General features: G+C 63.6%; 43 protein-coding genes (1 of these 43 cut by a window edge). 14 read left to right on the forward strand and 29 right to left on the reverse strand.

Annotation, left to right across the window (positions count from 1 at the left end; translation table 11 throughout):
- Positions 1-761, forward strand: partial view of a c-type cytochrome biogenesis protein CcsB gene (ccsB, locus tag ACN50D_RS05240; protein ID WP_007729846.1) — the 3' portion only. 199 nt of this gene lie to the left of the window's left edge; 761 of the gene's 960 nt are visible here — the last part of the coding sequence; its start codon lies off the left edge, out of view; its stop codon occupies positions 759-761.
- Positions 762-774: 13 nt separating this feature from the next.
- On the opposite strand, the gene ACN50D_RS05245 is transcribed toward ccsB, so the two are convergent.
- The 8 genes from ACN50D_RS05245 to ACN50D_RS05280 form a co-directional block, all read right to left on the reverse strand.
- Positions 775-1,290, reverse strand: a complete 516-nt coding sequence (locus tag ACN50D_RS05245; RefSeq protein ID WP_007729847.1) for a DUF1990 family protein — start codon at positions 1,288-1,290, stop codon at positions 775-777.
- Positions 1,290-1,649, reverse strand: a complete 360-nt coding sequence (locus tag ACN50D_RS05250) for a VOC family protein (RefSeq protein WP_019748498.1) — start codon at positions 1,647-1,649, stop codon at positions 1,290-1,292. Before ACN50D_RS05250 ends, ACN50D_RS05245 begins: the two co-directional genes overlap by 1 nt.
- Positions 1,650-1,659: 10 nt before the next feature.
- Positions 1,660-2,301 carry a ScbR family autoregulator-binding transcription factor gene (locus ACN50D_RS05255; RefSeq protein WP_019748499.1) on the reverse strand — a complete coding sequence of 214 codons (642 nt, stop codon included), beginning with the start codon at positions 2,299-2,301 and terminating at the stop codon, positions 1,660-1,662.
- 159 nt (positions 2,302-2,460) lie between these two features.
- Positions 2,461-3,381: a HAMP domain-containing protein gene (locus ACN50D_RS05260; protein ID WP_007729850.1), complete on the reverse strand. Its 921-nt coding sequence runs from the start codon at positions 3,379-3,381 to the stop codon at positions 2,461-2,463.
- 145 nt (positions 3,382-3,526) lie between these two features.
- Positions 3,527-4,300 carry a cobalt-precorrin-6A reductase gene (locus tag ACN50D_RS05265; RefSeq protein ID WP_050655277.1) on the reverse strand — a complete coding sequence of 258 codons (774 nt, stop codon included), beginning with the start codon at positions 4,298-4,300 and terminating at the stop codon, positions 3,527-3,529.
- On the reverse strand, positions 4,297-5,046 hold the full coding sequence (gene cobM, locus ACN50D_RS05270; protein ID WP_003944967.1) for a precorrin-4 C(11)-methyltransferase: 750 nt from the start codon (positions 5,044-5,046) through the stop codon (positions 4,297-4,299). Before cobM ends, ACN50D_RS05265 begins: the two co-directional genes overlap by 4 nt.
- Positions 5,043-6,326 carry a precorrin-6y C5,15-methyltransferase (decarboxylating) subunit CbiE gene (gene cbiE / locus ACN50D_RS05275; RefSeq protein ID WP_192712398.1) on the reverse strand — a complete coding sequence of 428 codons (1,284 nt, stop codon included), beginning with the start codon at positions 6,324-6,326 and terminating at the stop codon, positions 5,043-5,045. Before cbiE ends, cobM begins: the two co-directional genes overlap by 4 nt.
- The gene (locus ACN50D_RS05280) at positions 6,323-7,084 is read right to left on the reverse strand and encodes an SDR family NAD(P)-dependent oxidoreductase (protein WP_051649467.1); all 762 of its coding nucleotides are present in this window, start codon (positions 7,082-7,084) and stop codon (positions 6,323-6,325) included. Before ACN50D_RS05280 ends, cbiE begins: the two co-directional genes overlap by 4 nt.
- A 30-nt stretch (positions 7,085-7,114) precedes the next feature.
- On the opposite strand from ACN50D_RS05280, the gene ACN50D_RS05285 reads away from it, so the two are divergent.
- Positions 7,115-7,540 (forward strand): PPOX class F420-dependent oxidoreductase, encoded by a 426-nt coding sequence (locus tag ACN50D_RS05285; RefSeq protein ID WP_030536346.1) that lies wholly within the window; start codon positions 7,115-7,117, stop codon positions 7,538-7,540.
- Here ACN50D_RS05285 and ACN50D_RS05290 read toward each other — a convergent pair whose 3' ends face one another.
- Positions 7,541-8,677, reverse strand: coding sequence for a M24 family metallopeptidase (locus tag ACN50D_RS05290; RefSeq protein WP_030536345.1), 1,137 nt, complete (start codon positions 8,675-8,677; stop codon positions 7,541-7,543).
- 37 nt (positions 8,678-8,714) lie between these two features.
- Here ACN50D_RS05290 and ACN50D_RS05295 point away from each other — a divergent pair, with 37 nt between their 5' ends.
- Positions 8,715-9,680, forward strand: coding sequence for a 5'-3' exonuclease (locus ACN50D_RS05295; protein ID WP_058038861.1), 966 nt, complete (start codon positions 8,715-8,717; stop codon positions 9,678-9,680).
- Between the two features lie 4 nt (positions 9,681-9,684).
- Here the strand turns inward: ACN50D_RS05295 and ACN50D_RS05300 are convergent, their stop codons facing one another.
- From ACN50D_RS05300 to pafA, 7 genes are all read right to left on the reverse strand, one after another.
- Positions 9,685-10,485 carry a DUF4333 domain-containing protein gene (locus ACN50D_RS05300; protein WP_211920145.1) on the reverse strand — a complete coding sequence of 267 codons (801 nt, stop codon included), beginning with the start codon at positions 10,483-10,485 and terminating at the stop codon, positions 9,685-9,687.
- A 52-nt stretch (positions 10,486-10,537) separates the two neighbouring features.
- Entirely contained in the window at positions 10,538-13,249 is a 2,712-nt protein-coding gene (locus ACN50D_RS05305) for a DEAD/DEAH box helicase (RefSeq protein WP_211920143.1), read from the reverse strand.
- A gap of 48 nt (positions 13,250-13,297) precedes the next feature.
- Positions 13,298-14,326: a twin-arginine translocase subunit TatC gene (tatC, locus tag ACN50D_RS05310; protein WP_003945030.1), complete on the reverse strand. Its 1,029-nt coding sequence runs from the start codon at positions 14,324-14,326 to the stop codon at positions 13,298-13,300.
- A 73-nt stretch (positions 14,327-14,399) separates the two neighbouring features.
- On the reverse strand, positions 14,400-14,675 hold the full coding sequence (gene tatA / locus ACN50D_RS05315) for a Sec-independent protein translocase subunit TatA (protein ID WP_003944836.1): 276 nt from the start codon (positions 14,673-14,675) through the stop codon (positions 14,400-14,402).
- A gap of 134 nt (positions 14,676-14,809) precedes the next feature.
- Positions 14,810-15,787, reverse strand: a complete 978-nt coding sequence (locus ACN50D_RS05320; RefSeq protein WP_030536343.1) for a helix-turn-helix transcriptional regulator — start codon at positions 15,785-15,787, stop codon at positions 14,810-14,812.
- A complete protein-coding gene (locus ACN50D_RS05325) occupies positions 15,787-16,797 on the reverse strand; it encodes a helix-turn-helix transcriptional regulator (protein ID WP_042919732.1) in 1,011 nt (336 codons plus the stop codon). The genes ACN50D_RS05320 and ACN50D_RS05325 overlap by 1 nt, the downstream gene beginning before the upstream one ends.
- Before the next feature lie 110 nt (positions 16,798-16,907).
- Complete coding sequence (gene pafA, locus ACN50D_RS05330) at positions 16,908-18,266, reverse strand: Pup--protein ligase (protein ID WP_007729869.1); 1,359 nt, start codon at positions 18,264-18,266, stop codon at positions 16,908-16,910.
- A gap of 144 nt (positions 18,267-18,410) precedes the next feature.
- Between pafA and ACN50D_RS05335 the strand changes: the two genes are divergently transcribed.
- Positions 18,411-19,829, forward strand: coding sequence for a bifunctional phosphatase PAP2/diacylglycerol kinase family protein (locus tag ACN50D_RS05335; protein ID WP_172827081.1), 1,419 nt, complete (start codon positions 18,411-18,413; stop codon positions 19,827-19,829).
- Between the two features lie 37 nt (positions 19,830-19,866).
- Here ACN50D_RS05335 and prcA read toward each other — a convergent pair whose 3' ends face one another.
- From prcA to dop, 4 genes are all read right to left on the reverse strand, one after another.
- The gene (prcA, locus tag ACN50D_RS05340) at positions 19,867-20,634 is read right to left on the reverse strand and encodes a proteasome subunit alpha (RefSeq protein ID WP_003945006.1); all 768 of its coding nucleotides are present in this window, start codon (positions 20,632-20,634) and stop codon (positions 19,867-19,869) included.
- Positions 20,631-21,509, reverse strand: a complete 879-nt coding sequence (gene prcB, locus ACN50D_RS05345; RefSeq protein ID WP_054187394.1) for a proteasome subunit beta — start codon at positions 21,507-21,509, stop codon at positions 20,631-20,633. The genes prcA and prcB overlap by 4 nt, the downstream gene beginning before the upstream one ends.
- Positions 21,506-21,700 carry a ubiquitin-like protein Pup gene (locus ACN50D_RS05350; RefSeq protein WP_003944925.1) on the reverse strand — a complete coding sequence of 65 codons (195 nt, stop codon included), beginning with the start codon at positions 21,698-21,700 and terminating at the stop codon, positions 21,506-21,508. The genes prcB and ACN50D_RS05350 overlap by 4 nt, the downstream gene beginning before the upstream one ends.
- Before the next feature lie 148 nt (positions 21,701-21,848).
- A complete protein-coding gene (dop, locus tag ACN50D_RS05355; protein WP_003944852.1) occupies positions 21,849-23,348 on the reverse strand; it encodes a depupylase/deamidase Dop in 1,500 nt (499 codons plus the stop codon).
- Positions 23,349-23,406: 58 nt separating this feature from the next.
- On the opposite strand from dop, the gene ACN50D_RS05360 reads away from it, so the two are divergent.
- Positions 23,407-23,964: an NUDIX hydrolase gene (locus ACN50D_RS05360; protein ID WP_054828098.1), complete on the forward strand. Its 558-nt coding sequence runs from the start codon at positions 23,407-23,409 to the stop codon at positions 23,962-23,964.
- A 51-nt stretch (positions 23,965-24,015) separates the two neighbouring features.
- Here the strand turns inward: ACN50D_RS05360 and ACN50D_RS05365 are convergent, their stop codons facing one another.
- Together ACN50D_RS05365 and arc are read right to left on the reverse strand one after the other, a co-directional pair.
- Positions 24,016-24,693, reverse strand: a complete 678-nt coding sequence (locus ACN50D_RS05365) for a TIGR00266 family protein (RefSeq protein ID WP_003944961.1) — start codon at positions 24,691-24,693, stop codon at positions 24,016-24,018.
- Positions 24,694-24,811: 118 nt separating this feature from the next.
- On the reverse strand, positions 24,812-26,587 hold the full coding sequence (arc, locus tag ACN50D_RS05370) for a proteasome ATPase (protein WP_003944870.1): 1,776 nt from the start codon (positions 26,585-26,587) through the stop codon (positions 24,812-24,814).
- Between the two features lie 195 nt (positions 26,588-26,782).
- Between arc and ACN50D_RS05375 the strand changes: the two genes are divergently transcribed.
- Positions 26,783-27,307 (forward strand): hypothetical protein, encoded by a 525-nt coding sequence (locus ACN50D_RS05375; protein ID WP_003944789.1) that lies wholly within the window; start codon positions 26,783-26,785, stop codon positions 27,305-27,307.
- Positions 27,308-27,371: 64 nt separating this feature from the next.
- On the opposite strand, the gene ACN50D_RS05380 is transcribed toward ACN50D_RS05375, so the two are convergent.
- Positions 27,372-28,295, reverse strand: a complete 924-nt coding sequence (locus ACN50D_RS05380) for a tRNA (adenine-N1)-methyltransferase (RefSeq protein ID WP_225320401.1) — start codon at positions 28,293-28,295, stop codon at positions 27,372-27,374.
- Positions 28,296-28,433: 138 nt separating this feature from the next.
- Between ACN50D_RS05380 and ACN50D_RS05385 the strand changes: the two genes are divergently transcribed.
- Both ACN50D_RS05385 and ACN50D_RS05390 read left to right on the forward strand, forming a co-directional pair.
- Entirely contained in the window at positions 28,434-29,324 is an 891-nt protein-coding gene (locus ACN50D_RS05385) for a RecB family exonuclease (protein ID WP_372450098.1), read from the forward strand.
- A 1-nt stretch (position 29,325) separates the two neighbouring features.
- Positions 29,326-30,135, forward strand: a complete 810-nt coding sequence (locus ACN50D_RS05390; protein ID WP_003944950.1) for a thioesterase family protein — start codon at positions 29,326-29,328, stop codon at positions 30,133-30,135.
- 46 nt (positions 30,136-30,181) lie between these two features.
- Here the strand turns inward: ACN50D_RS05390 and hisG are convergent, their stop codons facing one another.
- The 6 genes from hisG to metH form a co-directional block, all read right to left on the reverse strand.
- Positions 30,182-31,033: an ATP phosphoribosyltransferase gene (hisG, locus tag ACN50D_RS05395; RefSeq protein ID WP_003944905.1), complete on the reverse strand. Its 852-nt coding sequence runs from the start codon at positions 31,031-31,033 to the stop codon at positions 30,182-30,184.
- Between the two features lie 97 nt (positions 31,034-31,130).
- Positions 31,131-31,394, reverse strand: a complete 264-nt coding sequence (locus ACN50D_RS05400; RefSeq protein WP_003944933.1) for a phosphoribosyl-ATP diphosphatase — start codon at positions 31,392-31,394, stop codon at positions 31,131-31,133.
- A 59-nt stretch (positions 31,395-31,453) separates the two neighbouring features.
- Complete coding sequence (locus ACN50D_RS05405) at positions 31,454-32,314, reverse strand: pseudouridine synthase (protein WP_047270562.1); 861 nt, start codon at positions 32,312-32,314, stop codon at positions 31,454-31,456.
- A gap of 57 nt (positions 32,315-32,371) precedes the next feature.
- Complete coding sequence (locus ACN50D_RS05410) at positions 32,372-33,232, reverse strand: rhodanese-related sulfurtransferase (protein ID WP_042450983.1); 861 nt, start codon at positions 33,230-33,232, stop codon at positions 32,372-32,374.
- Between the two features lie 12 nt (positions 33,233-33,244).
- A complete protein-coding gene (locus tag ACN50D_RS05415) occupies positions 33,245-33,943 on the reverse strand; it encodes an HAD family hydrolase (protein WP_007729900.1) in 699 nt (232 codons plus the stop codon).
- Positions 33,936-37,505, reverse strand: coding sequence for a methionine synthase (metH, locus tag ACN50D_RS05420; protein WP_047270513.1), 3,570 nt, complete (start codon positions 37,503-37,505; stop codon positions 33,936-33,938). Before metH ends, ACN50D_RS05415 begins: the two co-directional genes overlap by 8 nt.
- A gap of 168 nt (positions 37,506-37,673) precedes the next feature.
- Here metH and ACN50D_RS05425 point away from each other — a divergent pair, with 168 nt between their 5' ends.
- The 6 genes from ACN50D_RS05425 to ACN50D_RS05450 all read left to right on the forward strand — a co-directional run bounded on the left by ACN50D_RS05425 (position 37,674) and on the right by ACN50D_RS05450 (position 48,067).
- Positions 37,674-38,528, forward strand: a complete 855-nt coding sequence (locus ACN50D_RS05425) for a PAC2 family protein (protein ID WP_223257810.1) — start codon at positions 37,674-37,676, stop codon at positions 38,526-38,528.
- A complete protein-coding gene (locus ACN50D_RS05430; protein ID WP_050655280.1) occupies positions 38,525-39,685 on the forward strand; it encodes an MFS transporter in 1,161 nt (386 codons plus the stop codon). Before ACN50D_RS05425 ends, ACN50D_RS05430 begins: the two co-directional genes overlap by 4 nt.
- 146 nt (positions 39,686-39,831) lie before the next feature.
- Entirely contained in the window at positions 39,832-40,917 is a 1,086-nt protein-coding gene (locus ACN50D_RS05435; protein WP_007733759.1) for a hypothetical protein, read from the forward strand.
- A 33-nt stretch (positions 40,918-40,950) separates the two neighbouring features.
- Positions 40,951-42,456, forward strand: a complete 1,506-nt coding sequence (locus ACN50D_RS05440) for a TIGR02677 family protein (RefSeq protein ID WP_007733760.1) — start codon at positions 40,951-40,953, stop codon at positions 42,454-42,456.
- Positions 42,453-43,895: a TIGR02678 family protein gene (locus ACN50D_RS05445; protein WP_211920139.1), complete on the forward strand. Its 1,443-nt coding sequence runs from the start codon at positions 42,453-42,455 to the stop codon at positions 43,893-43,895. The genes ACN50D_RS05440 and ACN50D_RS05445 overlap by 4 nt, the downstream gene beginning before the upstream one ends.
- Complete coding sequence (locus ACN50D_RS05450; RefSeq protein ID WP_211920137.1) at positions 43,892-48,067, forward strand: TIGR02680 family protein; 4,176 nt, start codon at positions 43,892-43,894, stop codon at positions 48,065-48,067. The genes ACN50D_RS05445 and ACN50D_RS05450 overlap by 4 nt, the downstream gene beginning before the upstream one ends.
- The last annotated feature ends 50 nt before the right edge of the window (positions 48,068-48,117 follow it).

Raw genomic sequence — 48,117 nt, forward strand, 5'->3', positions numbered from 1 at the left:
GAACCCGCGCCCATCGTGCGGGTCGCGCTGCCATGTCTCTCATCGTCGTCGCCCTGGTCCTCAACGTCACCGCGCTTGCACTTCGCGGCATCTCGACGCACCGATGGCCTCTCGGAAACCTCTACGAGTACGCGCTTTTCCTCAGCGCGGCATTGGTGGCATGCTGGCTGGTCATTCTGCGGCGGTACCCGATTCGATCGTTGACCATCTTCGTTCTGTCACCCACCGTGGTGCTTCTGTTCGTCGCCGCCGCAAGCATGTATGCCGAGGCAGCGCCGGTCGTACCCGCTCTTCGTTCGTACTGGATCGGCGTGCACGTCACGATCATCGTCGCCGCCTCCGGCATCCTTACGTTCGCAAGTTCGGTCAGCGCACTTTTCATGATTGCCGAGGTGGGCCCGCAGTCGAAGAAACGCGCGTTGCGTTGGATTGCGGCACGACTGCCGTCATCCGAATTGCTTGACCGCGTGGCCTACCGAACAACGGTCGTCGGGTTCCCGTTGTTCAGCATCGGGGTGATCTGCGGGGCGATCTGGGCGGAGGCCGCGTGGGGACGTTTCTGGGGCTGGGATCCCAAGGAGACGGTCTCGTTCATCTCCTGGGTTCTCTATGCCGCGTACCTCCATGCGCGCGCTACCGCCGGGTTGAAGAACATGCGTGCGGCATGGATCAATGTTGCTGCGCTCGCCACCATGCTTTTCAACATGTTTGCGATCAACTACGTCGTGTCGGGATTGCATTCGTACGCTGGATTGAATTGACGCCTACGACGGGTCAGACCCGCGATCGGGCGACGCTCTGGCGGACGGCACGGATGTAGCGGCGCGTGACAAACGCCTGTACTCGACGTCCGATCGGAGCGCCGAGACGCACCCACCACGTTCCGGGCTTGGAGAACGCAACGATCTCGATACGAACCGCTTGGCTGGCCTCGTCGAACTGGACGACAAACAATTCCTCCCCGCATTCGGGGTGACCGGCGCGGGTTCCGTACGCGAAGCCCTTGCGATTGGGTTCGTCGACGACATAGACGATCCGAACGGGGATAGTCACCGGACCGAGTCCGAAAGTCGCATCCTGACCCGCCACGGCGGTCGGGGCTGCCGTCCGTACGGCCAGTCCGGCTCCGCGGTGCATTCCCCAATTCGCGACGGTTCGAGCGGCAACCTCGAAATCCTCCCGTCCGGATCCGACCGTCGCGCTCTCGTGAACGTGGTGATAGCCGGCGGGGAGAACGCCTGACGTTGCGCCCACCTCGAGGTACGTCAGCCCGCCCGGGCGGGACGCCATCATTGCTCGCGTCGGTGGCTGAGGATGTTGATCACGTGGCCGTCGGGGTCGGCAGCGAAGAACCTGCGGACACCCCACGGCTCCTCGGTGACGGGATAGACGATGGTGTCGCCGCGCTGCACCGCGGCCTCGTACGCCGCGTCGAGATCGTCCACCTCGACGGAGACGTCCGGTACTACGGGCGCATGAGCGTCGTGCGTCATGACGCTGATCTGCAATGACGGATCCGTCGGCGAAGCCAACGTCACGATCCACCCGTGATCCATGACAACTTCGAGGCCCAGCACTTCGGTGTAGAAGCGCTGCGCGGCCTCGAGCGAACTACTCGACAGATCCGAAACTATCCGCGTGACGGCCATGTCCCGCAGGCTACGCCGCCGCCGGAGTCCACCGCGACTTGACGAGGCGCTCGATGTCACCGGAAAGTTCGTCGCTGACGATCCCCGGAAGCAGGATCTGCCACATCTCGTCGACACGATCCGGAAGATCCGAGCGTCGGGTGAGAACGTTCGAAACCAGCTGTACCCCCGTGAATGCCGAGGGCATGAACCTGCCGAACGATTCTGCGCTGACCGATTTTCGGATTTCACCTTCCGCCTGAGCTCTGGCGGTGAGATCGGTGATTGCCGAGATCCATTCGGCGTACGGTTCCACCGGCCCCTCGTACGTGCTCAGTTCCAGCGTGAGGCGAATGCCCGCGCGAACGATCGGCTCGTCGACAATCTGGCGTGCCATTTCGTGCGTGAGCATGATCATCTGTTCCAACGGGTCCTTGCCCGTCGCGGAAATCGCCTGCACCGACTCGATCGAGAGCCGATGCTGTTCGGCAATGATGAATTGCGCGAGCTCGTCCTTCGACGCGAAATGGAAATACAACGCGCCCTTGGTAGTACCGGCCCCCGAGACTATGTCGGCCATGCTGGTGCTGCCGTAACCAGTCTTCTCGAACTGCGCGGCCGCGCCGGCAACGATTTGCTGCCGAGTCAGCTCGGCGCGTGCTTGCTTGACCACTGAATCCCTCTCGTCCTCCAAAGGCCCCCGCCCAGCAAACCCCACGGTTCGCGCCACACTCCAGCTATACCCAAAAACTTCACAATTGCCCCACATTACCAGCGCTCCTTCCATTGCTTCAATTACGAATGCAACAAAGTCGCTGGTCAGACGTCCGATTTAGAGGGAATCTCCTCTCCCCAACGTGCTTTCGTCAACCCGCGCACGGTCCACCAACTCTCCGACGAGGAGCGTCAACTCCATCATCTGGTCGGTGATTTCCTCACGCAGCTGCGTTGCATCCGCCTCGGAAATCGCGCCGGACTTGGTATCGAAAGACATCAACAACTCGATATTGGTGCGAAGTGCAGTCAAAGGAGCCAGGAGGTCCTGGCCCGCTTCGGTGATCAGACTTCTCTGGCGTGCCCGCGATTCCGACAACGTCCCGAGCATCCGATTGAAACTGACTGTCAACGACGCCAACTCGTCGTCACCGGTCACCGGGATCGGCGCAAGATCATCCGTTTCGGCGACCCGCCGCGTCGCCGCAGTGAGTCGCGCGATCGGCCGTAATCCTGTGCGTGCCACAGCATCTCCGGCCGCGTAAGCTAGGGCGATTCCGGCCGCCCCGAGTGCCGCCAACACCACTGCCAGTCGCTTGAGTACCGAACGCGTCGGCCCCAGGGATTGCGCGACAACCAAAGTCTGGCCCGCAACCGAGGGCTCGACAAGAATTCGATACGCATCGACGGTTGCGATTGTCTGCGACGAATTGCCGTCTGCGATCGACCTGATGGCGTCTGCGCTGGTGCTGAACGGCGGCAGACCGGGAGTCGCCGTCACCAAGGCGCCGTCGGCAGTGAGAAGCCCCACCGCCTGGATGACCGCTGTATCCGCGCCGGCCGTCAATCCCAGAACCGGTGTGACACCGCCGAAATTGACGGTGTCGGTGATCGCGTCACTCGTGCGCTCGAGTTGCCGATCGACGTTGCCTTGCAAATACGCGTTGAACACTATGTACACCGCCGACGCCGACACGATCACCGCGATCGCCACCAGGCCTGCAGTCAGCAATTTCACGCGAGCATGGAGCGTCCGCACGTGAATTCCCGATGGTTTTCGACGGCTCATTCCGGGAACCGACACTCTCATGCGCGGTCCCGCAGTGCGGCGTCGAAAAATCCCAACATCCCTCCAGTATGGTCACGGAACCTTAGACGAACCTGAAGCGAACGCGATGTCGGCCTCACAGCGCCGTTCCACGACCGAAAGCCGTGAGCCAGTCCATCGCCTCGGCTTCGGTATCGAATGCCGGGACGGTCGCCGGGATCGGTGGTCGTTCGACGACGATCACCGGGATCGACAATTGCCTGGCTGCGGCGATCTTTGCGTACGTCTGCTCGCCGCCACTGTTCTTGGTGATCACGACGTCGATGCTGTGAGTTCGCATCAGATCGACTTCCGCTTCGATGTCGAATGGACCACGTGCGAGCAGCAATTGCGCGTGAGGCGGCAATGTCCCTGAAGGCGGATCGATCGAGCGCACGAGAAACGAGACGCTCTTCACGCGGTCGAACGCCGAAACTCCTTGCCTCCCGATCGTCAGAAAAGCGCGTGAGCCGACCGTCGGCACCAACTCTGCGGCGTGATCGAGATCGTGTGCCGGAAGCCAAGTGTCACCGAGTTGCTCGCGCCAGGGCGGGCGTCGGTACATGGCGTACGGCACGGAATTCGCAAGGCACGCTTCGAACGCATTCTGGGTGATGCGAGCGGCAAACGGATGCGTGGCGTCGAGCACTGCACGAATATCATTGGCCGACAACCACTCCGACAGCCCTTCGGCTCCCCCGAACCCGCCGATACGCACTTCCCCTTCCGGCCATCGAGGATCACGAACCCGGCCGGCCAGCGATGTGACAACCTCGAGGTCGGCTGAACCGGCCAAGCGAGAAGCGATCACTCGACCTTCGCCTGTGCCGCCGAGCAGGAGTACGCGGCGACGAGTACCTGTCGAGGTCAGTGTGTGCTTCTCTCGCGCGCTGCCGAGTAGAGGTAGCTGTCCGGAAACCCCTCCGCAGTCAACACTCGGCCGACGATCACGACGGCCGTCTTCGTGATGCCGGCCGCATGAACAAGTTCGACGATCGTCTTCAAAGTGCCTCGAACAACGATCTCCTCGGGCCGTGAGGCGAAGGCGACCACCGCGACCGGGCAATCCTCGCCGTAATTGTCGGCCAACTCGGATGCGATCTGTTCGATGCGATGAGCGCCGAGGTGAATCACCATCGTCGCGCCGCTGCGGCCGAGGGACCGCAGATCCTCGCCCTCCGGCATTGCCGTCGACAAGGTGGAGACTCGGGTGAGAACAATGGTCTGCGAGACGCCTGGGACAGTCAGCTCGCGCCCCAGCGCGGCTGCTGCCGCGGTAAATGCAGGAACACCGGGAATCATGTCGAAATCGACTCCTGCGGCGTCCAGGCGACGAGCTTGCTCTGCCACTGCACTGAAGATCGACGGATCACCGGAATGCAAACGCGCGACGTCCAGCCCAGCGGAATCCGCTTCGACAAGAATCGCGGTGATCTCGTCCAGGCTCAGCCGAGCAGTGTCCACGACCTGAGCTCCGACCGGGCACCACTCGAGCAACTCCGCTGGAACAAGGCTGCCTGCGTACAAGCACACAGGGCTCGCAGCGATGATCCGTTGCGCGCGGACAGTGATCAAATCTGCCGCACCGGGACCCGCACCGATGAAATGAACGGTCATTGTGTGGATTCCTCCGGCGTATCTGTGTCTGCGCCTGCAGACGGCTGACGTTTTGTGACGGACCATTGGACCACCGGAAGTTGCGGTCGCCAAACGTTGAACGTTCCCAACGGCTCGGCGCGCTGCACCTGAAAGCGTCGCAGCGTCCCACCATGGCGACTCATCCAGCCGAGCAGCAACGATTCGGACTCGGCGGTCACGGCGTTCGCGACCAGACGACCACCCACGCTCAACTGCTCCCAGCACGCTTCGAGCATTCCCGGTTGCGTGACGCCGCCGCCGACGAACACCGCATCGGGACGTCGAGTTTCGTCCGCAAACGCCTCCGGCGCGGCCCCTTTCACGTTCAACGCGGGCACGCCGAGATTGAGTGCATTGGCACCGATCTGCGACACGCGGCTCGCCACCTTCTCGAATGTTGTTGCAGTGCAACGTGGGTGAGTTCGCATCCACTCGATGGCGACGGTTCCCGACCCACCGCCCACGTCCCAGAGGTGTTCTCCCGGCGCCGGGGCAAGCGCGCACAACGTCAACGCACGGATCTCCTGCTTGGTCATCTGACCGTCGCCGACAAAAGCAGCATCCGGTAGCCCCGGGATTCGAGTCAGCCGCAAGAGAGGATCGGCCGCGATGCACTCGACGGCCAGAACGTTCAACGCGTCCACGTCCTCGTCCGCGTGATCCCACTCGTCTGCGACCGTGACGGTCCGCGATTCCCCGGCCCCGCCCAGCTGGGCCAGCACGGTCACGATCGATCGACCGAAGCCCGCGCCGGACAACAGACGTGCCACCTCCCCCGGTGTCGAGCGCCCGTTGCTCAACACCAGCAGTCGCGCACCGTCAGTCACGGAAGCCAATACTGTCGCCGAGTCTCGGTTGACCAGGCTCACGACGTCGATCTCGGCCGATGCCCATCCCATTCGCGCGCTCGCCAACGCCGCCGACGACGGGTGGGAGATCACTCGCACGTTGTCCGCGCCGAGCAGCCTGACCAATGTGACACCGAGACCGTGGAACATCGGGTCACCGCTGGCGAGCACGCATACTCTGCGGTCCGCGTTCTCGGCGAACATCGACGGCAACGCCGGAATCATCGGAGACGGCCAGGTCAGCCTGGTGGGCGCACGCCGTGCCCCGAGATGTGTCGCCGGGACCAAGTCCAATTGGCGCGGCGACCCCATCAGGACCTCCGCGCCCAGGATTGCGCCCTTTGCGCTCTCGGACAGCCCATCCCAGCCGTCGGCGCCGATGCCGACGATCACCACCGGGTGTGTGGTCATCGCGGCATCCGGCGCCAGATCGTCTGAGGCAGAAGCCGCATGACGAAGAACACCGGCTGCAGAATTCGCGGTACCCACACACGCGTCGCCCCGGAGTTCAGTCCCCGCACGACGGCGTCCGCGACCTGCGACGGAGTGCTCGACATAGGGGCAGGCGACATTCCCTCGGTCATCTTGCCGATGACGAACCCGGGCCGTACCAGCATCAATTGGACGCCCGAACCGTGCAGCGCGTCGCCGAGGCCGCTGGCAAAACCGTCCAAGCCGGCCTTTGCGCTCCCGTAGACGTAGTTGGCGCGGCGAACCCGGACGCCGGCGACGGACGAGAACACCACGATCTTTCCGGTTCCCTGTCCGCGCATGATCTCCGCGAGATGCGTGAGGATGCTGACCTGAGCCACGTAGTCGGTGTGCACCACCGCGACCGCGTGCGCCGCGTCGGTTTCGGCACGCGCCTGATCGCCGAGAATCCCGAAGGCCAGCACTGCAATCGAAATCCGGCCGTGCTCGGCCACTACGGCGCCCAGGAGGTCTCCGTGCGTGTCGACGGCGTCGGCGTCGAACTCGACGGTGGAGACGTCGACAGCGCCGGCGTTTTTGAGCATCTGCTCCTGCTCCGACAGCTCTCCGCTGCGTCTGGCAGCCAGAACGATGTTGCGGCCTGGCGCGAGCCTGACCGCGATCTCGAGGCCGATCTCACTTCGTCCGCCGAGGAGCAGTACCGTCTCGATGTCATTCACGTTCGCACCCGCAGTCACCGCTCCAGTGTCCTGGATTACCGTCGTGGCATGACGCTCACCCCCTCCACCACGCCATCGTCACAGCAGACTCTCACCGAAGACGGGCTGAAGTTCGTCGGTGAATACCACCTCGCGACACTCACGACGTTGCGTCCGAACGGCACCCCACACGTCGTTGCCGTCGGGTTCACCTGGGACCAGGAAGCCGGAAAGGCGCGCGTGATCACCAGCGGTGGCTCACAGAAGGCGATCAACGCAGCGCGTGGCGGATACGCCGCCGTCAGTTCGGTCGACGGTGGCCGCTGGCTCACGCTCGAGGGGCCGGCACGCGTGCTCACCGACGCGGACTCCGTGGCCGACGCCGTTCGGCGCTATGCCGAGCGGTACCGCCAGCCACGGGTCAATCCCGCGCGCGTGGTCATCGAAATCGACGTCACACGCATACTCGGGTCCGCTGCATTCAAGGAAAGCTGATCAGTCGAGGACAGTCAGGCCGTGCGGACGGTTGTTGAACGACTCGCAACCGTCCGCGGTCACGACGACGATGTCCTCGATACGGGCACCCCAACTGCCGCGGAAGTAGATTCCCGGTTCGATGCTGAAGGCCATACCTTCGACGAGTTCGATGGTGTTGCCCTCGACGATGTACGGCTCCTCGTGTACGGACAGCCCGATACCGTGACCGGTGCGGTGAACGAATACCTCTGCAAGCCCTTGTGCGGCAAGCACTTCGCGAGCTGCAACGTCCACGGATTCTGCGGAGATTCCTGGCCGCACCGAATCGACCGCAGCCTGCTGCGCCGCCTCGAGTACCGCGAACTGTGCGGCAACCTCCGCGGACGGCTGCCCCATGCTGTACGTGCGAGTGGAGTCCGAGTTGTATCCGGGCTCGACCGGTCCGCCGATGTCGATGACCACGATATCGCCGCTCTCGATCACCCGGTCCGAAACCTCGTGATGCGGATCGGCGCCGTGCGGGCCCGAACCGACAATCACGAACGCGGCCTCGGTGTGCCCCTCTTCGAGAATCGCCGCCGAAATCGCTTCGCCTACTTCAGCTTCCGTACGTCCGACGACCAAGAACTCGGCCATGCGGGCGTGAACACGGTCGATGGCCGCACCGGCTCGCCGCAACGCCTCGATCTCGGCGCCGTCCTTGACCATCCGCAATTCGCGCAAGACGCCGGTGGCGAGAATCGGCAACGCGCCCAAGGTGTCTGCGAGCGGGATCAGATGCAGCGCAGGCATCGCATCCGTCACCGCCACCTTCGCGCCGGTCGGGAGTTGCGCCGCCACAATCGCATACGGGTCGACACCGTCGACCCAGTCGAGGACGGTCAACCCGAGATCGCCCACTGCCGATTCCTTCAGCGACGCCAACTCCAACCGAGGAAGTACGACGGATGCCTTCGCCGTGTCCGCGGCGATGACCAACGCGGTCAAGCGCTCGAACGAGTCAGCCCGAGAACCCGTCAGGTACCGCAGATCCGGACCGGGAGTCACCACCAGACCGTCGAGACCTGCTGATCGAGCCAACTCGGCGGCACGAGCGATACGTGCGCCGTACACGGCGCTGGAGAATCGGGAATCCTGTTCGGCTGGAGACGTCATGGCTTACAGGTTAGTGCCGACTGGCAGGATGGTGACCATGAGTGGGCCATTGCTTCTCCTCGACGGTGCCAGCCTGTGGTTTCGTGCGTTCTACGCACTGCCCGAGTCATTCGTCGACCCCGACGGCAGACCTGTCAATGCGGTGCGCGGATTCACCGACATGGTTGCTTCCCTGATCACCAAACACCAGCCGAGTCGTCTCGCGGTGTGCCTGGACTTGGACTGGCGACCGCAGTTCCGCGTCGACGCCGTTCCGACGTACAAAGCACATCGCGTCGAGGAAGGCTCTGACGGTGCGTCCGAAGAAGTTCCGGACACGTTGACGCCTCAGGTCGACATGATCATGGACGTGCTCGCTGCAGCGGGTATCGCGACGGCGGGTGCAGTCGGACTCGAAGCCGACGACGTACTGGGAACGCTTGCCGCCACCGAGCGCGAAGATCTCACCGTCGTCGTCAGTGGTGACCGAGACCTACTGCAGGTCGTCACAGACGAGTACGTGCCCGTCCGTGTCCTGTATGTGGGCCGTGGCCTGTCCAAGGCGGAACTCTTCGGACCGGTCGAGGTTGCGGAGAAGTACGGAGTACCCGGTGACCGTGCGGGCGAGGCTTACGCCGAACTCGCGGTACTTCGCGGAGACGCCTCCGACGGTCTACCCGGCATCAAGGGTGTCGGTGAGAAGACTGCGTCGACACTGATGCTCCGTTACGGCTCGTTGGCCGGACTTCGGGCGGCCGCAGCTGATCCTGAATCGGATATGGCCAAGGGGATTCGCGCAAAACTGACCTCACCTGAGGCAATGGCTTACCTTGATGCTGCGTTGCCGGTCGTACGAGTGGTTCGCGACGCGGACGTTCAGTTCTCGAAGGACGACCGACTCCCGGCGACCCCCGTCGATCCCGCACGCCTCGAGGAAGTGGCGGCCTCGCTGAACATCGAGCGCTCGGCCGGCCGGCTTGCCGCCGCGCTCGAGGCTGCGGCGGCAAGCCGGTCCGACCAATAGGGCGTCAGCTCGGGCGGCTGACCTCGTACGTGCCGTTGTCGTCGACAAACGTCACGGTCACGTTCGACTTCACACCCGCGATCGAAAGCGTGCAGGTGAACTTGTTGCCTGACTTGACTTCCTGGTCCGCGGGGCACTGAACGTTGCTCACGTTCTTCGCCCCGTAGGACTCGGTGACGATCTTCTCGACGCCGGCCTGAGCCGCGCTCTGATCGAGTGTGTTCTTGCCGAAGACTCCGAACACCAGGGCCACCACGACAGCGGCAAGAACGACGAGAACGCCGATCGCACCGAAGATCAGGGGCTTCTTCGACTTACCCGACTGGTTTCCGGGCGCACCGGGACTCGGGAACGGCTGAGCCTGGTTCCACTGGTTCTGCTGTCCCGGAGTCTGCCCGGGGGCCGTGGCGCCCCACGCCTGCTGCGGTGCGGCAGCCGGAGGCTGACCCCACGCCTGGGTTGCGTCAGGTGACTGCTGTTGCCCGGGCTGACCCCACGGCTGTGCGGGAGGTTGTTGCTGGGGTTGTCCCCACGGCTGTTGCTGGCCGGGTTGTCCTTGTCCAGGTTGCTGCGGCTGACCGTACGCAGGCTGACCACCCGGCTGGCCGTAGGCAGGCTGTCCCCACGGCTGTTGCTGGCCGGGCTGCGGTGTTTGACCAGGCTGACCCCACGGCTGTTGCTGACCAGGCTGCTGTTGTCCGCCCGGCTGCTGAGGATTCTGCCCCCACTGCTGCTCGTTCGGCTGCTGCTGATCACCAGGACCCCATTGCCGATTCGGATCGTTCGGTCCGTAAGGCCCGCTCATGTTCGCCTCCCACTCGAAATACCAGTCTGCGAATCAAACCACATAGTTGCGGTCATGCTGCGTCGACAGCAACTACCCCGCGACGAATTGCAGCTACCGCCCGCGCCGCAGTCTTCGCGACGTCGGCATCCGTCGAAGTCAGGCGGACCTGATCGAGGAGATCGATCACCTGACGACACCAACGTACAAAGTCACCCGCAGACAGCGCACGACCCTGCACTCCGGCCGCGATCAGTGCGTCGACAAGCGAGTTTTCGCTCGCCCAGTGATAAACGGCAGTGACGAATCCGAGATCCGGTTCCCGCGTCGGCGGCAGCTTGTGGCGAATCTCGTCCGACCGCAGTTCGCTCCACAATCGTTGAGTGTCGTTGAGGGCGTGACGAAGCGCCGCTGTCGGCACCCGATCCACGGTGTCCCCGTCCCGACGTGATTCGTAGACCACCGAGGACACGACGGCCGCCAACTCAGCCGGGCTGAGACCTGTCCACGCCCCGGTCCGCAGGCATTCGGCGACCAGAAGGTCGCTTTCCGAGTAGATGCGGCTGAGTCGTCGTCCGGATTCGGTGACTTCGGGCGCTGCTTCGGCAGTCATGTACTCACGCTCTTTGAGTAGCGCAATGATGCGGTCGAACGTCCGCGCCAACGAGTTGGTGGTGGCCGCAGCCTTTTCCCTCATCGACTGCGTTTCCCTGGCCAGCCGGTTGTAGCGCTCACCGATCCGGCTCAGATGTTCACGATCGGGCCAGCTATGGCACGGATGCGAGCGAATAGCACGTCGCAAAGTAGCGACCTCGGCATCTTCGGATGCGCCCGCCTTGCGGCGCTTCTTTCGCCGGGGGGCACTGATCCCGGTACTACGCAACGCCGAGGCCAGATCGCGCCGGATCCGGGCGGTGTGGTGATCGACATGCTTGGGCAGTCGCATCTTTCCCAGAACGTCGGCTGCTTCCGGGAAATCACCCGAGGAGAGTCGGCCGGCCCACTGGTCGGCAGTCAGAACCAGCGGACGCGGGTCCTTCGGATCGTTGTCCGGGACGAGGACCACCGCCACCCCGGAATGACGACCGATGGGAATTGCGATCACGTCACCGCGGGCGAGTGCACGAAGGGACTCCACCGCATCTCCGCGTCGGTCTTCGCGGCCCTTACGTTCGAGCGCGCGCTCGCGCGCACTGAGCCGCTCACGCAACGACGCGTATTCGAAGTATTCGCCGTCCGCACCGCCGAGTTTCTCCTGCAAACCCTTCAGTGCTTCTTCGTTCCGCTCGATGCCACGCACCAGGCCGACCACCGAGCGATCCGCTTGGAACTGCGCGAAGGAACGTTCGAGCAGCTTCCGTGAATCCGCCGCGCCCATGCGCTCGACGAGATTGATCGACATGTTGTACGAGGGGCGGAACGAACTGCGGAGCGGGAACGTCCGTGTCGACGCCAAGCCGGCGACATCCGTCGGCTCGACCCCGGGCTGCCACAGGACCACAGCGTGGCCTTCGACGTCGATGCCGCGTCGGCCGGCCCGACCCGTCAGCTGCGTGTACTCCCCCGGCGTCAGTTCGGCGTGCGATTCACCGTTGTACTTGACCAGACGTTCGAGCACCACCGTGCGTGCCGGCATGTTGATGCCGAGGGCCAGCGTCTCGGTCGCGAAGACCGCCCGCACGAGCCCCTTGACGAACAGTTCCTCGACTGTCTGGCGGAATGCCGGCAGCATGCCGGCATGGTGAGATGCCAGTCCGCGTCGTAGTGCCTTGCACCAGTCCCGATATCCGAGAACTTCGAGATCCTCTTCGGGTAGTTCCCCGGTGTGTTTCTCGATGATGGTGTCGATCTCGCGGACCTGCTCCGGCGAAGTGAGATCCAGTCTGGACCGCAGGCACTGTGCAAGAGCCGCATCACAACCGGCGCGGCTGAAGATGAAAGTGATGGCCGGGAGCAGTCCGGACTGATCGAGCTGAGCGATGACGTCAGGTCGTGGCAAGGGCCGGAAATCGTTGGAACTCTGGTAGCTGCCGCGTCGTCCGCGGCCACGCGGCTGCCAGCTCTCGACGCGTTCGAGAGCCTGACGCTGCTTGACGTGGCGAACCAGATCCTGATCGACGAGCACGGTCATCGGCCCGGCAGCAGGATGACTACGACTGTCGAAGAGATCGAAGATTCGCCTACCGACCATGATGTGCTGCCACAGCGGGATCGGCCGAGTCTCGTCCACGACCACAGTGGTGTCGCCGCGGACGGTTTCCATCCAGGCACCGAATTCTTCGGCATTGCTCACGGTCGCCGACAAACTCACCAGGCGTACGTCCTCGGACAAGTGCAGAATCACTTCCTCCCACACCGCCCCACGGAACCGGTCGGCCAGGTAATGCACTTCGTCCATGACGACGTGCGAAAGCCCGCGCAGTGCCTCGGAGTTGGCGTAGAGCATGTTCCGCAGGACTTCGGTGGTCATGACGACCACCGGTGCGTCGGAGTTGATACTCGAATCACCCGTCAGCAGACCGACTTCGCCGGGGCCGTACCGCTCGACGAGTTCGGCGTACTTTTGATTGCTCAACGCTTTGATCGGCGTCGTGTAGAAACACTTGCGGCCCGCCGCCAGAGCCAGGTGGACAGCGAACTCGCCGACCACGGTCTTGCCTGCACCGGTCGGCGCGCAGACAAGGACGCCGTGGCCCGCTTCGAGCGCAACGCATGCCTTCACCTGGAATGGATCGAGTTCGAACTTCAGGCTGGACGCGAACGTGCTCAGTTCACTCTTGTTCATAACCACCTCGTCAGGGTTTCACACGCCGCCGACGTGGTGGCACGGCGCTCAGAGAGTGTCAGTGAAATCCTGGCCGGGCGCGTTGTCGCCGGCGGTGTCGGATTTCTCCGCGACCGGAGCCTTGGACTTGGACTTACGTCCGAACAATCCACTCGATTCGGCCTTGGGTTTGGTCGGATTGTCGAAAGCCTCGTTCAGATCGGACGGAGCCGAGATGGAGGAAGCTTCCTCGTCGGACAGTGCGCCCCAGTCTTCACCGGCTCGCTTGGCCTTACGTTTGTCGTTGAGGCGAGCGATCTGGACCGCGACCTCGAAGAGAAGCGTCAGAGCCAGCGCGAGCGCCAACATCGAGAACGGATCCGACCCTGGCGTGGCAACTGCAGCGAATACGAAGAGCCCGAAGATCAATCCTCGACGCCAGGCCTTCAAACGCTCGTACGTCAGAATGCCGGCAAAGTTCAACACGACGACGAGCAGTGGAATTTCGAAGCTGACGCCGAAGATGAGCAGCAGATTGATGATGAAGCCGAAGTACTCCGAACCACTGAGCGCGGTGATCTGGACGTTGTCACCGATGGTCAGGAGGAAGTGCAAAGCCTTCGCCACGACGAGGTACGCCAGGATTGCGCCGAGAATGAAGAGAGCGGCACCTGCGGTGACGAATCCGACCGCGTAGCGACGCTCTTTGGCGTAGAGGCCCGGGGTGATGAATGCCCACAATTGGTAAAGCCACACCGGGCAGGCAAGAACGATGCCGGCGGTGAGCGCCACTTTGAATCGCAGCATGAACTGCTCGAACGGCCCGGTCGCCAGCAATCGGCACGCGTCGTCGGTGCTGAGGTTGGCGCGACTCTCGGACGGAAGCTCACAGTACGGTCCGCGAAGCAGATCGCCCAGACTTTCGAGACCGAGTATCGAGTGTGAATACCAGAAGAAGCCGAACGCCGTGGTGATGATCACGCCGAGGAATGCGAACAACAAACGAGTCCGCAATTCGTACAGGTGGTCGACCAACGACATGGTGCCGTCTGGGTTGACCTTCCGCTTGCGGTTACGCGGGTCTAACGGAATACGCACTGTGCATCCTGGTCTTGGTCAGCAGACAACCGGGGTGAACGAATATTTCACCCCGGCTAGAACGCAGTGTGTACTAGAGCGGCTTGACTTCGGTCGGCTGCGCAACAGGTGCTGCTGCACCGTTTGCGACCACCGCGGTGTTGGCCGTCGGCAACTGTGCCGGAGCAGGCTGTGCGACCGGCGCGCTTGCGGGCGCCGCATCGTCGTTCTGCATTTCCTTGACTTCGCTCTTGAAGATGCGGAGGGAACGACCCAGACCGCGTGCTGCATCGGGAAGCTTCTTCGACCCGAACAGAATTACGACGACAACAGCGACAATCAGCCAATGCATCGGCTGCATTGCACCCATAACGACCTCCCATGATCAGATTCCTCGATGCTACCGGACACAACCGGCGCTCGGAGGTGCCAAAGCACTTACTTCAGCTACCTTTTACCTGTTTGTTTCCTGCGAACTCACTGAACGTGAAGTTTCCCGAAGTTTTACGAACCGATTACGTCATAGGCGTCGAGCGCCGCAACGGCTCGATCATGGACTTCGGAGACCAGTTCCGGCGGATGAAGGACCCGAACGCCCTCACCGAATCCCAACACCAGCCTTGCCATCCATTCAAGTGTTCCGAAACTCATCGTCGCCTCGACCGACCCGTCGTCGTTCACGTGCTCGACGTCCAACGGGTAGTAGTCGAGCATCCACACCCACTCTTTGGTGATGAACAACCGCGCTTCCGGAAGGGAACCGTCGCCGCTGAACAATTCGAGATTCGAATCCTCCTCGAGGGCCTGCGGCGGCGGGTCGGCGGGCTCGTCGAGTTGGACGGCGGCGTCGATCCGATCGAATCTGAACAACCGCACGCCCTCGGCTTGACGGCACCACGCCTGGAGGTAGCTGTAGTTGTCGACCAACACGATACGAACGGGGTCGACGATGCGCTCGGAGACCGCGTCACGCGAGGCCGAGTAATACGTCAATCGCAGGGCGGTCTTGTCTGCGAGCGCGGCTCTGACCGTCGCGGCTATCGGGTCTTCGGCGATGTCCGGCGCAGGCGATGTGTCCCGGTCCTGACCGATGGCTCGTGCCGCGGCCGAGCCTGCTGCGTCCTCGATCTTCGCGATGGCACGCTGCGCCGAGGACGGATCGACCATGCCCGGCATTTCCACCAAGGACCGCAGGGCGATCAGCAACGCCGTCGCCTCCGTCGAGGTGAGGCGCAACGGGCGATCGATCCCGGCCGAGAACGTGACCTCGATACTTTCCTCGGAGAAGGACAGGTCGATGAGATCACCGGGACCGTAACCGGGCAGTCCGCACACCCACAGTTGATTGAGGTCGGTCATCAGTTGAGTGGTGCTGACACCGAGCTCCTCGGCGGCCTCGGCGGGACTGATGCCAGGATTCGCGATGAAGTACGGCACGAGGTTGAGCAGCCGTGCCAACCGCGACGACAGTCGATTGCTCATCAGTGGTCCCCCTGTCCATGGCCGGTGATCGGGCTCGCCGCGGCGGCGCGCAGCTTCGCGACGACCTCAGCACGCAAATCCGGTGGGTCCAGCACCAATGCGTCCAACCCGTGACCAGCGATCAACCGAGCGGTCCATTCCCAGGATCGAACGGGGATGGCCAGCACGCTGCCGTCGCGATCGGTCAACCGCCGTTCGGACGACGACGTCGCAAGCCGCCGAAGCTCATGGGCGCGGCCGTCTGCGACCCATACCGTAGCCGTCCCGGTCACGACGCCCGAACCGGTCACGCGATCGACGACCTCGCGAAGGTCGACACCTTCAGGTTTGTGAACCGAACCGGCCGGGCCGAACTCCCTGACGTCGTCACCGATCCGTGAGAGCCGGAAGGTCCTCACCGCATCACGGTCGACGTCGTGCCCGACCAGGTACCACTTGCCGTTGTGCGTGACGACGCCCCACGGCTCGACGGTGCGCTCGGTGAACGGTTCGTTCAATGCGCCGCGGTGCTGAAAATGAACTGCTCGGCCGGCGTCGACCGCTGCAAGAAGCTTGCCGAGCGCGGGCTCCGAACCGCGGGTGCGCGCGGGAATCGCGGTGACCGGGGCGGCACTGACTTCTGAGTCGACCTGGACGCCGGCCGCTCGGAGTTTGAGTAGTGCACTCTGGGCTGCCGAAATCAGTTCCGGCGACTCCCACAACTGCACCGCGACGGCGACTGCAGCAGATTCCTCGCTGGTGAGGTCCACGTCCGGAAGCTCGTAGGCATTGCGATTGATCCGATACCCCTCGACGGTCGAGAACCGTCCTGCCAGACCGGTTTCCAACGGGACACCCAGGTCACGAAGTTCGTTCTTGTCGCGCTCGAACATGCGACTGAACGCTTCGTAGTTCGCGGAATCGTTGTACCCGGCCACACTGTCACGGATTTTCTCCGCCGTGAGGAACTGTCTGGTGGACAGCAATGCGATCACCAGGTTCATCAACCGCTCGATTTTTGATGTCGCCACGCCGAAATCCTAGTGGCTATCCGATAACCGAACGCGCGCCGGACACTTTCGTGCCCGGCGCGTCGCCGCAAAACAGACCTGCCGTCTTGTACATCTCGAAATTGAGTGACCTACATCGAAGCGATCAAACGCTCGACACGCTCGTCGACGGAGCGGAACGGGTCCTTGCACAGCACCGTTCTCTGCGCCTGATCGTTGAGCTTGAGGTGAACCCAGTCGACTGTGAAGTCCCGGCCTGCTGCCTGGGCTGCGGTGATGAAGTCGCCCCGCAATTTGGCGCGCGTGGTCTGCGGCGGATTCTCGACGGCGTCGTCGATCGTTTCGTCCTCGGTGACCCGCTTGACCAAGCCCTTGCGCTGGAGAACGTCGAAGACACCCCGGCCGCGTTTGATGTCGTGGTACGCCAAGTCGAGCTGCGCGATCTTGGGATCGGACAGATCGAAACCGTGACGGTCCTGGTAGCGCTGGAACAGCTTGCGCTTGATGACCCAGTCGATCTCCGTGTCGACCTTCGCAAAATCCTGAGCTTCGACGGCATCGAGGGTGCGACCCCACAGGTCGACAACCTGCTCCACCTGCGGGTCCGGTTCGCGGTTACGCAGATGTTCGACTGCCTTGGCGTGGTATTCGCGTTGAATATCGAGGGCACTGGCCTGACGTCCACCAGCAAGGCGAACCGGCTTTTTACCGGTCACGTCGTGACTGACCTCGCGGATGGCACGAATCGGGTTGTCCAGCGCGAAATCGCGGAACGACACCCCGGCTTCGATCATCTCGAGCACCAGTGCGGCAGAACCGACCTTGAGCATCGTCGTCGTTTCGGCCATGTTCGAATCGCCGACGATCACGTGCAGGCGGCGGTACTTCTCGGCGTCCGCGTGCGGTTCGTCGCGGGTGTTGATGATCGGACGCGAGCGAGTGGTAGCCGACGAGACGCCCTCCCAGATGTGTTCCGCGCGCTGCGAGAGGCAGAACGTCGCGGCCTTCGGAGTCTGCAGTACCTTTCCGGCGCCGCAGATCAACTGGCGCGTGACGAGGAACGGCAACAAGACATCCGAAATGCGGGAGAACTCACCGGCGCGCGCGACGAGAAAGTTCTCGTGGCAGCCGTACGAGTTTCCGGCCGAGTCGGTGTTGTTCTTGAAGAGATAGATGTCGCCACCAATACCCTCCTCGGCGAGTCTCGCCTCGGCGTCGATCAGCAGTTCTTCGAGCACACGCTCACCGGCACGGTCGTGATTGACCAGCTGGATGAGGCTGTCGCACTCGGCCGTCGCGTACTCCGGGTGCGAACCCACATCCAGGTACAAGCGGGCTCCGTTACGGAGGAAGACGTTGGAGCTGCGACCCCACGACACGACACGACGGAAGAGGTAACGAGCAACCTCGTCGGGGCTCAGTCTCCTGTGCCCGTGAAAGGTGCAGGTAACGCCGAATTCCGTCTCGATACCCATGATTCGTCTCTGCACACTTCGACAGTACAACCAGAATGCGAGGTTCACCCGTGTACTTCGATCGCGTCGTAAGTCACGACTCGACAACGTCGGGCGGCAGCATAGTGTGACGGTGTGAGCCTTATTCGCCGAAAAGTTGTCCGAAGCGACGTCAAAGTCATGGAAAGCACTGGAGCACTGCGCCCTTCCGTGCTCGACCCGACCATGCGGTTTCTCTCCAGAGCCGCCGATCACGGCGTTTTGTGGATGGTTGTCGCCGCCTTGCTCGCGATGATCGGCGGGCGGCCCCGTAGGGCAGCAGCACGCGGGCTGCTCGCACTGGCCGGTTCCAGCGCGCTGGCCAACGGCATACTCAAGCCCCTCTTTCCCCGCCGACGCCCACCGGCACGCGTCTGGCTGAGCCCGAAGCGAGGCGTCGACATTCCGACGTCGTCCTCGTTCCCCTCCGGACATTCGTCTTCGGCCGCGGCATTCACCGCGGCAGTGGCCATGGAGTCCCCGGTTGCTGGAGCTGCTCTCGCACCACTGGCCGCAGCAGTGGCGTACTCACGCGTTCACAACGGAGTCCACTGGCCGTCCGACGTCTTCGCAGGCCTCGCGGTCGGCGGTGCTATCGCTGCCGGCACGCGTCGTTGGTGGGCGGTACGCGACGAAGAGCCCGCCGAACTCGGACCCGAGTGCGTGGTTCCCGCGCTCCCGCGCGGAGAAGGCTTGTTGGTCTTCACCAATCCTGGTTCAGGCTCCGAGGACGACGGGATCGTGGAATCGATTCGAGAACTACTACCTGCGGCGATCGTCTACGAGTTCGACGCGGACATCGACTTCGACATGCAGATCGATGCCAAGATCCCCGAGCTCTCGCCGAAAGCGTTGGGTGTATGCGGCGGCGACGGAACAGTGGTCACGGTCGCGACCGCGGCGACAAAGCACGAGCTACCACTTGCGGTTTTTCCCGGCGGAACATTGAACCATTTCGCCCGCGACGTCGGGGCGGTGAATGTCGAGGAGACCGCACAGGCAGTCGAGTCCGGTCAGGCGGCATTCGTCGACCACGCGGTGGTGCGCACGGATTCCGGAGTGACTGCACGGTTTCTCAACACAGCCAGCCTCGGTGGATACCCGGATGCTGTGCGCCTGAGGGAAAAATGGGAACCGCGTTTCGGTAAGTGGCCGGCCGCAGGAGCCGCGATGATCCGGGTTCTCGCAGCGGCTGAGCCGATGACGGTGACCATCGACGGGAAGCGGACCACAATCTGGATGCTGTTCGTCGGAAACGGGCGATACTCCCCCGCCGATCAGGTGCCGATGTCGCGTCCGGAGATGAACCGTGGACTACTCGACGTCCGCTATCTGCGCGCGGATAAGAAATTCTCGCGCTCACGTCTGCTGTTTGCGGCTGCCACAGGAACATTGGGCAGCTCGCGGGTCTACGTTCGCGAACTCGTCTCGTCGATGTCGGTTCGAGTCGCCGATTCACCGGTAGCCATCGCCACCGACGGTGAAGTGGTGGCAGACGCGCGCCGGTTCGATTTCGACACCGAACCGGGCGCGGTGGCCGTCTACCGAGTCACTCAGTAACTCCAGACCTGCAGTAACTCCCAGACCTACGGAGTATCTACGAGGGTGCGTCGCCGTTTGCCGGCGGCGCATCCTCGACTGCTGCCGGAGCTGGAAGCATCTCTTCCAAAACCGTTCCAGCGATCCGTTTGAACGCACGGCGTGGACGATTGCTGTCGAGTACGGCAACCTCGAGTGCACTCACATCGAGAGTTCGTGGTTCCGCCTCAGTGGTTCCGGCCGGTGCCGGGCCGCCCTTTTGGAGCGCCCCGACTGCAATCCGCACTGCGGATTCGAGGTCGAGGTCTCGCTGGTACGACTCGCGCATCGCCGTCACGATCGGTTCGGTCGTGCCGCCCATGACCACGAATTCCTGCTCGTCCGCGATGGATCCGTCGTACGTGATCCGGTAGAGCTGAGCCGGCGTACTGCTTCCGAAGCGACCGATCTCGGCAACACAGATCTCGACCTCGTACGGCTTGGGCTGCTCGGTGAAGATCGTTCCCAGGGTTTGTGCGTACGCATTGGCGAGCGAACGCCCGGTGACGTCCCGACGGTCGTACGAGTACCCACGCATGTCTGCGTGGACGATGCCCGCGCGGCGCAGATTCTCGAACTCGTTGTACTTGCCCACTGCCGCGAATCCGAGACGGTCGTACAGTTCGCTGACCTTGTGCAGAGCACGCGACGGATTCTCGGCGACAAAGAGCACTCCGTCGCGGTAGGTGAGAACGACGACGCTGCGCCCGCGGGCAATTCCCTTGCGCGCCAATTCCGAACGATCGCGCATGATCTGTTCGGCTGATGCGTAATACGGCATCGTCATAGCGCAGACTCCCCTTCCGGACTCGCGGTCGCCGTGCGAGCCGCGACGATCTCCCTGGCGATCTCGGCAGCCCTGGTGGGCGACAACTCCACAGCGCCCGCCGAGGTGATGGTGACCGCCGTCGGATAGATCCCTCGTGTCAGATCAGGACCACCGGTAGCCGAATCGTCATCTGCCGCGTCGTAGAGCGCCTCGACGGCGAACCGAAGCGCGGTGTCCTCGTCGATTCCCGGTGAATACAGCTTCTTGAGCGCCGATTTCGCGAACAGGGAGCCGGATCCGACTGCGTGATAGCCCGCGCGCTCCTCGTATCGCCCACCGACGACGTCGTAGGAGACGATGCGACCGGCGGTGGACGGATCGACCGCGTCCAGGTCGTAACCCACGAGCAGTGGCACAACCGCCAAACCTTGCATCGCTGCTCCGAGATTTCCTCGAACCATCGACGAAAGTCGATTGGCCTTGCCGTCGAACGTGAGTGGGACGCCTTCGATCTTCTCGTAATGTTCGAGCTCGACCGCGAAGAGCCGGACCAGTTCGATTGCGATCCCGGCCGTACCGGCAATACCCGCAGCCGAGTAGTCGTCCGTGACGTACACCTTCTGCACGTCACGGCTGGCGATGAGATTGCCCATCGTCGCTCGGCGATCACCCGCGAGCAGAACACCACCCGCATAGCTGATCGCGACGATGGTGGTGCCGTGCGGAGCTACGTCTCCCCCGCCCATGACAACACCTCCTGTGTCGGCGAAGCGGTTCTGCGGAAGATGCTCCGGTGCATGCACCCGAAGGTATTCCGAGAATGACGACAGATTCGAGCCGAAGCTCAACCGTGTGTCCCCGTCTGTGATCCGGGGCGCGCGATCCACCGTCACTGGCCGCCCTTCTGGACGTAGGCACGGACGAAGTCCTCGGCGTTCTCTTCCAACACGTCGTCGATCTCGTCGAGCAGGTCGTCGGTTTCTGCAGCGAGCTTCTCGCGACGTTCCTGGCCGGCACTGCCGTCGCCACCAGTGGTTTCGTCGTCTTCGCCGCCACCGGCACGCTGCGTCTGTTCTTGAGCCATCGCCGTCGACCTCCTTGTGTGAAGGGAGCTCTCGCGAGCATCCTGTTCGGCCCAGCAGAGTCGGTAACTGATCCCGCTCGGACCTTCACCCTACCGAGCGGCACCGTCAGGTGTGGAGAGACGCGACGGCGAGCCGCATCGGCTGATTTCAGTGAGTGAGCTGATCAACCAGTTCCGCGGCGCTGTCCACGGAGTCGAGCAACGCTCCGACGTGCGCTTTGGTACCTCGAAGCGGCTCGAGGGTGGGGATACGGATCAACGATTCACCGCCGAGATCGAAGATGACCGAATCCCAGCTCGCGGCCGCGATATCGGCACCGAATCGGCGTAGGCACTCGCCCCGGAAGTATGCGCGAGTGTCGGTGGGAGGGTTCGTGACCGCGTCGAGAACCTGCTGTTCGGTGACAAGCCGCTCCATGGAGCCGCGAGCAACCAGGCGGTTGTACAGGCCCTTGTCGAGTCGCACGTCGGAGTACTGCAGATCCACCAGATGCAATCGCGGCGCCGACCACGCGAGTCCCTCACGATTGCGGAACCCTTCGAGCAGACGCAGTTTGGCCGGCCAGTCGAGGATGTTCGCGCACTCCATGGGATCGCGCTCGAGGAGATCGAGAACCATCGCCCACTTGGCGACGATATCGTCCGCTCGCGGATCACGATCGGTCTCACGGTCGAGGAACTTCGAGACACGTTCGAGGTAAATGCGTTGCAGCGCAAGCCCTGTCAGTTCACGTCCGTCGGCCAGCGCAACGGTCTTGCGCAGAGTGGGGTCGTGACTGATGTGGTGGACGGCGGTGACCGGACGCGCCAGTTGCAGATCGGTGAGGTCGACACCTGCCTCGATCAGGTCGAGTACCAGCGCCGTTGTTCCCACCTTGAGGTACGTCGACATCTCCGCGAGGTTCGCGTCACCGATGATGACGTGCAGGCGGCGATACTTGTCCGCATCCGCGTGCGGTTCGTCGCGGGTGTTGATGATTCCGCGCTTGAGAGTGGTCTCGAGGCCTACTTCGACCTCGATGTAGTCGGATCGCTGCGAAAGCTGGAATCCGGCCTCGTCGCCGGACTGACCGAGACCCACACGCCCGGAACCGCAGATGACCTGCCGGGACGCGAAAAACGGCGTCAATCCTGTCACGATCGAGGCGAACGGGGTCTCACGTGAGCAGAGGTAGTTCTCGTGCGTGCCGTACGAGGCACCCTTGCCGTCGACGTTGTTCTTGTACAGCTGGAGCCGAGGCGCACCCGGCACGCTGGATGCGTGCCGCGCAGCCGCTTCCATGACGCGTTCGCCGGCCTTGTCCCAGATCACGGCGTCGAGCGGGTCGGCGACCTCGGGCGCCGAATACTCCGGATGTGCGTGGTCGACGTACAACCGTGCCCCGTTGGTGAGAATCATGTTCGCGGCGCCGATCTCGTCCGCGTCGATCACCGGCGCGGGACCGCTCATTCGCCCCAGATCGAAGCCTCGGGCATCTCGCAGCGGAGATTCGACCTCGTAATCCCAGCGTGTGCGCTTGGCCCGTGGCACGCCCGCTGCGGCGGCGTAGGCAAGCACCGCCTGGGTTGAAGTGAGAATCGGATTCGCCGACGGCTCACTGGGTGAAGATATTCCGTATTCGACCTCGACACCGATGATCCGCTGCATGACACAAGAGCCTATGTGATTGCGGCGCGGCACCCACAGGCGTGGCACAGTTGGAGGAATGCACCAACCTCTCACCGCAGACCTGAATCCCGCGGACGAGGTAGTCGCCGTGTACGACCGGACGGGTAATCCGATCGGCCGAGCACCACGTTCCGTCGTCTACTCGGGTGGGCTCTGGCACGCGAGTGCGGGCGTCCTGGTTCGTACCGGGGACGGCTCCCGCATCTACGTCCATCGCCGAACCGACACGAAAGCGGTGTTCGGGGGCTATCACGACTGTCTGGCCGGAGGTGTCGTCGATCCAGGTGAGACGCCGCAGGAAACTGCGATCCGTGAAGTCGGTGAAGAACTCGGAATCTTCGGAACGGCAGACCAGCCACTCCAACTGACGGAGATCGCTCGAAAATCCTGGGACGGCGAGTGGAACAACTCTCCGTTGCGCTGTCACCTGTTTGCGTTCGAACTCAGATACGACGGGCCGATGGCACATCAGCCCAGCGAGATCGCCGAAGGTTGGTGGTGGACACCGAAAGAACTCGGCGCCCACCTGCAGGACCCGTCGTGGCCGTTCGTTCCGGACTCACGCGCGCTGCTGGCCGACTATTGCTGGAGCTGAACACCGCTGGGACTGAACACCGCTGGGACTGAACACTGGTGGGACCTGTGATCAGCCCGGGGTGATCGCCGAGAGCCACGCAGCGAAGGCGCTGGGGTTGCGGGTCTGCGCGAGAACGCGTCCTGGGCCGGTGAAGTCGAAGACAAATCCTTCACCGGACTTCATCGACTGAATGGTGCGCCCCTGAACGGCGCGCCGCATGTTGAAGTTCATCCCGAGGTCGTAGGCGACCACGTGACCGGTATCGATCGTGACCGTCTCGCCTGGCTGCAAGTCGATGACGTCGATCGCGCCGTAGACGGCCAGCACTACTTCACCGTCGCCACTTGCCCGCAGGCCGAAGCCGCCCTCACCGCCGAAGAGGTTGGACATGCCGCCCCACTTGGACTCGACCGTCACACCGTAGGAGTTGGCCAACCAGGTTCCACGGTTGAGGAAGAACGGGCGATCAGAGGTGATGGTCAGCGGAATCAGATCTCCGGGAAGCACGCCAGTCACGTCGACCCAACCACCTTGCGGCGGAGCGGTATACGTCGTGACGAAAAATGATTCGCCGCTCAGCATCGACCGCTTGAGTCCCTGCAGGACGCCGCCCTGCGCCTTCGCTTCGAGTACTACGCCGGCAGAATGCGCGAGCATCGCCCCGCTCTCCACGCGCAGCGGTTCGCCGGGCGCGAGGTAGCAGCGAGCAACTGTGGACGACGGATTGTGTCGAAGATGTATCTGCACGGCGGGACTCTAAACCAGCGCGACCGACCGGTCCAATCGCAACGAAGTCAACGGCAGTGACGCAGAGATCGGGCCGACAACTCCCGCGGAGTGGCCGGCCCGATCGATGTTCGTTTCGTTACAGGTACTGGCCCGTGTTCGACTCCGTGTCGATCGCGCGGCTCGCACTGGCGTTCTTGCCCGTGACGAGAGTGCGGATGTAGACGATCCGCTCACCCTTCTTGCCCGAAATACGTGCCCAGTCATCAGGATTGGTGGTGTTGGGCAGATCCTCGTTCTCGGCGAACTCGTCGACGATGGAATCGAAGAGGTGCTGCACACGCAAGCCCGGAGCACCGGTGTCGAGCACAGACTTGATCGCGTACTTCTTGGCGCGGTCGACGATGTTCTGGATCATCGCCCCCGAGTTGAAGTCCTTGAAGAACAGAACTTCCTTGTCGCCGTTGGCGTACGTGACCTCGAGGAAACGATTCTCTTCGCTCTCCGCGTACATGCGATCGACGACGCGAACGATCATCGCCTTCAAGCAGGCAGTGCGATCGCCACCGAACTCTGCCAGGTCGTCTGCATTGATCGGCAGACCGTCCACCAGGTACTTCGAGAAGATGTCCTGAGCGGATTCCGCGTCGGGGCGCTCGATCTTGATCTTCACGTCCAGTCGGCCGGGACGCAGGATGGCCGGGTCGATCATGTCCTCACGGTTGGAGGCGCCGATGACGATGACGTTCTCGAGCCCTTCCACGCCGTCGATCTCGCTGAGCAGCTGCGGAACAACCGTTGTCTCGACGTCGGAGGAGACTCCCGAACCACGGGTACGGAAGATCGAGTCCATCTCGTCGAAGAAGACGATCACCGGAGTGCCCTCGGACGCTTTCTCACGAGCACGCTGGAAGATCATCCGAATGTGACGCTCGGTTTCGCCGACGAACTTGTTCAGAAGTTCCGGGCCCTTGATGTTCAGGAAGTAGGACTTGGCGTCCTTGCTGTCCTGACCGCGGGCTTCGGCGATCTTCTTGGCCAACGAGTTGGCGACGGCCTTGGCGATGAGCGTCTTGCCGCAACCAGGCGGCCCGTAGAGCAGTACACCCTTCGGCGGCCTCAGCGAGTACTCGTGGAACAGGTCCTTGTGAAGGAACGGGAGTTCGACGGCATCACGGATCTGTTCGATCTGACGCCCGAGACCACCGATGTCGTCGTAGTGAACGTCCGGAACTTCCTCGAGAACCAGATCTTCGACCTCGGCCTTCGGGATGCGCTCGAAGGCGTACCCGGCCTTGGTGTCGACGAGCAACGAGTCACCCGGACGCAGTTTCCTGGTCGGAGAATCGGCGTCGTACGCGATGATGTCGGCTTCGGGGTCGGCGAAGACGGCTGCCAACGGCGCTGCGAGCCAGACGATGCGCTCTTCGTCGGCATGACCGACCACCAGTGCGCGCAAGCCGTCGTCGAGTACCTCACGGAGCGTGCTGATCTCACCGACCTGCTCGTAGGTGCCGGCCTCGACGATGGTGAGTGCCTCGTTGAGGCGAACCGTCTGCCCGAGGGCGAGGGTGTCCGTGTCGATGTTCGGTGAGCACGTCAACCGCATCTTGCGACCCGACGTGAACACGTCGACGGTCTTGTCCTCGTGTACCGAGAGAAGGACTCCGTAACCGCTCGGCGGTTGACCGAGTCTGTCGACTTCTTCACGAAGCGCGATGAGCTGCTGACGGGCCTCTTTGAGGGTGTCCATCAACTTGCTGTTTCGGATGGACAACGAGTCCACCTTCGACTCCAGCTCACGCACCTGCTCCGGCGATTGTGCAAGTTGTCGGCGCAGTACTTGTGCTTCCACTCGTAGCGCGTGGAGTTCTTCTGCTGCCGCAACCGAATCCGGGTTCTCTGTCGAGCTCATGTGCGTCTCCTCCCAGTGCGATCCATCAACGCTACCGGCATAAGGCCCCAACTGTCGCCAGACACGGTGCGCGAGTGCGAATTCACACCTGCGCGCGGACCGTGCCGACTGGTCTCGAGCCAGAATTTGGTCATGTTAGCCTTGCCTACAAGATGGAGACAGCGCCTGTCTCTCTTTACAACGAAAGGTAACGCTGTGATCATCCGCAAGACTCTCATCAGCGCTTGTGCTGTCGCTGCCGTCCTGACCATGGGTGCATGCAGCTCGGACGACAACAAGGATTCGACGGCTGCAAGTTCGACTTCCGCCGCAGCCTCGAGCACCACGGCCAAGGCGTCGGCTTCCGCCACGACGTCAGCTGCCGCTGCCGCAGCGGCTCCGACGGCCGAGGAGCTCAACGCTTCGCTCGTCGCTCTGATCGATCCGGCCAAGCCGATCGAGGAGAAGACCGCTCTGGTGGTCGACGGAACCAAGCGTCAGGCCAACATCGAGACGATGAGCGCTGCACTGGGCGGTAACCCGGCCTACGCGATCACGTTCAACGTGGACAACGTCAAGGTCGACGGTCAGACCGCAACTGCAGACGTCGCCGTCGTCAGCCCGCACGGCGCCGCCCCGGCCACCCCGTGGACCTGGGAGCTCGAAGACGGCTCCTGGAAGCTGTCCGACACCTCGGCTTGCGTGCTCCTGGAAATGGGCCGCGCGTCCTGCACCGCATAACTTCCAGCTACGACAAGAGCGGCGATCCGGATACCGGATCGCCGCTCTTGCTGTTTTCGTGTGACTACTTGGCCGCGGTGTTCGAGCCCTTGCCCGCACGCCGCTGCGGCTTCGGGGTGACAGTTCCTTCGGCGAGACGACGAGCGCTCACGAGGAACGCGGTGTGGCCTTGCATCCGATGTTCGGGGCGCACCGCCAATCCGACGACGTGCCAACCGCGCACGATCGATTCCCACGAGCGGGGCTCGGTCCAGCATTCCTGCTCCCGCATCGCCTCGACGACCTTCGAGAGCTGAGTAACGGTCGCGACGTAGACGATCAACACGCCGCCCGGCACGAGTGCCTTCGAGACGGCGGGTAAGACGTCCCACGGGGCCAGCATGTCGAGGACGACGCGATCGACCTTGCCTCCGTGCGCTTCCGGATCGAACTCGGCGAGATCGGCGATGGTCAGTTCCCAGTTCGGCGGACGTTCCCCGAAGAAGGTCTCGACGTTGCGAACCGCATGTTCGGCATGATCGTCGCGGACCTCGTAGGAGATGACCTTGCCCTCGGGTCCGACGGCACGCAGCAGCGAACATGTCAGTGCGCCGGAGCCGGCTCCGGCCTCGAGCACGCGTGCTCCTGGGAACACGTCGCCTTCGTGGACGATCTGAGCTGCGTCCTTCGGGTAGATGACCTGGGCACCGCGCGGCATGGACAGCACGTAGTCCACCAGTAGGGGGCGCAGTGCGAGATAGGGCGTGCCGTTGACCGACTTGACGACGCTGCCCTCGTCGGCACCGATCAGATCGTTGTGAACGATTCCGCCCTTGTGGGTGTGGTATTCGCGGTTCGCCTCGAGAACGATCGTGTAGTGGCGTCCCTTGCCGTCGGTCAGCTGTACTCGGTCGCCGACGCGGAACGGACCTGACGGCCGCTTGCCCGGCGCAGTGAGATCAGTTTCTGGAAGCTCTTGTTCGGGAATCTCGGCGACAGCGGGCTGCACAACCTCATCCACTTCGGTCGTGCCTTCTTCTGGTTGCAGCTCGTTCGCCATGCGCAGATGATCCCTGTTCGCTTGTTTCCGGTGTCCTCGCCACCGGCTCCGACGGAGTTGTCGGACCAACCGCATAGCCTGCCAGGTGTGAGCTCTGTCGAATTGCCAACCCCCACTCCAACGGGTGCAACATCACGTGAGCGCCCGCGTAGTCGGCCGGCGCTCTCTCCGTCTCGGGCGGGTGACTACAAACAATGCCCCCTGCTCTATCGCTTCCGAGCAGTCGACAGAATTCCGGAAACGCCAACCAGAGCCCAGGTCAGAGGCACCGTCGTACACGCGGCACTGGAAGCACTGTTTGCACTCCCGACCGGTCACCGGGTTCCCGATCGCGCAGCCGAACTCGTCCGTCCCGCGTGGGAACGTGTCAGTGCCGAGTCTCCCGAGGCCGCTGACCTTGTTCCGGAGGGCGAGCTGGATTCGTTCCTCGACGAAGTCGGCAAGCTCGTCGCGACGTACTACACGCTCGAAGATCCCACTCGATTCGATGCCGAGGCGTGCGAGGTCTACGTCGAGACCGAATTGGAGAACGGCGTTCGACTCCGCGGCTTCGTCGACCGGATAGACGTTGCACCGACGGGTGAGGTGCGGGTGGTCGACTACAAGACCGGAAAAGCGCCTCGCGAGTTCACCGAATCCAAGGCGCTCTTCCAGATGAAGTTCTACGCGCTCGTACTGCTGCGCACTCGCGGAATCGTTCCCGCACAACTGCGCCTGATCTATCTGGCCTCCGGCTCGATTCTCACGTACGCCCCGGATCACGACGAGCTCATCCGATTCGAGCGAACCCTCTCCGCCATCTGGAAAGCGATCCTCGCGGCAGGTGCGACCGGAGACTTCAGACCCAAGCCTGGCAAACTGTGCGACTGGTGCGATCACAAGTCACTGTGCCCTTCGTTCGGCGGAACACCTCCGCCGTATCCAGGTTGGCCGGACCTGCTGAGCACCGAACCTGTTGCCGCAAAGGAGAATTCATAACATGACGGACAGTTCGTACTACCGCTACCTCGGAACGACGGAGGAAGGGCACGAGCGGTTCGCGAGCACGCAGGCAACTGTCAGCATCTGGGGCCCGACACTGCAGCACGGCGCTCCCCCGTCGGCGCTGTTGGTACGAGCCCTCGAGCGGTGCGGTGCGCGCGACGAAACCCGTCTGACGCGCGTCGTCGTCGAGATTCTCGGACCGATTCCGATTGCCGACCTCGAAGTCCGGTCCTGGATCGAACGACCCGGTCGCCGAATCGAATTGATCGTCGCCGAACTGTGGGCAACCACCGCCGACGGATCTGCACGCGCGGTTGCGCGCGGTACGGCGTGGCGGATGGAGACGGTGGATACCGGCGACGTCGTCCACGTAGTCGATCCCCCGCTCGAACCCCGCGACAGCGGCACCCCGGGCGTTCTCGAGGGTCTGTGGAGCGTCGGCTATCTCAAGACCCTCGACTGGTCCTGGATTGCTCCGATCGGGTGCGTGGGAACCGGCAAGGTATGGGCGCGCCCCAAGCCAGAGCTGGTCGAGGGTGAGAAGATGTCTGCTCTCGAGCGTTTGTTCGCGGTGGCCGACATCTCAAACGGGGTCGGCGCCAAGCTCGACCCGGAGCACTGGACGTTTCTCAACACAGATCTCACGGTGCATATCTTCCGTGTGCCCGAGGGAGAGTGGGTCGGTGTCGCCGCCGAAACCACAACGGGTCCGGACGGCGTCGGCATGTGTGCGGGCGTGCTCTACGACGAGCAGGGTGCCGTGGGCCGTATCGCCCAGACTTTGCAGATTCGCGCCCGTTCCTGATTTCCAGGAACGGGCGCGAATGCGCGTAAATCTATTCAGGCAGTGATCAGAAAGCGCGTACCGAGCGGATGTTCGACGCGAGGATGGCCTTGGCACCGAGTTCGGCCAAGGCATCCATCACCTGGTTGTGTCCCTTGATCGGGACCATCGCGCGAACCGCGACCCAGTCGGGATCGGCCAACGGTGAGAGGGTCGGCGATTCCATACCGGGAGTCATCTTGATGGCGTCGTCGAGGATGGTGCGCGGGCAGTCGTAGTCGATCATCAGATTCTGCTGCGCGAAGACAATTCCGCGTACGCGTTCGATGAGCTGGTTGCGGGCGGGATCGTCCTGCGGAGCGCCGGTGCGCTCGATCAGGACACCTTCGGAATCGCAGAGCGATTCACCGAAAGCCACGAGGTTGTGTTGGCGGAGAGTACGACCCGATCCGACCACGTCGGCGATCGCGTCGGCGACGCCGAGCTGAATCGAGATTTCCACTGCTCCGTCGAGACGGATGACGGTGGCGTCGAGTCCGCGATCTGTGAGGTCCTTACGGACCAGGTTCGGGTACGACGTTGCAATGCGCAGGCCGGACAGATCCTCGACGGCCCAGTCCTTGCCGGCCGGTGCTGCGTAACGGAACGACGAACGGCCGAAGCCCAGTGACAGACGCTCGGATACGGGAGCACCCGAGTCGCCGGCGAGATCACGACCGGTGATGCCGAGATCCAGCTCACCGGAGCCGACGTAGATCGCAATGTCCTTGGGGCGCAAGAAGAAGAACTCGACCTGATTGGCCGGATCGAGGACTGTCAGATCACGGGAATCGGTGCGTCGACGGTAGCCGGCCTCGCTGAGAATCTCGGCGGCGGACTCGGACAGTGAGCCTTTGTTGGGAACTGCTACGCGCAGCATGGTGGATGTCCTTTCGGAAGGTGTGGGTGACGTGAGACGACATGAATCGGAAGCCCTGGACGAGCGAGACGGAGTACATCTCGCTGGTCAGCTCCGATCACAGATGTCGGTACACGTCCTCGAGGGTCAGTCCGCGACCGACCATCAACACCTGCGTCCAGTACAGCAGCTGGGAAATTTCCTCGGCTAGCTGCTCATCGCTCTGGTATTCCGCAGCGATCCACACTTCACCGGCTTCCTCGATGACCTTTTTGCCCTGAGCATGCACACCGGCGTCGAGGGCGGCGACAGTGCCGGACCCCTCGGGGCGAGTAGCAGCGCGCTCGGTCAATTCGGCGAACAAGGATTCGAAGGTCTTCACGGGTAGCTATTCTTTCACGAGGACGGAAGCGGTTTTCACACGCCCACGAACAGCGGTGTTCACAGGCCTGCGTCGAGGCTGCGCGAACTCACGAACCTGCGGGTCTGCCCGGTGATCGGATCCGGGTACTCCAACGCTCGCGCCAACAATCGCAACGGAGTCGAGAAGTCACCGGGCACTGCGGGCAGATACTCCGGATAGTAGTTGTCACCGACGATCGGGACGCCCAGCGAGTTGAGGTGCAGCCGAAGCTGATGGGTCCGGCCGGTCCGTGGGAGCAACCTGTATCGCCCGAGCGTCCGGCCGGCCGAGTCGGTGATCACCTCGATCAGTTCGATCGAGGTCTCACTGTTCGGCTCGCCCGCGATTTCGGTAGCCGTCATCTCGCCGTGAACTTTGTTGATGCGGCTGCGCACCGTGCGAGGGAAAGTCAGTTCCGGATCGAAGCCCGCAATCGCCTCGTACTCCTTGACGATCCGCTGCTCGGCAAAAAGTTCCTGGTACGGCCGTCGTAGGTCCGGTGTCACGGTGAACACGATGACACCCGCCGTCATCCGGTCGAGGCGGTGAACTGGCGCAAGATCTGGAAGGTCCAGGTCACGACGCAGGCGCACGACTGCGCTTTCGACGATGTGCGCTCCCCGTGGAATGGTCGCCAGGAAGTGCGGTTTGTCGATCACGAGAATCGAGTCGTCGCGGTACAAGATCTCGATCTCGTGCGGAACCGGAATCTCGGGGGCCGGCTCGCGGTAGAAGTACACGAACCGGGTCGGCTGATAGGGCGTTCGGCTCGTGATCTTCCGCCCGTGCTCGTCAACGACGTCCCCGGCGCTGACGAGGTCCGCCCACAGGTCCCGCTCCCCGGGATGCTCGCCGACCAGGTGCTCGAGGACGGTCCGCGCCGACGACTCCGCCGGCATCCGCAGCCGGTCAGGTCCGAGACCGTTTCGGATCGGCAACGGAGCCTTGGGCACAGCTCAGTCCTGCTCGAGGTCTGGTGAACAACTCTCGCAGAGCAATTCGAGGGTTCGGCCGTCGCCGTCGATCCGGTTGCGGTACCGCGGGGTCGGAGTACCACAATCGACACACACGCCGAGTGTCTTGGCTTCGGATGAAAACTCGATGTTCATCCGCTTGTCGAACACGTACAGGGAACCGTCCCAGAGGCCGCGGTCGCCGAAAGTCTCGCCGTAACGGACGATTCCGCCGTCCAACTGATAGACCTCGTCGAAGCCACGTGAGCGCATCAGCGAAGACAACACCTCACAGCGCACTCCGCCGGTGCAGTACGTGACCACGGCTTTGCCCTTGAGATGGTCGTATTTGCCACTGTCGAGTTCGTTGACGAAATCCCGAGTGGTGGCGACGTCCGGAACTATCGCATCTCGGAAACGGCCGATCTCGGCTTCGAAGGCATTGCGCCCGTCGAAGAACACGACGTCGTCACCGCGAGTGTCGACGAGTTCGTGTAGTTCCTTGGGCACCAGGTGAACTCCTCCGCCGACCACACCGTTCTCGTCGACTTTCAGCTCGTCGGGGGCACCGAACGTCACGATCTCCGAGCGTGCCTTGACACTCAGACGAGGGAAATCGTTCCCGAGGCCGTCCGACCACTTGATGTCAGCGGTACGGAAGGGTTCGTAACCACGCGTACCACGGACATATCGCTTGACATCCTCGATGTCTCCGCCGACCGTCGCGTTGATCCCGTGCGGCGAGACGATGATCCGGCCCGTCAGGTTGTTGGACTCGGCCAGGCTGTGCTGCCACAGCTTGATCGCTTCCGGGTCCGCCAACGGCGTGAACTGGTAGAAGAGAACAATTTTCGGAATAGCCACAGCAAATCCAGCCTAACGTGCCGCGCTCGAGTGAACGTCGTGAAGATCGTGAATGGACAAGTCCAACAGGGACTCTCGAAACACGCGTCCAGGGCCGGCGGGGACGTCGACCTCACACGGAACGACGAGCACCGCGCAACCCGCAGCGCTGGCCGACGCCGTGCCGGTCGGCGAGTCCTCGATCGCGAGGCACTGCGCCGGCTCGAGTCCGAGCAGATGCGCGCCGCGCAGGTACGGATCCGCTGCCGGTTTCCCGTTGGGGACCTCGTCGCCACACACCGAATGGTCGAAGAACTCACGGCCGAGCATGCCGAGTGCCCGATCGACCAGAACTCGCTCGGTGTTGGTGACCAGTGCAGAACGCAGACCACCGTCACGCACGGTCGACAGTGCGTCGCGAGCACCCGGCCGCCAGGTCACGCCGTCCTCGAAAAGATCGCCGACGCGGGTGTACATCCAGTCCTTCGCCTCGGCGATGGCATCGGGATGCTTCTCCAGGCCGAGAGCGTCGAACACCGTCGCAAGGGCGAAGGGGCTCGACGCACCGATGACGGCAACGCGTGTCGCTTCCGTCATCGGTCCGCCCAGGCGTAGGGACAGCTCACGAAGCGCGATGTCCCACAGCTTCTCCGAATCGAGCAGGGTGCCGTCCATGTCCCACAGGACACCACCGAGCGTTGATTCGGATACTTCGGTCAACAACTCAGACATTGAAATACTTTGCTTCCGGGTGGTGCAGGACAAAAGCGTCCGTGGACTGCTCGGGATGCAGCTGCAGCTCCTCGGACAATTCGACGCCGATTCGTTCGGGTTCGAGCAACGCAACCAACTTGGCTCGATCCTCGAGATCCGGGCACGCGCCGTATCCGAACGAATAACGAGCGCCGCGGTACTCGAGATCGAAGTAACCGGCAACCTCGGTGGGATCCTGCTCCGCGACGGTGTGACCCTCGGGAAGCACTAGCTCTTCACGGACGCGTCGATGCCAGTACTCGGCCAGAGACTCCGTGAGCTGGACACCGATTCCGTGAACCTCGAGGTAATCGCGGTACGAGTTCGATGCGAACAACTCGTTGGCGAAGTCCGCGATCGGCTGACCCATCGTCACCAACTGGAACGGAAGAACGTCGACCTGCCCGGTGGCCTCGGCGTCCTTGCGCGAGCGAACGAAGTCCGCGATGCACAGGAAGCGGTCGCGGTGCTGGCGCGGGTAGGTGAACCGGAACCTTTCGGGTGCATCCGGTTTCGGCTCGGTGAGCACGATGACGTCGTCGCCCTCCGAGATCGCCGGGAAGTACCCGTACACGACCGCGGCATGCGCGAGGATGCCCTCGGACGTCAACCGATCGAGCCAGTACCGAAGTCGCGGACGGCCTTCCGACTCGACCAGTTCCTCGTACGTCGGACCGTCGCCCTTGCGCTGACCGCGAAGGCCCCACTGGCCGAGGAAAAGAGCGCGCTCGTCGAGCAGCCCCGAGTACTCGGACAGCGAGATTCCCTTGACGATGCGCGAGCCCCAGAAGGGAGGTGTCGGCACCGCGATGTCGGTTGCGACATCGGAACGCTCCGGCAGGACCACGGGAACCGCTGCAGCCTTACGCTTTTCGGCGATGCGCTTGGAACGCTCGTGACGTGCCTTACGCTCGGCAGCCTTCTCGCGAGCAGCGATGGCCTCCGGGCTGTCCGGCGCCGGGCCGCCACCACGCTTGGTCGTCATGATCTGGTCCATCAAGTTCAGACCCTCGAAGGCGTCGCGGGCATAGCTGACGTCGCCCTCGTACACCTCCTGCAGGTCGTTCTCGACGTAGGAGCGCGTGAGCGCCGCACCACCGAGCAGAACCGGGAACTTCTCGGCGACTCCGCGTGCGTTGAGTTCCTGGAGGTTTTCCTTCATCACGACAGTGGACTTCACGAGCAGTCCGGACATGCCGATCACGTCGGCTTTCTTGTCCAACGCGACGTCAAGGATGGTCGCGATCGGCTGCTTGATACCGATGTTGACGACCTCGTAGCCGTTGTTGCTCAAGATGATGTCGACCAGGTTCTTGCCGATGTCGTGAACGTCGCCCTTGACGGTCGCGATCACGATGCGACCCTTGCCGTCCTCGTCGCTCGCTTCCATGTGCGGTTCGAGGAATGCCACGGCAGCCTTCATGACCTCGGCCGACTGCAACACGAACGGCAACTGCATCTGTCCGGAGCCGAACAGCTCGCCGACGGTCTTCATGCCCGAGAGCAAGGTCTCGTTGATGATGGCCAGCGGAGGCTTGATCGTCATCGCCTCGGTGAGGTCGTCGTCAAGGCCGTTGCGCTCGCCGTCGACGATGCGGCGTTCGAGCCGGTCGAACAACGGAAGTCCCGCCAGTTCCTGCGCACGGGACTCGCGCGCCGACGCAGCCGAGACACCCTCGAACAGAGCCATCAGCTTCTGCAGCGGGTCGTACCCCTCGCTACGACGGTCGTAGACGAGGTCGAGTGCGGTTTCACGCTGCTCGTCAGGAATTCGGGCCATCGGCAGAATCTTGGACGCATGAACGATCGCCGTGTCCAGACCTGCCTCGGTGCACTCGTGCAGGAACACCGAGTTGAGGACCTGCCGTGCGGCCGGGTTCAAACCGAACGAGATGTTCGAGATACCCAGGGTGAAGTGGAGTTCCGGGTACGCAGCCTTGAGCTGACGGATCGCTTCGATGGTCTCGATGCCGTCGCGTCGCACCTCTTCCTGACCGGTGGAGATGGGGAAGGTCAAGGCGTCGACGATGATGTCGGACTCGGCGAGTCCCCAGTTTCCCTTGATGTCCTCGATCAGACGCTTGGCGATGGCGACCTTCGTCTCGGCGGTGCGAGCCTGGCCCTCTTCGTCGATGGTCAGGGCGACGACCGCCGCGCCGTGCTCCTTGACCAGAGTCATGATCTTGTGGAAACGCGATTCGGGGCCGGCGCCGTCTTCGTAGTTGACGGAGTTGACGGCGCAGCGGCCACCGAGGTGCTCGAGGCCGGCTTGCAGCACGGCAGGCTCGGTGGAGTCGAGCATGATCGGCAGCGTCGAGGACGTCGCCAGGCGGCTGGCAAGTTCCGACATGTCGGCGGCACCGTCGCGGCCCACGTAGTCGACGTTGAGGTCGAGCATGTGTGCGCCGTCGCGGGTCTGGTCCTTGGCGATGTCCAGGCACTTCTGGTAGTCCGCGGAGAGCATCGCCTCGCGGAAAGCCTTGGAGCCGTTGGAGTTCGTGCGTTCGCCGATCATCAGGATGCTGGCGTCCTGCTCGAACGGCACCGCCGAGTACAGCGAAGAGGTGCTCGGCTCGTGGATCGGCGTGCGCTGGGCCTTCTCGACCTGACGAACCGCGTCGGCGACCGCGCTGATGTGCTCGGGCGTCGTACCGCAGCAGCCACCGACGAGGCCGAGTCCGAACTCGGAGACGAAACCACTGAGGGCTTCGGCCAATTCGTCGGCAGTCAGCGGATACTCGGCACCCTTGGGGCCGAGCTGCGGCAGGCCGGCATTGGGCATGACCGACACCGGCAGCGTGGAGTACTTGGACAGATGACGGAGATGTTCACTCATCTCGGCCGGCCCGGTGGCACAGTTCAGACCGATCATGTCGATACCGAGTGGCTCGAGTGCCGTCAGCGCCGCACCGATCTCACTGCCCAGGAGCATCGTTCCGGTTGTCTCGACCGTCACGTGCGTGATGATCGGCAACCGCAGTCCGAGTTGCTCCATCGCACGCTGGCTGCCGAGGATTGCAGCTTTCACCTGAAGCAGGTCCTGGCAGGTTTCGACGAGGATGGCGTCGGCGCCACCGTCGATCATGCCGAGCGCAGCTTCGGTGTACGCGTCACGCAGGACTGCGTACGGTGCGTGTCCCAGGCTGGGGAGCTTGGTTCCCGGTCCCATCGAGCCGAGTACGAATCGGGCCATGCCGTCGCGGCCTGGTCCCATCTCGTCCGCTACTTCACGGGCGAGAGCAGTGCCTTTTTCCGCGAGTTCGCGGATCCGGTGAGAGATGTCGTAGTCGGCGAGGTTGGGCAGGTTGCAACCGAAGGTGTTGGTCTCGACGGCATCGGCACCAGCGGCGAAGTACGCACGGTGGATGTCTTTGAGCACGTCGGGACGGGTGTCGTTGAGGATCTCATTGCACCCCTCGAGGCCGAGGAAGTCGTCCAGGGTGAGGTCCGCGGCCTGCAACATGGTGCCCATCGCTCCGTCGCCGATGACAACGCGCTGTTTCAGCGCATCAAGCAGGGCAGAGTTAAATGGGGCAGACATGCCGTCCAGAGTAGTGGGCGCACCGACAAGCTCTGGCCGTAGGCTGGGTGGGTGAGTCCAAGTGAGTTCCCCGTCACTCCCGACGGCCCGGTCGATTTCGATGATTCCGCGGCCTTCGAGAGCCCTGACGGCTTTGCCGTCGACAGCAGCGACCGCCTCGAGGGCGACATCCCTGTCCTACGTGATCCCATCCTCGTTGCAGCTTTCGAGGGCTGGAACGACGCCGGTGACGCAGCCAGCGGTGCGGTCGAACATCTCGAGCTGATCTGGGATGCCCAGCCGCTCGCCGAACTCGATTCAGAGGACTACTACGACTATCAGGTCAACCGCCCCACAGTCCGGCAGGTCGACGGTGTCACTCGCGAAATCGTTTGGCCGGCAACACGTTTGTCGGTCTGTTCGCCTCCTGGCAGCGAGAGCGACATCGTCCTGCTTCGCGGGATCGAGCCCAACATGCGGTGGCGCAGTTTCTGCGAGGATCTGCTCGAGCTGATCGACCAACTGAACGTCAAGACGGTCGTCATCCTCGGCGCCCTGCTCGCCGATACTCCGCACACCCGACCGGTCCCGGTGACGGGCACGGCCTACAGCAGTGAATCCGCCGCCCGATTCAACCTGGAACAGACGCGGTACGAAGGCCCGACGGGCATCACCGGGGTTCTTCAGGACGAGTGCGTTCGTGCTGGTGTACCCGCTATTTCGTTCTGGGCGGCGGTTCCGCACTACGTCTCGCAGCCACCCAACCCGAAGGCCACAGTGGCCCTCCTTCAACGAGTCGAGGATGTTCTCGACATCGAGGTCCCACTCGGGGAGCTCCCGGCTCAGTCGGAGGATTGGGAGGAAGCGGTCAACGAAATGACCGCGGACGACGAGGAAATCGGCGAATACGTGCGCACCCTGGAAGAACGGGGAGACGCCGAAACTGACATCAGCGAAGCAATCTCCAAGATCGACGGCGACGCCATCGCCGCGGAATTCGAGCGCTACCTCAGACGGCGAGGCCCCGGCAGCTTCGGACTGTGAGCAAGAACACTCCAGAAGAAGGCGGAAGTACACAGCGCCCACTGCGCCTCCGGCTTCAGCTGATCGCGCTGTACGCCGGCGGGTTCCTCGGCCCGTTCGGCGGCGGCGTGGTTGCTTCGATCCTTCCCGAGATCGGTGACGATCTAGGGGTCGGTCCGTCGGCGGCCGCCTCTTCCCTCACCGCGTACCTGCTCCCCTTCGCCGCTCTGATGTTGGTGTCGGGGACACTCGGGACGCGGTGGGGCAAGGTTCGGACGGTGCGCATCGCTTACGGCGTCTACGTCCTCGCGTCGTTGGCATGCTTCCTCGCCCCGACACTCGAGATCTTCCTTGCCGCCCGGGTACTGCAGGGCTCCGCGAACGCATTCACCACGCCGCTACTGCTTGCCTCGTTGGCGGCCGCAACACCGCAGGCACGGCTGGGTCGAGCCCTCGGAGCCTTCGGCGCTTTCCAGGCCGCAGGGCAGTCGTCGGCTCCGTTGATCGGCGGACTGGCGGCCGAATTCGACTGGCGTCTGGCCTTTCTCGTCATCGCAGTGGTCGCGGGCATTCTGGGAGCCGTCGGACTTCCGAAGTCCGAAGCACCGGCAGCGACCACTCCCGCCCGTCTCCGCGATGCATTACGCCCCGAAGTGCTCCGCATCGGTATCGCTGCATTGCTCGGCTGGGGCGCCCTCGGTGGACTGAGCTTCCTGCTCGCCTTCCGCTTCGAAGACGAGTTCGGGCTGTCCCCCACCGTCCGCGGCCTACTGCTCACCGTCTTCGGCGTGGCCGGCATCCTCTCGGCCCGGCGCATCGGAATCCTCATCGATCGCATCGGCGCACGCTCCTCCGTGATGATCGGCGCCCTGGGCGGAGCAGTTCTGGTCTCCGTCGTCGGCCTTGCCGGCTTGGTGCCGGTGATCGCGATCGCATGGTTTGTCGCAGGCGTCGCGAGCCAGTTCGTGCTGGTCGGCGTCAACGCGGCGGTCCTCGGATCCGCGGGGCCGAACCGTGGCGGCGCCGTGTCCGTCGTCCAAGCGATGCGCTTCGGCGGCGCCGCTCTTGCTCCCCTGGCCCTGACACCGATTTACGACTCTTCGCCTGCCGCGAGCTTCCTGATCCCCGCACTACTGCTCGCCGTCGTCGCTCCCCTGATCATGCCGAAGCAACGCTGATCGGTCTAGGCAATTTCGAATTTGAAGTTGTGTAGGTAGTGAGTTTCTCGGCGAAAGCGACCACCGTTGTCGCGAGGCTGTCAGGGCGAACATTATTCGGAAAATTTCGTGTTTCCGTCGTCGACAGATATTGATACCATTGGAACATGAGCGAATCTGAGTCGGAACCGGAACGGCCGATCGACATTTTTCGGCGATCGGTTGCCGTCATCGAAGAAAATTTGCCTCCTACCTGGTCTTTGTCGACGCAGCGCTCCCCCGACCTGTCCGAGGCGCCACTCCGACTCGACCTCCGCTCCCCTGACGGCTCGGTGGCCAAATTCGGCGTGTACGCCGCTCACGGTGTCCTGAGCAGCGACGTTCCCGGTATCGCCGATCGCTTCCCCACCGGTCAATCGGGCTTCGTGTGCGCAAAATATCTGTCCGAGCCGGTTCGCCGGCAGCTCGATTCCCACGCGATCTCGTACGCAGACGCCACGGGCAACGTGTCGTTGACCGCTGATCGACCCGCCGTCTGGGTGCGTGGACGCGGAGCCGACGCCGATCCGTGGCGGGGGCCCGGACGTCCTTCCGGACAGTTGACGGGCGATCCGTCAGCTCGCGTCGTGCGTGCGCTTGCCGATTTCGCGGCGCCACTGGCGATCACTGCCTTGGTGCGCCTGGCCGGTGCGTCGACGGGAGCAACCTATCGGGTGGTTCAGACACTGTCGGATCGTGAACTGGTGACCAGGCTCCCCCGCGGTGGGATCGGTGACGTCCGCTGGCCGAAGATGCTTCGTGAATGGGCGGCTGAGGCCGGGGCCAAAGCGCCGACGCCTCACGGCTTTCACGCGCCGGACGGGTTGGAAGCACTCTTCGATCAACTGCGTCAGCTCAGCGGTCACATCTACGCCGGTACCGCCTCGGTGGCCGCCGCACCCTTTGCTCGGTACGCGCCCACTCGACGTGCCCACTTCCATGCCGACAACGTCGATCAGTTCGCCGACGCTCTCGGACTACGGCGGGTGGAATCCGGCGGTGACGTGTGGATCACCGCTCCCCTCTCACCGTCTGCCTTCGACCGATTGCTCACCCGCGACGGCATCCGCATCGTCGCCCCCAGCCAAGCGTTCGCCGATCTGCTGGTCGGCCCGGACTCCGACGAGGCGGCGGCCGAGCACCTGCTCACATGGATGATCGAGAACGAATCGCAGTGGCGACGCGCCGCATCCCCTGCTACGGATCGCCCGTAGGAAAAAGAGGGGGCGTCTCTCGCCTACCCTGTCATGGTGGAAGAAACGAGTGCGCCCGATTACGCCGCGTACGCCGACACCAATCGACTGAAGCTGTTTTCGTTCACGATCGCGGAAAAACGGGCCGAGTACCTCTGGGTACTTCGTGCCTTCGACCATGCTCGCGCCAACTACACCGTCCTGCTGCATGCCGGAGCCGTCGCCCACATCCTCGAGAAGATCGGTGGATCGGATCCGGCGGCCGATCTGTCGGCAGCAGAGGTCACTCCCCTGTTGGATCAGCTCCACGTGTGGGAGATCCTCGAGCGCAGCTACGACGGCACCCGCGCGGCCACGCTGGCCGAGTACCGCAATCGCCACTTCGTCTACCAGTTCGGTCAGGCCGGATACCAGGTCTATCGATCGGTCGAGGACGTTCTCGCCGCACGCCTGGACTCGGCGTCGCTCTCGCGTCTCGCTCTGCCGGACCTGCTCGCAGACATGTCCGAACTCGCCGAGGCCAACCGAAGCTCCGACGGCGATCTGATCTTCCGCAAGCTCAAGCGCCTCGACTCGACACTCTCCGACATGGCTGATCGAGCCGCGCACTTCTATCTGACCCTCGGGGACCTCGTACGGACCACGGAGATCACTCCGCAGGCTTTCCTCACGCACAAGGACGCTCTGCTCACGCACATGCGGGAGTTCAGCTCCGATCTGGCTCGCTACGCCCCCAAGCTCAAGGAGGCGATCGAGCACGTCGAATCCACCGGGGTCGATCGCATGATCCGCCTCGCCGCCGCCAGTGACGAACGGGTGTTCGTCCCGATCACCGAACGCGAGGACGACTGGGCTGCGCGCTGGCGAGGATTGACCGCCTGGTTCGTCTCCGCGGAATCGGGGATCAGCGAGTCCGAGCGTCTACGTGAGGGCACGATGAGCGCGATCGCCGCGGTTCTGGCGCTCCTTCGCCGCGTCACGGAAACCCGTCGCGGCGGCGTCAGCCGTGAGAGCCAGCTCCGGCACCTCGCCGGCTGGTTCGCCGCCACGCCGTCCGAAGACGCAGCTCATGCTCTGTTCCAGGCAGTGTTCGACCTCGGTCGTCCACGCCATCTCTCGATGGTGCATCCGGACGCCGACATCATTTCGCACTCACGCTCGTGGTGGGAGGCACCGCCGGTCGAGATCGCGCGAACACTCGCCGAAACCGGCCGCCCGCCCTCACCCGGCTTGCCGAGCAAAGTCGCCCGCAACGACGGCAGCATCCGCCGCCTGCGCGAAGAGCAGCTGGCGGCGCAACGTACGCGCAGTGCCGCGGCGCAATCCCTCGCGTCGAACGGCGTCTATCAGCGCGAACTCAACGAGCAGGAGACCGAAGTTTTGCTGAGTCTGCTCAATGCAGCACTGACCGCGCGCGTTCCGGTGGTGGGACGCGTCAAGAGCTCCACCGGTAGTGAGAACGGGGTGAAGCTGACGCTCAGTCCCTCGGACGGTTCGACCACCATCAAGACCGCCCGCGGGCGTATGCACCTCGACGGCATCGAGGTCAGTGTTCGATGAGAGCTCGCGAGATCACGCCCCTTGCCCTCGACTCGTATCAACGCGCGGCGCGAGTGATCCTGTCCAACCACCTGATCACCTCGACGTACCCGGATCGAATTGCGTTGCCGCTCTTGCGCCGTTGGGCCACCGAGCTGCGTGACGACCTACTCGAACTGTTCGGCTACCGCCTCGAGGTGACGGAGACCACCGCGCGCCTGTTCACGGTGTCGGATCGACTCAACCCGTCGGCACCGGCCCGAACTTCCTCCGAGCGAACCTTCGATCGCACGCGTTACGCCTACCTGGCATTGTGCCTGGCCGCGTTGGGCCGCGCCGGAAACCAGATCACGTTGTCGGAGTTGGCCGATCACGTCGCGGCCGATGCTGCACAAGTCGACGGCGTCGAACTCTCCACCGATCGTGCGTCCGACCGCGACGCCTTCGTCGACGCAGTGGGCTGGCTCGGAGTCAGAGGCGCCATCGCCCTCGCCGACGGTGACGCAAACGGCTGGGCGTCCAATCCCGAAGCGGGAGAAGCGCTCTACGACATCGACCGTTCCGTCGTCGTAGCGCTGTTCCGTCCACCGCGCGCCCTGCAGCACCTGCACTCCATCCGCGGACTCCTGGCCGCCGAGACCTCGAGCGCCTCCGAGGACGACGGAATTCCCGTGGACGCGAAAGAGATCGGACGCCGAGTACGTCGGGCACTCGTCGAGCGCCCGGTCGTACTGGCCGGTGAACTCGATCAGCACGAATTGATCGCGTTGGCGCAGCCCAAGACCGCGTCGGAAGTCGAACTACTGACGGGGTTGGTGGCCGAGCGCCGCGCCGAGGGAATCGCGATGATCGATCCCACCGGTCGCCTCTCCGACGTCCGCTTCCCGAGCACCGGAACGATCGCTCAGGTGGCGCTTCTCCTGGCCGGCGAGATTGCCGACCGCGTACTCGACGTCGACGCTCCTGAACTGCCGAAACTTCCGATCCCGCACGTGTCGGACGATCACCTGATCGAACAACTCGATGCCGCCATCCCCGAGGCCGGGATCTTCGAGGACCTCGCCGACGAGGAAGAAGAATTCCCGCTTCCTGCCGGCGAACCGACCGAGCCACCGGAACCCGTCACGTACCCGAAAATCGACGACGACTGGCTCGCTGACAAGGTCACCGAGTTGGTGGACCAGTTCGGGCGAACTTTCGCGGCGCAGTGGCAGGCCGATCACAACGGGCTGCGCAAGCAGGCGCTCGGGTTGCTGCAACGTCTGCGCCTGACGCATGCGGTCGACGGCGGCGTACTGGTGTTGCCCGTCCTTGCCCGGTACCGCGACGTCGTGGTCTCCGTGCGCGAACGCGATCCTCAGATCGACTTCGCGGTGGACAACTCCGCACCGGATCCGGTCGACGAATTCGGCCCCGAACCTTCCCCCAACGGCGAACTATCAGAGGTAGAGAACGTATGAGCAACGCCCGCTTCCGACCTACTCGGGCTGGAATCATCAACCTCTGGGATTACCGAGACCAAGAGTTCTCGTTCGCCGACGGTCGACTGGTTCTGCGGGGACCCAACGGATCCGGCAAGACCAAGGCCCTCGAGGTCCTGTTCCCGTTCGTCTTCGACGGCCGCATCGAACCGCGGCGCCTCAATCCGTTCGCCGGTGAAGAGCGCACGATGAAGTCCAACCTGCTCTACCGGGGCCAGGACAGCGCGCACTCCTACGTGTGGATGGAGTTCTGCCGCGGCTCCCTCGAAGATCCCGAGTCGGTGACCGTGGGAATCGGCATGCGGGCAACCCGAACCAACGACAAGGTCACCCGCTGGTACTTCGTCGCCGACGGCCGCGTCGGAGTCGACTTCTCGCTGATCGGCAACGACGATCGTCCTCTCACCAAGAAGCAGTTGGCCGAACAACTCGGCAGCGATTCCATCACCGACCGTCCCCTCGACTACCGCACAGCCATCGACGCGCGAATGTTCGGTCTCGGAGTGCAGCGCTACGACCAGCTGATCAATCTCATTCTCACGCTTCGCCGTCCCCAGCTCGCGAAGAACCTCGACCCGAAGGGCCTTTCGCAGGCACTCACCGACGGTCTCCGTCCACTCGACGATCAGTTGGTCCTCGAAGCTGCGCGTTCGTTCAGCGACATGGAGGAAGTCGGCCGCGCGCTCGAGGGGCTCGCGGCCGCCGATCAGGCAGCCCAGAGTTTCATCGGGGTCTACACCAAGTACCTGCGTCAGCAGTCTCGCGGAGAGATCGAACAGGTCAGCACCCGCCTCGCAGCGGTCACCAGAGGTGTTGCCGCCATGGACGAGTCGTCGCTCGCCCAGACCCGCAGCCGTGAGGCGCGGGCAGCAGCCGAGGAGCGCTTCAACCAGGCCGAGCAGGCACTCGAGAACGCGCGCGCCAATGTCGAAGCACTGCAACGCTCGAGCGCGTACGAAGGCAAACAGCAACTCGACGACCTCGCCCAGGCCGTCGCGACGCTCAAGCTCTCGACCGAGCAGCAGGCAGACAAGTCCCGGAAAGCGCAGGCCGCACTCGCTCAACGCGGCGACGAAGCCGACAAGGCTGCGTCGTCGGTCAAGCGTGCGGCCGAAGCACTCTCGCGCGCCGAGGACGAACTGCAGGCGGCCGCTGAGGACGCCGGCATCGTCTGGACTCCCCTGCCCGACGGCTCACGCAGTGACCAGATCACGGCAGCAGTCCGTGGCCATGCCGAGGAGCGTGACGGTGACGTACGCGTCGTCCGCACCGCACTGGCGACCGTCGAGAAGGCGGCGACCGAACGAACCCGGGCCGAAAACAGCTCTCGCCGTGGACAAGAGCTGCTCGAAGCGTCCAAGGCCGCGGTACTCGAGGGCGAAGCTGCCGTGGAACTCGCACGCAGTCAGTGCGCCAGCGGGCTGCGCGCGTGGTGGACCGATCACTCCTCCCTGTTTTCGGCTGTCGGCGCCGACACGTCGCTGTTCGAAGCTCTCGACGCGGCGCTCGCCGAGGTCGGCGACGAAGACGCTCCGGCGCTGTCCGCAGTTCTCGCCGAGCACACCGAGGCCGGCACCGAGACGCTGCGCGAGCGTCGACGTGAGGCCGAAGCTGAAATATCTGCATCACACGCCTCCATCGCGGCTCTCAAATCCGAGCGCAAGGGGGTCTCCGCGGAACACGACGACGCTCCGCCTGCCTTCCACGCACGCACCGACAACCGCAGTGAACTGGGTGGTGCACCGCTGTGGCAGTTGGTGCGCTTCGCCGATTCCGTCGAACCAGACGTGGCCACGGGAATCGAATCCGCACTCCAAGCGGCAAATCTGCTCGACGGCTGGGTCTGCCCGGACGAGAAGATTCCCGAGCACGTCAGCGAGCAGTTCCTGACGGCTCTGACCGTCAAGCAGCGTCCGAAGGGACGAACGCTGGCCGACGTCCTCGAGGTCGAAGGCAATGCCGACGTACCCGACGCTCGGGTACAGGACATTCTCGCGTCGATCAGTCTCGTCGAGGCGCCGGGCGACTCCGACGCAAGCGTCGCGATCGGCGTCGACGGCCGCTTCTGGCAGGGCGTCGCGCGTGGCCGGCACGTCAAGGCCGACGCCGAGTACATCGGCACCACAGCACGGGCGCGTCGACGCGAGGCTCGGATCACCGAGATCGACGCGGCTCTGGAAGAACTTGCCGCGGCAGTCGATACGGCCAAGGCACTGGTGGCGCAGACCAACGAGCAACTGAGCCGGATCAACTCTGCGGCAAAGGAATTGCCGAAGACAGGTTCGATCCTGCGCGCACTCAAGACGGTCACCGAATCCGCCGGCGCACTCCGTACTCGCTCGGAGGCCACGGAAACGGCACAACGCGAACTCGATGCGGCGATCGCTGATCTCGCGGCGAAGGAAAAGCAACTCCGAGCGACGGCGTCGCAGCACCGGACGCCGCATATCGGCCGTGAACTCGACTCCCTCGCGGCGGCGATCCGTCATTTCGAGAAGCAGGGGGAACTGGCGCTGCGCTGCCGACGGGAGCATGCCAAGGAAGTCGAACTCGAACGCGAGTCTCGCGACCGTCTCGACGAATCACGCGCCAATGCGGAGGAATTCGCCGAGGAAGCCGCCATCGCCGAGGAGAGTCTGCTCCAGCAGGTGCAGCGTCTCGAGACGCTGCGCGACACCCTCGGTGCCAGCGCCGAGCAGATCGACCTGGACCTGGCAAAAGCCCGCGCGAAGATCGAAGAATGCAAGGTCGAACAGCGTGCGGCGCGAAAGGCATACGACGCCGCCGTCCTCCAGATCGGCACGGCGGAGGGTGCGTACAACACCGCCGTGGAGACCTTGCGTCACACCCTGACCGAAACCCGCAGTGATGCAGAGCGACTCGCACCCTACGCGCGCCCGGACCTTCTCGAGTTGTTGGGCGTCAAGGAACATCTGAGCTGGCCGGCAAGTTCAGCGGCGTGGATGAGCCCCGATCAGTTGGTCTACCGCATCCAGAACGAAGATCGCAGCGAGGACGCAGCCCACCCGCCTGTCCTCCCCGAAGACGTCGACAAGTTGTACCGAGCGCTCGAGGCTGCGACCTCGGCAGTCCGAGTCACCGACGGCGCCCGAAAGGCAACCCGCACGGCACTGACCTCGGCGCTGCAGGACTTCGACGCGCAACTCGCAGCAGCCGGACAGGACTACCGTCTGCAGTGGGATGCACCGGATGGGCTGACCGTCGTACGAGTCCAGGACGATCAGGGCTATTCGTCGATCGGCGAGTTCGCAACGCGGATCCACGACGCTCGCGGCGATCAGGAGCAGTTGCTCACCGAATCCGAGCGTCGCATTCTCGAAGATGCCCTGTTGACGGGATTGGCTCAGCAGATCCACGAGCGCACGGTCGACGCACGTGAGTTGATCGCACAGATGGGCACCGAGATGCGTGAGCGTCGGATGTCCTCAGGCAATACCATCGGCGTTCACTGGGTGCTCGCCGACAACCTCGACGACAGCTCGCGGGCGATCTCCAAGCTGCTGGATCGAGACGCGTCGGCCCTCGGCGTCGATGAACTGGCAACTCTGCGAGCACATTTCGCGACGCAGATCCGTACCGCCCGCGCGGCGCACCCCGAACGCTCGTACCCGGAGATTCTGTCCTCGGCGCTCGACTACCGTCAATGGCGCGTGTTCTCGTTCACCCTCATCAGCGGTGAGGGCAAGGAAGACCGTCTTACCGTCGCGCGGCACAGCGCGCTGTCCGGTGGCGAGCAGTCCGTCTCGCTGCACCTTCCGCTCTTCGCGGCGGCGCACGTCATGTTGGACTCGGCCGACCCGCACGCCCCGCGTCTGCTGGCACTCGACGAGGCTTTCGCCGGTGTCGACGACAACGGTCGCAGCGAGCTTCTCGGCTTGAGCGTTCAGTTCGACCTGGATCTCTTCATGACCGGCTACGACCTGTGGATCACATACGCAGACGTCCCCGGGTGTGCGCACTACGACCTCGCGCACTCCACGGCCGAACAGGCTGTCAGCGCCGCGCTGCTGGTCTGGTCGAACGGTGAGCTGCTTGCCGAGCACGACGGAACGGATCTGGCGAGGGCATTGGGCTCGCCGCTACGGCGCCGGGTGCCGACACCCGCCGAAGGTGCGTTGGACTACGCCTAGAAACTGCTGTGCGGGGGGGGGGTGGGGGGGGGGGGGGGGGTGGGGGGGGG

The organism is Rhodococcus sp. SB1D, assembly GCF_048573875.1.
GTDB lineage: Bacteria > Actinomycetota > Actinomycetes > Mycobacteriales > Mycobacteriaceae > Rhodococcus_F > Rhodococcus_F qingshengii.

Coding starts and splice junctions, on each gene's coding strand:
- ACN50D_RS05390 (WP_003944950.1), top strand. CDS start 29,326: ATGACGGACAGTTCGTACTACCGCTACCTCGGAACGACGGAGGAAGGG.
- arc (WP_003944870.1), bottom strand. CDS start 26,587: ATGAGCTCGACAGAGAACCCGGATTCGGTTGCGGCAGCAGAAGAACTC.
- ACN50D_RS05415 (WP_007729900.1), bottom strand. CDS start 33,943: ATGTCTGAGTTGTTGACCGAAGTATCCGAATCAACGCTCGGTGGTGTC.
- cobM (WP_003944967.1), bottom strand. CDS start 5,046: ATGACCGTTCATTTCATCGGTGCGGGTCCCGGTGCGGCAGATTTGATC.
- ACN50D_RS05435 (WP_007733759.1), top strand. CDS start 39,832: ATGAGCGAATCTGAGTCGGAACCGGAACGGCCGATCGACATTTTTCGG.
- ACN50D_RS05445 (WP_211920139.1), top strand. CDS start 42,453: ATGAGAGCTCGCGAGATCACGCCCCTTGCCCTCGACTCGTATCAACGC.
- ACN50D_RS05335 (WP_172827081.1), top strand. CDS start 18,411: ATGGAAAGCACTGGAGCACTGCGCCCTTCCGTGCTCGACCCGACCATG.
- hisG (WP_003944905.1), bottom strand. CDS start 31,033: ATGCTGCGCGTAGCAGTTCCCAACAAAGGCTCACTGTCCGAGTCCGCC.
- ACN50D_RS05350 (WP_003944925.1), bottom strand. CDS start 21,700: ATGGCTCAAGAACAGACGCAGCGTGCCGGTGGCGGCGAAGACGACGAA.
- cbiE (WP_192712398.1), bottom strand. CDS start 6,326: ATGACCACACACCCGGTGGTGATCGTCGGCATCGGCGCCGACGGCTGG.
- ACN50D_RS05300 (WP_211920145.1), bottom strand. CDS start 10,485: ATGAGCGGGCCTTACGGACCGAACGATCCGAATCGGCAATGGGGTCCT.
- ACN50D_RS05285 (WP_030536346.1), top strand. CDS start 7,115: ATGACGCTCACCCCCTCCACCACGCCATCGTCACAGCAGACTCTCACC.
- ACN50D_RS05450 (WP_211920137.1), top strand. CDS start 43,892: ATGAGCAACGCCCGCTTCCGACCTACTCGGGCTGGAATCATCAACCTC.
- tatA (WP_003944836.1), bottom strand. CDS start 14,675: ATGGGTGCAATGCAGCCGATGCATTGGCTGATTGTCGCTGTTGTCGTC.
- dop (WP_003944852.1), bottom strand. CDS start 23,348: ATGCAGCGGATCATCGGTGTCGAGGTCGAATACGGAATATCTTCACCC.
- prcA (WP_003945006.1), bottom strand. CDS start 20,634: ATGACGATGCCGTATTACGCATCAGCCGAACAGATCATGCGCGATCGT.
- ACN50D_RS05320 (WP_030536343.1), bottom strand. CDS start 15,787: ATGAGCAATCGACTGTCGTCGCGGTTGGCACGGCTGCTCAACCTCGTG.
- ACN50D_RS05290 (WP_030536345.1), bottom strand. CDS start 8,677: ATGACGTCTCCAGCCGAACAGGATTCCCGATTCTCCAGCGCCGTGTAC.
- ACN50D_RS05360 (WP_054828098.1), top strand. CDS start 23,407: ATGCACCAACCTCTCACCGCAGACCTGAATCCCGCGGACGAGGTAGTC.
- ACN50D_RS05250 (WP_019748498.1), bottom strand. CDS start 1,649: ATGGCCGTCACGCGGATAGTTTCGGATCTGTCGAGTAGTTCGCTCGAG.
- ACN50D_RS05305 (WP_211920143.1), bottom strand. CDS start 13,249: ATGAACAAGAGTGAACTGAGCACGTTCGCGTCCAGCCTGAAGTTCGAA.
- ACN50D_RS05405 (WP_047270562.1), bottom strand. CDS start 32,314: ATGCCGGCGGAGTCGTCGGCGCGGACCGTCCTCGAGCACCTGGTCGGC.
- ACN50D_RS05295 (WP_058038861.1), top strand. CDS start 8,715: ATGAGTGGGCCATTGCTTCTCCTCGACGGTGCCAGCCTGTGGTTTCGT.
- metH (WP_047270513.1), bottom strand. CDS start 37,505: ATGTCTGCCCCATTTAACTCTGCCCTGCTTGATGCGCTGAAACAGCGC.
- ACN50D_RS05245 (WP_007729847.1), bottom strand. CDS start 1,290: ATGGCGTCCCGCCCGGGCGGGCTGACGTACCTCGAGGTGGGCGCAACG.
- ACN50D_RS05440 (WP_007733760.1), top strand. CDS start 40,951: ATGGTGGAAGAAACGAGTGCGCCCGATTACGCCGCGTACGCCGACACC.